At 72.2% G+C, this 57671-nt stretch carries 49 protein-coding genes and 3 pseudogenes (2 of these 52 only partly in view); 32 read left to right on the top strand and 20 right to left on the bottom strand.

The features are described 5' to 3' along the window. From AC067N_RS10555 to AC067N_RS10510, 10 genes are all read left to right on the top strand, one after another. Positions 1-689 carry the final stretch of a kynureninase gene (locus tag AC067N_RS10555; RefSeq protein WP_478678496.1) on the top strand. 724 nt of this gene lie to the left of the window's left edge, so the window shows 689 of its 1413 coding nt (coding positions 725-1413); the start codon falls outside the window, past its left edge; its stop codon occupies positions 687-689. Between the two features lie 341 nt (positions 690-1030). Beyond that, positions 1031-1933 (top strand): alpha/beta hydrolase, encoded by a 903-nt coding sequence (locus AC067N_RS10550; RefSeq protein WP_478678495.1) that lies wholly within the window; start codon positions 1031-1033, stop codon positions 1931-1933. Positions 1934-2728: 795 nt separating this feature from the next. Further along, a complete protein-coding gene (locus AC067N_RS10545) occupies positions 2729-3436 on the top strand; it encodes an alpha/beta hydrolase (RefSeq protein WP_478678494.1) in 708 nt (235 codons plus the stop codon). Further along, on the top strand, positions 3429-4769 hold the full coding sequence (locus tag AC067N_RS10540) for an acyltransferase family protein (protein WP_478678493.1): 1341 nt from the start codon (positions 3429-3431) through the stop codon (positions 4767-4769). Before AC067N_RS10545 ends, AC067N_RS10540 begins: the two co-directional genes overlap by 8 nt. 10 nt (positions 4770-4779) lie before the next feature. Further along, the gene (locus tag AC067N_RS10535) at positions 4780-6246 is read left to right on the top strand and encodes a sensor histidine kinase (protein WP_478678492.1); all 1467 of its coding nucleotides are present in this window, start codon (positions 4780-4782) and stop codon (positions 6244-6246) included. Next, positions 6243-6917, top strand: a complete 675-nt coding sequence (locus AC067N_RS10530; protein ID WP_478678491.1) for a response regulator — start codon at positions 6243-6245, stop codon at positions 6915-6917. The genes AC067N_RS10535 and AC067N_RS10530 overlap by 4 nt, the downstream gene beginning before the upstream one ends. Positions 6918-7079: 162 nt before the next feature. Continuing rightward, positions 7080-8441, top strand: coding sequence for a sensor histidine kinase (locus AC067N_RS10525; RefSeq protein ID WP_478678490.1), 1362 nt, complete (start codon positions 7080-7082; stop codon positions 8439-8441). Then, positions 8438-9103, top strand: coding sequence for a response regulator (locus tag AC067N_RS10520; protein ID WP_478678489.1), 666 nt, complete (start codon positions 8438-8440; stop codon positions 9101-9103). The genes AC067N_RS10525 and AC067N_RS10520 overlap by 4 nt, the downstream gene beginning before the upstream one ends. Positions 9104-9262: 159 nt before the next feature. Next, complete coding sequence (locus tag AC067N_RS10515; RefSeq protein WP_478678488.1) at positions 9263-9994, top strand: dienelactone hydrolase family protein; 732 nt, start codon at positions 9263-9265, stop codon at positions 9992-9994. A gap of 165 nt (positions 9995-10159) precedes the next feature. Then, the gene (locus tag AC067N_RS10510) at positions 10160-11380 is read left to right on the top strand and encodes a cytochrome P450 (protein ID WP_478678487.1); all 1221 of its coding nucleotides are present in this window, start codon (positions 10160-10162) and stop codon (positions 11378-11380) included. A 335-nt stretch (positions 11381-11715) separates the two neighbouring features. Here AC067N_RS10510 and AC067N_RS10505 read toward each other — a convergent pair whose 3' ends face one another. Together AC067N_RS10505 and AC067N_RS10500 are read right to left on the bottom strand one after the other, a co-directional pair. Further along, the gene (locus AC067N_RS10505) at positions 11716-13410 is read right to left on the bottom strand and encodes an ABC transporter permease (protein ID WP_478678486.1); all 1695 of its coding nucleotides are present in this window, start codon (positions 13408-13410) and stop codon (positions 11716-11718) included. Further along, entirely contained in the window at positions 13407-14369 is a 963-nt protein-coding gene (locus AC067N_RS10500; protein WP_478678485.1) for an ABC transporter ATP-binding protein, read from the bottom strand. The genes AC067N_RS10505 and AC067N_RS10500 overlap by 4 nt, the downstream gene beginning before the upstream one ends. A 101-nt stretch (positions 14370-14470) precedes the next feature. Here AC067N_RS10500 and AC067N_RS10495 point away from each other — a divergent pair, with 101 nt between their 5' ends. After that, on the top strand, positions 14471-15031 hold the full coding sequence (locus tag AC067N_RS10495; protein WP_478678484.1) for a GbsR/MarR family transcriptional regulator: 561 nt from the start codon (positions 14471-14473) through the stop codon (positions 15029-15031). A 273-nt stretch (positions 15032-15304) separates the two neighbouring features. Here the strand turns inward: AC067N_RS10495 and AC067N_RS10490 are convergent, their stop codons facing one another. Then, positions 15305-16825: an APC family permease gene (locus AC067N_RS10490; RefSeq protein ID WP_478678483.1), complete on the bottom strand. Its 1521-nt coding sequence runs from the start codon at positions 16823-16825 to the stop codon at positions 15305-15307. A gap of 780 nt (positions 16826-17605) precedes the next feature. Next, positions 17606-18547: a diacylglycerol kinase family protein gene (locus tag AC067N_RS10485; protein ID WP_478678482.1), complete on the bottom strand. Its 942-nt coding sequence runs from the start codon at positions 18545-18547 to the stop codon at positions 17606-17608. 199 nt (positions 18548-18746) lie between these two features. On the opposite strand from AC067N_RS10485, the gene AC067N_RS10480 reads away from it, so the two are divergent. The 3 genes from AC067N_RS10480 (at position 18747) to AC067N_RS10470 (ending at position 21101) form a co-directional block, all read left to right on the top strand. Then, the gene (locus AC067N_RS10480; protein ID WP_478678481.1) at positions 18747-20030 is read left to right on the top strand and encodes an adenylosuccinate synthase; all 1284 of its coding nucleotides are present in this window, start codon (positions 18747-18749) and stop codon (positions 20028-20030) included. A gap of 391 nt (positions 20031-20421) precedes the next feature. Then, positions 20422-20796 (top strand): type II toxin-antitoxin system RelE/ParE family toxin, encoded by a 375-nt coding sequence (locus tag AC067N_RS10475; protein WP_478678480.1) that lies wholly within the window; start codon positions 20422-20424, stop codon positions 20794-20796. After that, the gene (locus AC067N_RS10470; protein ID WP_478678479.1) at positions 20793-21101 is read left to right on the top strand and encodes a helix-turn-helix domain-containing protein; all 309 of its coding nucleotides are present in this window, start codon (positions 20793-20795) and stop codon (positions 21099-21101) included. The genes AC067N_RS10475 and AC067N_RS10470 overlap by 4 nt, the downstream gene beginning before the upstream one ends. A gap of 73 nt (positions 21102-21174) precedes the next feature. Here the strand turns inward: AC067N_RS10470 and AC067N_RS10465 are convergent. The 3 genes and pseudogenes from AC067N_RS10465 to AC067N_RS10455 all read right to left on the bottom strand — a co-directional run. Beyond that, a pseudogene (locus AC067N_RS10465) lies at positions 21175-21276 on the bottom strand (NADP oxidoreductase); the annotation flags it as partial. A 72-nt stretch (positions 21277-21348) separates the two neighbouring features. Continuing rightward, the gene (locus AC067N_RS10460) at positions 21349-22833 is read right to left on the bottom strand and encodes an alpha/beta hydrolase (protein ID WP_478678478.1); all 1485 of its coding nucleotides are present in this window, start codon (positions 22831-22833) and stop codon (positions 21349-21351) included. 369 nt (positions 22834-23202) lie between these two features. Then, positions 23203-23607, bottom strand: a complete 405-nt coding sequence (locus AC067N_RS10455; RefSeq protein WP_478678477.1) for a DUF5958 family protein — start codon at positions 23605-23607, stop codon at positions 23203-23205. A gap of 523 nt (positions 23608-24130) precedes the next feature. Here AC067N_RS10455 and AC067N_RS10450 point away from each other — a divergent pair. Continuing rightward, positions 24131-24421 (top strand): hypothetical protein, encoded by a 291-nt coding sequence (locus tag AC067N_RS10450; protein WP_478678476.1) that lies wholly within the window; start codon positions 24131-24133, stop codon positions 24419-24421. Between the two features lie 32 nt (positions 24422-24453). Here the strand turns inward: AC067N_RS10450 and AC067N_RS10445 are convergent, their stop codons facing one another. From AC067N_RS10445 to AC067N_RS10430, 4 genes are all read right to left on the bottom strand, one after another. Beyond that, on the bottom strand, positions 24454-25104 hold the full coding sequence (locus tag AC067N_RS10445) for a hypothetical protein (protein WP_478678475.1): 651 nt from the start codon (positions 25102-25104) through the stop codon (positions 24454-24456). A 55-nt stretch (positions 25105-25159) separates the two neighbouring features. Then, complete coding sequence (locus AC067N_RS10440; RefSeq protein ID WP_478678474.1) at positions 25160-27637, bottom strand: glycosyltransferase; 2478 nt, start codon at positions 27635-27637, stop codon at positions 25160-25162. After that, positions 27634-28320: a GntR family transcriptional regulator gene (locus tag AC067N_RS10435; protein ID WP_478678473.1), complete on the bottom strand. Its 687-nt coding sequence runs from the start codon at positions 28318-28320 to the stop codon at positions 27634-27636. Before AC067N_RS10435 ends, AC067N_RS10440 begins: the two co-directional genes overlap by 4 nt. Before the next feature lie 325 nt (positions 28321-28645). Then, positions 28646-30001, bottom strand: a complete 1356-nt coding sequence (locus AC067N_RS10430; RefSeq protein WP_478678472.1) for an aminotransferase class III-fold pyridoxal phosphate-dependent enzyme — start codon at positions 29999-30001, stop codon at positions 28646-28648. Positions 30002-30220: 219 nt separating this feature from the next. Here AC067N_RS10430 and AC067N_RS10425 point away from each other — a divergent pair, with 219 nt between their 5' ends. From AC067N_RS10425 to AC067N_RS10415, 3 genes are all read left to right on the top strand, one after another. Next, a complete protein-coding gene (locus AC067N_RS10425; protein ID WP_478678471.1) occupies positions 30221-30829 on the top strand; it encodes a DJ-1/PfpI family protein in 609 nt (202 codons plus the stop codon). Next, complete coding sequence (locus AC067N_RS10420) at positions 30826-31293, top strand: MarR family winged helix-turn-helix transcriptional regulator (RefSeq protein ID WP_478678470.1); 468 nt, start codon at positions 30826-30828, stop codon at positions 31291-31293. Before AC067N_RS10425 ends, AC067N_RS10420 begins: the two co-directional genes overlap by 4 nt. A 186-nt stretch (positions 31294-31479) precedes the next feature. Continuing rightward, on the top strand, positions 31480-33627 hold the full coding sequence (locus tag AC067N_RS10415; protein WP_478678715.1) for a serine/threonine-protein kinase: 2148 nt from the start codon (positions 31480-31482) through the stop codon (positions 33625-33627). Positions 33628-33842: 215 nt separating this feature from the next. Here the strand turns inward: AC067N_RS10415 and AC067N_RS10410 are convergent, their stop codons facing one another. Continuing rightward, entirely contained in the window at positions 33843-34613 is a 771-nt protein-coding gene (locus AC067N_RS10410; RefSeq protein ID WP_478678469.1) for an SLATT domain-containing protein, read from the bottom strand. Between the two features lie 262 nt (positions 34614-34875). Between AC067N_RS10410 and AC067N_RS10405 the strand changes: the two genes are divergently transcribed. The 7 genes and pseudogenes from AC067N_RS10405 (at position 34876) to AC067N_RS10375 (ending at position 40169) form a co-directional block, all read left to right on the top strand. Further along, on the top strand, positions 34876-35220 hold the full coding sequence (locus AC067N_RS10405; RefSeq protein ID WP_478678468.1) for a YbaB/EbfC family nucleoid-associated protein: 345 nt from the start codon (positions 34876-34878) through the stop codon (positions 35218-35220). 118 nt (positions 35221-35338) lie between these two features. Further along, a complete protein-coding gene (gene recR, locus AC067N_RS10400; protein WP_478678467.1) occupies positions 35339-35938 on the top strand; it encodes a recombination mediator RecR in 600 nt (199 codons plus the stop codon). Continuing rightward, a complete protein-coding gene (locus tag AC067N_RS10395) occupies positions 35931-36593 on the top strand; it encodes a DUF5063 domain-containing protein (RefSeq protein WP_478678466.1) in 663 nt (220 codons plus the stop codon). Before recR ends, AC067N_RS10395 begins: the two co-directional genes overlap by 8 nt. Before the next feature lie 271 nt (positions 36594-36864). Beyond that, positions 36865-37800: a M56 family metallopeptidase gene (locus tag AC067N_RS10390; protein ID WP_478678465.1), complete on the top strand. Its 936-nt coding sequence runs from the start codon at positions 36865-36867 to the stop codon at positions 37798-37800. 154 nt (positions 37801-37954) lie between these two features. After that, positions 37955-38086: pseudogene (locus AC067N_RS10385) on the top strand (DUF397 domain-containing protein); the annotation flags it as partial. 295 nt (positions 38087-38381) lie between these two features. Then, positions 38382-39473, top strand: coding sequence for a hypothetical protein (locus AC067N_RS10380; protein WP_478678464.1), 1092 nt, complete (start codon positions 38382-38384; stop codon positions 39471-39473). A gap of 195 nt (positions 39474-39668) precedes the next feature. Continuing rightward, positions 39669-40169, top strand: coding sequence for an SgcJ/EcaC family oxidoreductase (locus tag AC067N_RS10375; RefSeq protein WP_478678463.1), 501 nt, complete (start codon positions 39669-39671; stop codon positions 40167-40169). 41 nt (positions 40170-40210) lie between these two features. Here the strand turns inward: AC067N_RS10375 and AC067N_RS10370 are convergent, their stop codons facing one another. Beyond that, positions 40211-41674, bottom strand: a complete 1464-nt coding sequence (locus AC067N_RS10370; protein WP_478678462.1) for a sensor histidine kinase — start codon at positions 41672-41674, stop codon at positions 40211-40213. Beyond that, positions 41671-42399 carry a response regulator transcription factor gene (locus tag AC067N_RS10365; protein WP_478678461.1) on the bottom strand — a complete coding sequence of 243 codons (729 nt, stop codon included), beginning with the start codon at positions 42397-42399 and terminating at the stop codon, positions 41671-41673. The genes AC067N_RS10370 and AC067N_RS10365 overlap by 4 nt, the downstream gene beginning before the upstream one ends. 370 nt (positions 42400-42769) lie before the next feature. On the opposite strand from AC067N_RS10365, the gene AC067N_RS10360 reads away from it, so the two are divergent. The 4 genes from AC067N_RS10360 to AC067N_RS10345 all read left to right on the top strand — a co-directional run bounded on the left by AC067N_RS10360 (position 42770) and on the right by AC067N_RS10345 (position 48128). Further along, positions 42770-44062 (top strand): aspartate kinase, encoded by a 1293-nt coding sequence (locus AC067N_RS10360; RefSeq protein ID WP_478678460.1) that lies wholly within the window; start codon positions 42770-42772, stop codon positions 44060-44062. 43 nt (positions 44063-44105) lie between these two features. Beyond that, positions 44106-45176 (top strand): aspartate-semialdehyde dehydrogenase, encoded by a 1071-nt coding sequence (locus AC067N_RS10355; RefSeq protein WP_478678459.1) that lies wholly within the window; start codon positions 44106-44108, stop codon positions 45174-45176. A 673-nt stretch (positions 45177-45849) separates the two neighbouring features. Then, the gene (locus tag AC067N_RS10350; protein WP_478678458.1) at positions 45850-46455 is read left to right on the top strand and encodes a SigE family RNA polymerase sigma factor; all 606 of its coding nucleotides are present in this window, start codon (positions 45850-45852) and stop codon (positions 46453-46455) included. After that, positions 46452-48128, top strand: coding sequence for an ICP22 family protein (locus AC067N_RS10345; RefSeq protein WP_478678457.1), 1677 nt, complete (start codon positions 46452-46454; stop codon positions 48126-48128). The genes AC067N_RS10350 and AC067N_RS10345 overlap by 4 nt, the downstream gene beginning before the upstream one ends. A gap of 149 nt (positions 48129-48277) precedes the next feature. On the opposite strand, the gene AC067N_RS10340 is transcribed toward AC067N_RS10345, so the two are convergent. Continuing rightward, entirely contained in the window at positions 48278-49204 is a 927-nt protein-coding gene (locus AC067N_RS10340) for an SURF1 family protein (protein WP_478678456.1), read from the bottom strand. Between the two features lie 77 nt (positions 49205-49281). Beyond that, positions 49282-49446: pseudogene (locus tag AC067N_RS10335) on the bottom strand (nuclear transport factor 2 family protein); the annotation flags it as partial. A 149-nt stretch (positions 49447-49595) separates the two neighbouring features. Between AC067N_RS10335 and AC067N_RS10330 the strand changes: the two are divergent. Then, on the top strand, positions 49596-51425 hold the full coding sequence (locus AC067N_RS10330) for a S9 family peptidase (RefSeq protein ID WP_478678455.1): 1830 nt from the start codon (positions 49596-49598) through the stop codon (positions 51423-51425). 116 nt (positions 51426-51541) lie between these two features. On the opposite strand, the gene AC067N_RS10325 is transcribed toward AC067N_RS10330, so the two are convergent. After that, positions 51542-52171 (bottom strand): sigma-70 family RNA polymerase sigma factor, encoded by a 630-nt coding sequence (locus AC067N_RS10325; RefSeq protein ID WP_478678714.1) that lies wholly within the window; start codon positions 52169-52171, stop codon positions 51542-51544. Between the two features lie 263 nt (positions 52172-52434). After that, a complete protein-coding gene (locus tag AC067N_RS10320; protein ID WP_478678454.1) occupies positions 52435-53115 on the bottom strand; it encodes a hypothetical protein in 681 nt (226 codons plus the stop codon). 312 nt (positions 53116-53427) lie between these two features. On the opposite strand from AC067N_RS10320, the gene AC067N_RS10315 reads away from it, so the two are divergent. After that, the gene (locus AC067N_RS10315; protein ID WP_478678713.1) at positions 53428-55371 is read left to right on the top strand and encodes an NAD-binding protein; all 1944 of its coding nucleotides are present in this window, start codon (positions 53428-53430) and stop codon (positions 55369-55371) included. A gap of 209 nt (positions 55372-55580) precedes the next feature. Here AC067N_RS10315 and AC067N_RS10310 read toward each other — a convergent pair whose 3' ends face one another. Together AC067N_RS10310 and rpmF are read right to left on the bottom strand one after the other, a co-directional pair. Further along, positions 55581-56774 carry a GTP-binding protein gene (locus tag AC067N_RS10310; protein WP_478678453.1) on the bottom strand — a complete coding sequence of 398 codons (1194 nt, stop codon included), beginning with the start codon at positions 56772-56774 and terminating at the stop codon, positions 55581-55583. Between the two features lie 5 nt (positions 56775-56779). After that, complete coding sequence (rpmF, locus tag AC067N_RS10305; protein ID WP_478678452.1) at positions 56780-56950, bottom strand: 50S ribosomal protein L32; 171 nt, start codon at positions 56948-56950, stop codon at positions 56780-56782. 189 nt (positions 56951-57139) lie between these two features. Between rpmF and AC067N_RS10300 the strand changes: the two genes are divergently transcribed. Next, positions 57140-57671, top strand: partial view of a permease gene (locus AC067N_RS10300; RefSeq protein ID WP_478678451.1) — the 5' portion only. Its footprint extends 566 nt past the window's final position; the window shows 532 of its 1098 coding nt (coding positions 1-532); it begins with the start codon at positions 57140-57142; its stop codon lies off the right edge, out of view.

The raw sequence follows: 57671 nt of genomic DNA, 5'->3' as shown, positions 1-57671 counted from the left end.
TCCCCGTGGGCCTCGACGAACACGGCGTCGACCTCGCGGTCGGCTGTACGTACAAGTACCTGAACGGCGGGCCGGGTTCCCCGGCGTACCTCTACGTACGCCGGGACCTCCAGCCCCGCTTCGACTCACCCCTGCCGGGCTGGAACTCCCACACGGACCCCTTCGGCATGCGCCCGTCCTACGAACCGGCGGGCGGCGCCCTCCGGGGCCGCGTCGGCACGCCGGACATCCTGTCGATGCTGGCGCTGGAGGCGGCGCTGGACGTGTGGGACGGCGACGGCGACGGAGACGGGGGAGAAGGAGGGGACAGGGGCCGAGCCGGGGCCCGGGACGAGGCCGGTGCCGATGTCGGTCCCGGTGCCGGGCCGGCGGCCGGGGTGACGATCGAGGCCGTTCGGGCCAAGTCCCTCGCACTGACGGACTTCTTCCTGCGCTGCGTGGCGGCGTACGTCCCCGAGGGCCGCGTCGAGTGCCTCACCCCTATCGCCCACGCCGAGCGCGGCAGTCAGGTAGCCCTGCGCTGCGACGACGCCGGTGACGTCATGAAGCGGCTCATCCAGCAGGGCGTCGTGGGCGACTTCCGCCATCCCGACGTCCTCCGTTTCGGCTTCACCCCTCTCTACGTGGGCTTCGCCGACGTGGAACGGGCGGCCCGGGTCCTGGCTCAGACGCTGAACTCCGTCGGCTGACCATGCCCGCCGGCCGGTGATCGGCCCGCTCCGGCGGCGCGCGGCATCCGTGCACGCGCCGCCGGGGAGCGTTCGCGCGGGGCGATGCGACCGCCCGCCCCGCCCAGCACCGGCCGGCACCCCCGACCGGCGCGCACGCCGACCCCGCGCGTCCTCGGCACGCCCCCCGCCGCCGAGATCCCAAAACCCCCAGATCCGTCAACCCTGACCCGGCGTCATATCCCCGTGTCGACGCACGTCACTGGCCTGATACCGTCCCCGCCAACGGCAGGCGCCCCCACCCCCGAGCCGGCCCACCCCCAAACCCATCCAAATCCGTTTCACCCTTGAGAGGTTGGAGCATGCCGGACGACGACGCCGCAGCCCGCGATGCCGCCGAAGAGGCATCCGCCTTCTCGCACCCCCCGGTCGACCCGGACGCCACCGCCGCCTACGGCGACCACCCCGACCAGGTGATCGACTTCTACGCGCCCCGCGCCACCCCCGGCACCGCCTCGGCCGTGGCGGCTCCGCTGGTCGTGGTTCTGCACGGCGGTGCCTGGCGCGCCCCGTACGACCGCCGGCACGTCACCCCCTTCGCGGACTTCCTGGCCCGGCGGGGCTTCGCCGTGGCCAACGTCGAGTACAGAAGGGGAAGCGCACTGCCCGCGCAGAGCGGCCCCGGTGGCGGAGCCGGACCGGTCGCGGGTCGCTGGCCGGAGACGTTCGACGACGTGGCCGCCGCCCTCGACGCCCTCCCCGACCTCGTACGGGACGCCCTGCCCGGAGCCGACCCCCGCCGTACGGTCCTCACCGGCCACTCGGCGGGCGGCCACCTCGCGCTGTGGGCCGCAGCCCGTCATGTCCTCCCGTCCGACGCGCCCTGGCGCACGGCAGGCCCGGCCCCGCTGCGTGGCGTCGTCGCCCTGGCGCCCATCGCCGACTTCGCGGTGGCGGAGAAGCTGGACGTCTGCGGCGGCGCGACCACGCAACTCCTCGGCGGTCAGGACAAGTTCGCCGAACGCCGTCCCTACGCCGACCCGGCCCTCCTCCTTCCGACGGGCATCGCCACGACCCTGGTCCAGGGCCGCACCGACATCGTCGTACCGCAGCCGGTCGCCGACGCCTACGCGGACGCCGCGGCCAAGGCGGGCGAGGTCGTCGGCCTCACGCTCCTGGAGGACGTCGGCCATTTCCCCCTGATCGACCCGGCGGCGGACGCGTGCGCGGTGGTGGCGGAGGAGATCGCGCAACTGGCCTGGTGAACGCGGCGGCGTGCTGGTTCCGTCCGTCAGGCGTGCTGGTTCCGTCAGGTGTGCTGTGTGCTGTGCTGTGCTGTGTCGTGCGTGATGCCTGGTGCGGCGTGTTGTGTGATGCGTGCTGCGCGGCCTGCCGGATGCCCGACGCCGGATGCCCGACGCCGGATGCCCGACGCCGGATGCCCGACGCCTGATGCCGAATGCCTGATCCCTGACGCCTGATCCCTGACGCCTGATCCCTGACGCCTGATCCCTGACGCCTGATCGCTGATACCCGTAATACCTGAGAGCTACGTCGCAGGTGAGCTCTGTGGCGTGACGCCGACCACGACCTCCGATTCGTAGCTTCCTTCCCAGAACGCCGTCCGGTAGCCGGGCGGTCGAAGGGGAGGAACAGGGGACATGGGGGCCGTGACATGGCCGAGGGCAGCCCTGCTGCCACGGCGACCCAACCGGGGGGTCCGGGCGGGCGGGTCGAGCGGAGCGAGTGGTTCGGGCCGGCCGGACAGGCCGAGAGACCGGCCGGGCCCGCCGAGTCGGTCCGACCGGCCGCGTGGACGGCACCACTGGCCTGCCCGTCTCCGCCGCACCCTGCTCGCCCTCCTCGTCGCCACCGCCGTCATCGCCCCCGTCTCCGCCGCGGCGCGCCCCCGGATTCCGGCCCCGCCCCCCGCAACCCTCGCGCCCCTCACCCCGGGGACGCTGGAGGCGGTGTACGCGGCCAACCGCGCGAACGCCGGGAAGGCGGCCCGGATGGCCGAGGTCCACGGTGACCGTGCCCGGGCAGCGACGGACCGATCGATGGCGGAGCCCTCCCGCCAGTTCCTCGCGTTCGACGGCCGCGGCCCGGGCCGGGTGGTGGAGGTCATGGGCGACCTGCCGCGGGCCGACCACATAGCGGTACTGGTCCCCGGGTCGGACACGAGCCTCGACACCTACGGCCGCTTCCGCCGAGCCGCACGCGCGTTGCACGCCCGCACGGGTCCGGCCTCGGCGGTCATCACCTGGCTCGGCTACGAGACACCGGAGACCGTGAGCACGACGGTGCTCACCGGCACCCGTGCCGAGGAAGCGGCCCCTCGCCTGAGCACGTTCGTCAGGGAGCTACGGGGACTTGTCGGTGCCACGGCCGATGTCTCCCTGCTCTGCCATTCCTATGGCTCGGTCGTGTGCGGCAGGGCAGCGGCGGACCTGGACGACGTGAACAACCTGGTTCTGATCGGCAGTCCCGGCACGGGCGCGGACAGCGCGTCCGCGCTGCAGGCATCGGCACGCATATGGGCGGCCCGCGGGACCGACGACTGGATCGAGATGGTCCCGCACAGCCGAGTCGACGTTTTCGGCACGACCGTCGGCTTCGGCACCGACCCGACGTCCCCCGCCTTCGGCGCCCACGTCTTCACCGCGGGCGACGCCACCCACAGCGGCTACTTCACCCCCGGCTCGATCGCCCTCGAGAACCTCGCCCGCATAACCCTCGGCACCCCGCAGGAGGTAACTCATGCGTGATACGGGCACGCGGTCGGCCGCCGACGTCGCGGAGGCCGAGGTGGCAGCCGGCGCCGCCCGGCGCCCCGCACCCGCACAACGCCTCCGCCGGGCCGCCCACCGCCTGCACACCGCGACCCCGCCCACCCGGGACCGCGCGGTGGACGCCCTGCGAGCCCTGGCCATCCTCGGCATAGTCCTCGGCCACTGGCTGGTCACAGCCATCGTCCCGGCCGGTGACGGCACCCTCCGCACCACCAGCCCCCTCCAGCACATGCCCCGGCTGGCTCCCATCTCCTGGCTCTTCCAGACCCTCGCCGTCTTCTTCCTGGTGGGCGGCCATGTGGCGACGAGGAGCTATACCTCGGCCCGAGCCCGCGGCACCACCTACACCCGGTGGCTGCACACCCGCCTGAGCCGCCTGTTCACCCCGGTCGCCGCGGTCCTCACCCTCTGGACGGCGGTGACGATCGGCCTCCTGGTCACCGGCACGGCCCCCGACACCATCCACACCCTCCTCAAACTCGCCCTGTCCCCCCTGTGGTTCCTGCTGGTCTTCGCGGCGCTGACAGCGGCCACCCCTCTGGTCCTCCGCCTCAACCCGATATGGCCTCTTGCCGTGGTCCTCCACGTGGACCTGGCCCGCTTCGGACTGGGCGCCCCACCATCGCTGGGCTGGATCAACCTGGCCGCAGGCTGGCTGGTCCCCTACACAGTGGGCGCGGCATGGACGAGAGGGGAACTGCGCAGCCGTCGTGCGGGCTGGACACTCCTGATCTCCGGCGCGGCGGCGACGGCGGCCCTGATCGGCTGGGCCGGTTACCCGGCGTCGATGGTGGGCGTTCCCGGCGCCCCGGTCTCCAACCTGAACCCGCCGACCCTGGCTGCCGTCACCTTCGGCCTTGCCCAGTGCGGTCTGGCCCTGCTGCTGCGCGGTCCCCTCCGTCGCGCCTTGGGGCGACACCCGATGGCATGGGGTGCGGTGGCTCTGATCAACCTGTCCGCGATGACGGTGTTCCTCTGGCACCAGACCGCCCTGATGGCGACCACCGCCACGGCCCTGGCGGCCGGCCCCCTCCCCGGCCTCCACACGCTCCCCGACGATCCGGCCTGGACGGCTGCCCGCCTGGCCTGGCTCCCGGTTTTCGCCCTGGCTCTGCTGATCTGCTGGGCCGCCTTCCACATCCATGAGACAAGGACCCCGCGATCATCCCGCCGCTCCCGGCAAGACCCGGGAACAGCCCTGCCTGCGGCGCCGAAACCGGCCGCACACCACAAATCGCTCCCTCGCCAAAGCACTTCGCGGACCCATCTCCCGAAGGACGCGCGAACCGAAGCGGTGCGGCATGTCTAGGCTGTTCCGGATGAGTGCCGTGGAGAGGCGACTGACCAACGGGCTGCGGCTGTTGCGCGCGGACCTGCTGAGCGCTGACTCCCATCCGCTGCCCCCCTCCGTGTGGCTGCGCCGGCTTCCGCACGGCATGGTCGTCCTGATCGCGTTCGTCGAACTGCTGGCGAACATCGACCAGATCGGCGACGGCTATGAACTGGGCGTGCAATACGCGCTGCTGTGCTCTCTGGTGCAGTCCGCGGCGGTGGTGCTGGCCCTGTGGTGGCCGGTCCCGGCGTGGTGGGCCTCGATGGCGGTAACGACACTCGTCGCCCTGGGGGTACGGGTGCATCTGCTCACGCTGCAGCCGCAGTTCGGGTACCCCGTGCTCGCGCCGGCGACCGCCGGAGACATCCCGTGGCCATGGAGCCCACCTGGTCTCATCGCACACGCCGTGATCCTCTTCCTGCTTGCCCTGCGGCTGCCCGCCCGGGTGACTGTCGAGGTGTTGGCGTTGACCGCGCTGTTCACGTTCGTCGTGGAGGGCCTCGTCGGAGCCTCGAACTATTCGTCGACCAGCCCGCTCGCCCTCGTGTTGTTCCTCGGCGTCGTTCTTCTCGGCAGCACCATGCGGGGCCGCCGTGAAGCGCGTATGCAACTCGTCGAACAGGCCGGGATCACCGCCGAGGAACGCGCCCGCCGCACCCTCCTCGAAGAGCGCAGCCGCATCGCCCGCGAGCTCCACGACGTGGTCGCCCACCACATGTCGGTGATCTCCATCCAGGCACAGGTCGCCCCCCACCTGGTGGAGAACCCGTCCGAGGAGCTGAAGGAGAACCTCCACGGCATCCGCCAGAACGCCCTGGAGGCGCTCACCGAACTCCGCCGTGTCCTGGGGGTCCTGCGCGCGGAACACCCGTCGAACCCCGACGACCCGGACGCCATGGCGGCCGCCGCCGAGGGAACCGCCCCGCACGCCCCGCAGCCGACGCTAGCCCGTCTCGACGCCCTGGTGGAGAACACACGCGCGGCAGGCCTGGCGGTCACCGTGGAGATCGAGGGTGACGCACGCCCCCTGCCGCCGGGAGTGGAGCTGTCGGCGTACCGGATAGTCCAGGAGGCGCTCAGCAACGCCCTGCGGCACGCACCCGGTTCCACCGTCCGGGTGGAACTCACCCACTTTCCGCGCGGTCTGCAGGTCCGGGTGATCAACTCCCGTCCCCAGCGCCCGGCCCCGCCGTCCCACGGCGCCGGCCACGGCCTGCTCGGCATGCGCGAGCGCGCCGCCATGCTCGGCGGCACCCTCATGGCGGCCGAGACCTCCCACGGCGGCTTCGCGGTGGTCGCCTTCCTCCCGAGAAACGGCGCCCCCGGCAACGACACCACCGCCCCCACCACCCCTACCGGCGACGCATCCCCGGCCCACGGCCCCAATCCCCGAACGCGCAGGCCCCCAGGCGGTACGGCCAACGCGGGCACGACAGGAGAACGGACTCCATGACGAGCAGCACCATCCGCGTACTGATCGCCGACGACCAGCAGATGGTCCGCCAGGGCTTCTCGGTGCTGCTCAACACCCAGCCCGACATCGACGTCGTCGGCCAGGCGGTGCACGGCCTCGACGCCATCGACAAGGTCGCCGAACTCGCCCCGCAGGTCGTCCTGATGGACATCCGCATGCCCGAGCTCGGCGGTATCGAGGCCACCCGCCGCATCACCACCGAGAACCCGCACATCAGGGTCCTGGTCCTCACGACCTTCGACCTCGACGAGTACGTGTACGAGGCCCTGCGCGCCGGTGCCTCAGGTTTCCTCCTCAAGGACGCCTCGGCGGACCAGCTCGCCGAGGCGGTACGGGTGGTGGCGGCGGGCGACGCCCTGCTCGCGCCCGGCATCACGCGCAGACTCATCGCCGAGTTCTCCCGTCTCGGCACACCACCGCGCGCCCCGCTGAAGGACCGCGTCGGCGATCTGACCGAGCGGGAGACGGAAGTGCTGTCCCTGATCGCTCAGGGCTTGTCCAACGCGGAGATCGCCCAGCGCCTCGTCGTCGCCGAACAGACCGTGAAGACCCATGTGGGCCGCATCCTGGTGAAACTGGGGCTGCGCGACCGCACCCAGGCAGCCGTGTTCGCCTACGAGTGCGGCCTGGTCCGGCCCACGGGCTACTGAACGCGCGCCGACGTGGGCGGCCACGGGGGCGTCGGCGGGCGGTGCGGCGCGGCGGGCGGTGCGGCGGCCGATACGCGCGACCCGTAGTACCTGAGACGGACCCGGTCAGACCCTCCTCACTGGTGACGACGGCGACCCCGCCCCCCGCCTACCGTTTTCATCGTGACCGAGACGACTCACACCCAGCACACGCCACCGCGACGCGGTGCCAAGGAACGCAGCCCGGAGTTCAGACTGGCCGCGAACGCTCTGATCGGGCTGTGGCAGGACATGTTCCACAGCGCCTTCGTGTACCGACCACTGCCCCGCAGGCGCGTGGACGGCCCGTTCGTCCGGCAGCTGCCCCCGAGGTTCCGGGAGCGGGCCGTCTGGGCCCCGCACGCGGCGGTGGTCGCCGGTGCCCTGATCGCGATGTATGCCTCCATGGAGGGCAACGGAGGCAGTGACATCACCCAGCTGATCACGGGCATCCTCTCCCTGGTGGCGGTCCTGCTGACACTCGCCAGGCCCGTCGGCGCCTTCTGGGCCTCGATGGGCGCGACCCTGATCGGCACGGTGATCGGCAGCGACTTCAACGACTGGCCGTGGATCCCCGGCGCCTTCGTGACCCACGTCATCGTCCTCACGGTCGTGGCCCTGCGCACCAGGCCCCGGATCGCCGTGTGGATGTGGGGCATCACCGCGCTCTACAGCCTGCTCGCCGAGGCGCTCTTCTCCTCCCGCTATCTGAACTACGGCTACTACAGCGCCAACACCGGCCCGATGCTGACCGTCTCGGCCTTCATCCTCCTGTCGGTCTCCATCTGGCAGATACGGCGCACGGCCCAGCAGGAGGTCACCGCCCAGCAGACGGTGACCGAGCACGAGCGCTCCAAGCGCACCCTCCTGGAGGAGCGCACGACGATCGCCCGCGAACTGCACGACGTGGTCGCCCACCACATGTCGGTGGTCGCCATCCAGGCGGAGGCCGCGCCCTACCGAGTGGAGAACCCACCGCCCGAGCTGGAACAGGCGTTCGCCACGATCCGGGAGAACGCCGTGGCCGCGCTGACCGAGCTGCGCCGCGTCCTCGGCGTCGTCCGCGCCGAGGACTACGAGGCCCCGGACGCCCCGCAGCCCACCCTCGCCGACCTCGACGGACTGCTCGCCAATGTGCGGGAGGCCGGCCTGACCGTCGAGAAGGTCGTCACCGGAGCGGTGCGGGAGCTCCCGCAGGGTGTGGAGTTGTCGGCGTACCGAATAGTTCAGGAGGCCCTCAGCAACACCCTGAGGCATGCCCCCGGCGCGACGGCCCGCGTGGAGATCGGCTACGTCCTCGGCGGGCTGGGCCTGCGCATAGTCAACGGCCCCTCCCCGGAGGTGACCCTGGTGAAGTCCACGCACGGCGCCGGTCACGGCATCACCGGCATGCGCGAGCGCGTCACCATGCTGAACGGCGAGATGACCACGGGCGCGACGGAGGACGGGGGCTATGAGGTGACGGTGTTCCTGCCGGTGGCCAGTGCGAGCGAGGACGACGCATGACGATCCGGGTGCTGATCGCCGACGACCAGATGATGGTCCGTGAGGGCTTCTCGGTGCTGCTCGGCGCGATGCCGGACATCGAGGTGGTCGGCGAGGCGGTGAACGGCCGTGACGCCGTCGACCGCGTCCGGGAGCTGTCCCCGGACGTCGTCCTGATGGACATCCGCATGCCGGAGATGAACGGCATCGAGGCGACACGCGAGATCGTGGCGGCGGACGGCGGCGCCAAGGTGCTGGTGCTGACCACGTTCGACCTCGACGAGTACGTGTACCAGGCGCTGCGCGCGGGAGCCTCCGGGTTTCTGCTCAAGGACGCCTCGGCCCGCCAACTCGCCGACGGCGTTCGGGTGGTGGCCGCCGGTGAGGCGCTGCTCGCCCCGTCGGTCACCAGGCGTCTGATCACCGAGTTCTCCAGGCTGGCCGAGACGCCCCGACCGTCGGCGGCGGCCCAACTGGCCTACGGAGAGCTCACCGACCGCGAGACGGAGGTGCTCGTCCTGATCGCGCACGGGCTCTCCAACTCGGAGATAGCCGAGCGCCTGGTGGTGGCCGAGTCGACCATCAAGACCCATGTCAGCCGGGTCCTGGTGAAGCTGGGCCTGCGCGACCGCACCCAGGCGGCGGTCTTCGCCTACGAGGCGAGGCTGGTCACTCCCGGCTGACCCGGGCCGGACGAGCCCTTCGTGATAGGTTCGGCGCCGCCGTGCTTGGCCGCGAACCGAGGAGGTGAGACCGATCAACGCTGTGACAGGTCGGGGCTCCCTCCTTCGCATGGCCTAGGGAGCGCCCGCAGAAGGCATCCCGAAAGGCATGAATCGCTCATGCGCTTCAACTCCGAGACGTCGTCCGGTGGCGTCTGCGAACACCTCTTCACCCTCGACGAGATTCCCGGCGTGCTGTGGGCGCCGGAAGGCGCCGTCGGTACTCGTCCGCTGATCGTGATGGGCCATGGCGGCGGACAGCACAAGAAGGCACCCGGCATCGTCGCGCGTGCGCTCCGTTTCGTCGCCGAGTGCGGTTTCGCCGTCGTGGCGGTGGATGTGCCCGGACACGGTGACCGGCCCAAGGACGAGACGTACGACCGGATAGTGACGGAGAACCAGGCTCGGGCGGCTGCCGGAGAGGAACTGGCTCCGTTGATCGCCGGGTTCCAGGCGCTCGTGGCACGCCGGACCGTACCGGAATGGCGGGCGGTTGTGGACGCCGTGCAGGACCTCCCGTTCGTCGGCGCCGGGCCGGTGGGCTACTGGGGCGTGTCCCTGGGGTGCGGGCTCGGTGTCCCGTTCGTCGCCGCCGAGCCCCGGGTCCGGGCGGCGGTGCTGGGCCTGGGCGGAGCGCTGGCGTCGGCGGAGGCCGCCGGGCGGATCACCGTTCCGGTGGAGTTCCTGGTGCAGTGGGACGACGAGCGGGTGCCCAGGGAGCAGGGGCTGGCACTGTTCGACGCCCTGGGCTCGGCGGAGAAGACCCTGCACGCCAACCCGGGTGGCCACGGCGAGATGCCGCGGTTCGAACTGGACAGCACCATAAGGTTCTTCGCCCGTCATCTGAGCTGACACGACCGCCGCCGTGCGGCGCCGGCAGCTTCGGCGCCGCACGGCGGGGGCGGGCCGGGGGAGGAGAGGGAGGGGGAGGGGGAGGCGGCCCGGAAGCAGGTTTGTCGAGGTCATGCGGCGAGACGGCTCTGTTCAGCGGGGTGGGTCGCGGGTTAGCGTCCGTTCATGGCAGCTGCATCCGATCTCGCTTTCGATCCGTGGGACCCCGACTTCGTGGCGGACCCGTACCCGGCGTACGCCGAGCTGCGTGCGGGGGGCCGGGTGCGGTACTTCGAGCCCACGAACCAGTGGCTCGTCCCGCACCACGCGGATGTCTCGGCGCTGCTGCGGGACCGGCGACTGGGCCGGACGTACCAGCACAGGTTCACGCACGAGGACTTCGACCGCGGTGCGCCGCCGCCGGAGCACGAGCCGTTCCACACGCTGAACGACCACGGGATGCTGGACCTGGAGCCCCCGGACCACACCCGGATCAGGCGGCTGGTGTCGAAGGCGTTCACACCGCGCACGGTGGAGCAGCTGAAGCCGTATGTGGAGTCGCTGGCGGGCGAGCTGGTGGCCGGGCTGGTCGAGGCCGGCGGCGGTGATCTGCTGGCGGATGTCGCGGAGCCGCTCCCGGTGGCGGTGATCGCCGAGATGCTCGGTGTCCCCGAGTCGGACCGGGCGCAGCTGCGGCCCTGGTCGGCGGACATCTGCGGGATGTACGAGCTGAGCCCGTCGGAGGCGACGGCGAAGAAGGCGGTGCGGGCGTCGGTGGAGTTCTCGGAGTATCTCCGGGATCTGATCGCGCACCGCAGGGCGGAGCCGGGCGATGATCTGATCTCGGGTCTGATCGCGGCGTACGACGAGGGCGACCGGCTCACCGAGCAGGAGATGATCTCGACCTGTGTGCTGCTGCTGAACGCGGGCCACGAGGCGACGGTGAACGCCACGGTGAACGGCTGGTGGGCGCTGTTCCGCAACCCCGACCAGCTGGCGGCCCTGCGCGCCGACCACTCGCTGGTGCCGGCGGCCGTGGAGGAGTTGATGCGGTACGACACCCCTCTCCAGCTCTTCGAGCGCTGGGTGCTGGACGACATCGAGATCGACGGCACGACCGTCCCCCGGGGCGCGGAGATCGCGATGCTCTTCGGCTCCGCCAACCACGACCCGGCCGTCTTCGCCGCCCCGGAGAAGCTCGACCTCACCCGCAAGGAGAACCCGCACATCTCCTTCAGCGCCGGTATCCACTACTGCATCGGCGCGCCCCTCGCGCGGATGGAGCTGACGGCGTCGATGAGGGCCCTGCTGGAGAAGGCGCCCTCCCTCTCCCTCGCGGCGGAGCCGCAGCGCAAGCCGAACTTCGTGATCCGGGGACTGGAGGGGCTCCAGGTGGACCTGGCGTAGAGCGGACGCCTGCCGGGGAGCCGGCTCCGGGGGCACGTCCGCCACCGGCTCTCGAATCCACGCACGCCGACGTGCTCTGCCGATCGGACCGCGTCCGGCGCCCGTGCACCGCGTCCGGCGCCCGTGCACCGCGTCCCGCGCCCGTCCACCCCTCCGTCCCACGGTTCCGGTCCGTCCCGCGGTTCCGGTCCGTCCCCGCGTACGGGGGATGGGGCCCCCACCGTGGCTCTCGCAGGACCGCCCGTCAAGCCGACGGCCCCCTCACTCGCCCCCCGCCACCGCGCCCCACTGCCCGGTGGCTCCTGCCGGGGTGCACGGGTCCCCGTGTCATCCGCTCAACTCATGAGGTCCCGCCGCCGTAGCCCCGCCAGGCCCCCGGTCACCAGCACCACGGCCAGCCCGACCAGCGTCAGTACGGGTCCCCACTCCATCTCTCCGCCCGGAAGCTTCGGCAGATGACCGAAGGGGGAGAGGCCGAGGACGGCCTGGGGAGCGTCGAGCGCGGGGCCGATCCAGCCGATCAGGAGGACGGCTCCGGCCAGACCCCAGGCCGCCATTGCCGCCCGGGGGGCGAGGCCGTGCACGAGGACGGCGACCCCGCCCAAAACCCACACCCCGGCGACCTGGACGAGACACGCACCCAGGATCGGGCCGAACTCCTTGCCGTAACCGAGGGCGAAGCCCAGGCCGGCGAGAAGCATGATCCACACGGAGCCGGCGAACGCGATGGCCAGATGGCCGGCGGCCCAACGCAACCGGCCCACGGCGTTGGCGAGAAGGGGCTCGGCCCGGCCCGAGGTCTCCTCGCCGTGCAGCCGCAACACCGCGCTCACGATGTAGAGCGCGGCGATCAGACCGAGCATGCCGATCATCGACGCGAGAAACGCGTCCGTGAGGCCGGACCTGCCGCCCATGCGTTCGAAGATCCGGCGGGCGCCCTCGTTGTCGGCGACCAGGTCGGCCGCGCCCTCCGTGAGCCCGCCGTAGACGACCCCGGCGAGGAAGAACCCGATGCTCCAGCCGAGCACGCTGCCCCGCTGCAACCGCCAGGCCAGCGCGCCCGCCGTCGCCAGACGCCCCGCCGCCGGTCCCGGCCGGGTCGGCAGGAAGCTCATGCCGACATCACGGCGCCCGGCGAGTTCGTACGCCAGTACGCCCTGGACCAGAGCCGCTCCGGCGAACAACAGCAGCACCCACCACCGCTCGTCCGCGAACGAACGCTCGTTTTCCAGCCACCCCAGCGGCGACAGCCACGTCAAAGGAGACGAACCATCGTTCGCCGAAGCGTCGCCCGCCGCTCGCAGCACGAACGCCGCCCCCAGCACCGCCGCCGACAGCCCCCGCGCCAGCCGCGCGCTCTCCGTCAGCTGAGCGACCACCGCGGCCATCGTCGCGAACACCATCCCGACGCCCGCGATCCCCAGTCCGAAGGCCAGTGCGCCCGCCGCGCCCTGCCCGGCCAGTCCGGCCGTGACCAGCAGGGCCAGCCCGCCGTTCGCGATCAGCGCCGTCAGCAGTGCCGCCGTCAACGGGGCCCGCCGCCCCACCATCCCCGAGGCGACCACTTCCTGCCGGCCGCTCTCCTCCTCGTCGCGGGTGTGGCGGATGACGACGAGCAGGCTCATCACGGCGGCGAGGGCACCGGCGTAGACGCCGACGCGCCACGAGGTCAGGGCGCCGAGGGAGTCGTCGAAGACGGGCCCGACCAGGGCGCGCAGCGACGAGTTGGTGGTCATCTGGCGCATCAGGTCGGCGCGTTCGGCGGCGGTGCCGTACAGGCTCCCCAGGCTGTTCGGCATGGAGAGGACCATCAGCCCCGTCACCGCGACCCACACCGGCACCATCACCCGGTCCCGCCGCAGGGCGAAGCGCAGCAGGACCCCCGTACCGGCCAGCTGCCGTGCCCCACGGGACCGTACTGCGGACGCCGACCCCGACCCCGAACCCGAGCCCGAGCCCGAGCCCGAGCCGGACCCGGACGGGGACGGCGACCGGGACGGGGGCGTGGACGCGCTGCCGACGGCGGTCATCGCGTCACCGCCCGCTCCTGGGAGCCGGTGTCGGCGCCGGTCCCCGCCCCGGTGCCGCCGTCCGCCGCGTCGTCCTGGTAGTGCCGCAGGAACAGCTCCTCCAGGGTGGGCGGTGTCGAGGTCAGGGACCGTACGCCGGACTCGGTCAGCGAGCGCAGTACGGCGTCGAGTTTGTCGGTGTCGACCTGGAGGCGGACCCGGTTGCCCTGCACGTCGAGGTCGTGGACGCCGGGGAGGCGGGACAGGTCGCCCGGTGGGGAGGCGAGTTCGGCGGCGACGGCCGTACGGGTCAGATGGCGCAGGTCGGCCAGCGAGCCGCTCTCGACGGTGACGCCCTTGCGGATGATGCTCACCCGGTCGCACAACTCCTCGACCTCGCTGAGGATGTGGGACGACAGCAGGACGGTACGGCCCCGGTCGCGTTCCTCGCGGACGCAGTGCTGGAAGACCTCCTCCATCAGCGGGTCGAGGCCGGAGGTCGGTTCGTCGAGGATCAGCAGGTCGACGTCGGAGGCGAAGGCGGCGACGAGGGCCACCTTCTGGCGGTTGCCCTTCGAGTAGGTGCGGCCCTTCTTCGTCGGGTCCAGCTCGAAGCGTCCGATCAGCTCCGCGCGGCGCCGGGCGTCGAGGCCTCCGCGCAGCCGGCCGTAGAGGTCGATGACCTCGCCGCCGGACAGGTTGCGCCAGAGGGTCACGTCGCCGGGTACGTACGCGATGCGGCGGTGCACCTCGACCGCGTCCTTCCACGGGTCGCGGCCGAGGATCCGGGTGGCCCCGGAGTCGGCGCGCAGCAGGCCGAGGAGGACGCGGATGGCGGTGGACTTGCCGGCGCCGTTGGGGCCGAGGAAGCCGTGGACCTCGCCGGACGCGACGGTCAGGTCGAGGCCGGCGAGCGCGTGGGTCCGTCCGAAGGACTTGTGGAGTCCGGAGACCTCGATGGCGGGGTTGGCCTTCGTCATGCTCAGAACGTACGCTTACTTCAGAAATTTGTGAAGTTAAAGAAGCGAATGAACCGACAGTAGACTGGCTGGGGTGTCTGACCAGGGGAGATGATCCAGCGATGGCGGAATCGAGGTCCGGGTCCGAGGCCGACGGGGGGCCGCGCGCGGGCTCCGCGGATGTGCGGGCGGAGGCGGGCACCGCGGGGCGGGATCCCGAGTCGGTCTCGCGTTTCGTCGAGCACTTCGCCGCGCAGCTCGTGGAGGCCGGGGTGCCGCGGATGCCGGCCCGCGTCTTCGCCGCGCTCCTCGCCTCCGACACCGGGGCGCTGACCTCCGCGGAGCTGGGCGAACAGCTGAGGATCAGTCCCGCCGCCGTCTCGGGGGCGGTGCGCTACCTGGCCCAGGTGCATCTGGTGTCACGCGAACGCGAGCCCGGCTCACGGCGTGAGCGTTACCGCGTCCACAGCGACCAGTGGTACGAGGCCCTCACCAACCGTGAGGCGATCATCAAGCGCTGGGAGGACGCGTTGCGCGAGGGTGTCGCCAGCCTCGGCGCCGACAGTCCGGCGGGCCGCCGTCTCGCCGAGACGCTCGCGTTCTTCGAGTTCATCGAGGGCGAGCTCGAGACGATGATGGACCGCTGGCGCGCCCACCGCGACGAGGTCTTCGGCCGGGGCTGACCGCGACGAGGTCTTCGGCCGGGGCTGACCGAAGGGGACGCCCCGCCTGCGTCCGGCCCCACCGGAGACGCGCCCCACCCCGACGGCCCCGGAGGCGCCCCGGCCCGACTCGTACCCCGCGCCCCTGTGCCCGGGCAACGTCCCACCGTGGTGGCCGGGTGCCGTCCCCCCACATGACCCGGCCGGGCGCCGCTGCGTTAACCGCCCTCACCGGAGAGCCCTTCGAGCGGGCCCGGTGAGGGCGAGCGATACCCCTGGCCCGCCCCCGGGGGGCTACCGCTCCCTCGTCTCCTCCAGCACCGTCCGCCCCAGGAGGGCGTACCGCTCGGGCGCCCGGCGCTTGAGGTACTGCGCGTAGGCGATGCCGCCCACGGCGATCAGAGCGACGATCCAGGGCGTGGCTCTCAGGACGAACGAACCGGACTCCGGGCCCGCCGCGACGCCCATGTTCGACACCAGCAGCACCACGACGGCGAGCATCGCCACCCCGCCGACCAGCGGAGCGGTGAACGTCCTGAACCAGTGGCGGGACTCGGGGTGATGGGTGCGGAAGTAGGCGAGCACCGCGAAGGAGCAGACCGCCTGGACGACCAGGATGGCCATGGTGCCGAGGATGGCGAGCAGGACGTACGTACCGGTGTACGGGTCCTTGCCGGCCAGGGCGAACGCGAGGAGCAGGACGGCGGTCACGGCCGTCTGGGCCAGGCCGGCGATGTGCGGGGAGCCGTGGCGGTGGTGGGTGCGGCCGACGGTCCTCCGGAGCGACGGGAGGACGCCCTCGCGGCCCAGCGCGTACAGGTACCGGGCCGCGCAGTTGTGGAAGGCCATGCCGCACGCGAGCGAACCGGTGATCATCAGCCACTGCATGACGACGACGGCCCAGTGGCCCACGTACTGCTCGGTGGGGCCGAAGAACAGAGCGAGGGGGTTCGCGGAGGAGGCCGCGGCGAGTGCCTCCTGCTCCCCGTTGCCGATGATCGCCATCCAGGACACGAAGACGTAGAAGACGCCGACGCCCAGGACCGAGATCATCGTCGCCTTGGGGATGATCTTCTTCGGGTCGCGTGACTCCTCGCCGTACATCGCCGTCGACTCGAAGCCGACCCACGACCAGAAGGCGAAGAACAGGCCGAGCCCGGCGGAGGTGCCCTGGAAGGCGTTGACGGGGTTGACCGGGCCGAAGGTGAAGCCGTGCGGGCCGCCGCCGTTCAGGGCCACCGCCCCCGCCATCAGGGCCAGGATGAAGACCTCCGTGGCCAGCAGCACCACCAGCAGCTTCTCGGCGACCGACACACCGAACCAGGTGCCCATGGCGTTCACGGCCAGCATCAGGATCGCGAACGCCCACCACGGGACGTGCGTGCCCGTCTGGTCCTCCAGGGTCGTCGTCGCGAAGACGGAGAAGATGCCGATCAGGGCCGGCTCGAAGACGACGTACGCGAAGGTCGCGAGGAGCCCCGAGGCGAGGCCGGCCGTACGGCCGAGGCCGTAGGAGATGAAGCCGTAGAAGGCGCCGGTGGAGGTGATGTGCTTCGCCATGGACGTGAAGCCGACGGAAAAGATTGCCAGGACGACCATTGCGACGAGATAGCTCGCGGGGGCCCCGATGCCGTTGCCGGACGAGACGATGAAGGGCACGTTGCCCGTCATCGCGGTGATCGGCGCGGCGGTGGCGACGGCCATGAAGACCACGCCCAGCAGGCCCACCGCGTTGGGCTTGAGCCGGTGAACCGCGCCTTCGCCCCCGGCGCCCGTCTCGGACGCGTCCGGGGCGACGCCCTCTTGAACTGCCATCGGGTGGCCCCTTCCTGGTTGCCGCTGAACCGGAACTCTCTAGCCCGAATGAGTCGGCCAAGAGTCTCGACGCGTTAAATGTTTGTCAACCAGACCTTTAGAAATCGCCTGTCGGTTTTCTGGACTCGCCGAGTCCGTGATCGGCGGATAGCGCGTATACCGGTACAAACCTCGACGACCGCCACACGGAATCACCGCATGCGCCATCACATCCGCCGTCTCGCCCCCGCGCTCGCCGCGCCGCCCGCGCTCGCCGCGCCGCCTGCGCTCGCCGCCCGGCGCTCCCTCGCGATGGCGTCCGCGGCCGCCGGCGTCCCGGCTGCCTCTGCCCCCGCCGCAGTTCCGTCCCGGCCCGCCGCAGTCCCGTCCCGGCGCGTCGTAAGACCCGTCCCGTCCCGGCCATGTCGGGGGGCACGTGACCAACTGCCCCACCCCCGTGGTCAGCGGATGATCGTCCGCAGCGCGGCGATCGGCCGGCCGGTTTGTAGCCAGTGGCCCACGCGGGGGAGCCACCGTCGTCGTTGACGGCCGCCGTGATCCCCGATCGGCTGGGTGACCAGGTGACCAGGTGACCAGGTGACCAGGTGATCAGCCCCAGAGCGGGTGATCCAGGGCGCCTGACGGCCACCGGGCGCCCTCATGAAGGCGCCCGGCGCGCGAGGTGCCGGCGGGACCGTCGAGGTCCGCCCCGAGGTGCCGAAGGGGCCGTCCGGGCCGCTCCCCGGGGCGTCGGGTCCGGGGGCCCAGGCGTCGGGTCCGGGGGCTCCGGCGTCGGCCGGGTCACACCGGCAACGTCAGCCCCCACGCCCCCTCCCGCACCGTCCACGTCCGCGTCCGCACCGGCCCGGAGACCACCAGGGAGTCCGCCCGGTAGCGGAAGTCCGCGCCGGACACCGTCACCCGCTGCCCCACCGCCCGCAGCGGCGCGGCCTCGGCGCCCACGGACACCGGCCGGACCTCGACGTCCGCGCCGCCGTCCGCGCCGGGGGTGATCGACACGCCCTGCACCGGCTGGTCGAGGTCGACGAGCGTCACCCCGTCCACCTCCACCCGCAGCCGGGAGGGCCCGACCGCGGTCGGGGAGGCGACCCGTATTCGGGCGGGCCGCGCGACGACGCGCGCGATCCGGGGCGGCCGCGCGGACAACGTCCGCACCAGGGACTGCGGCCAGCTCCGCAACCACGAGTGATGCCCGGAGGAGCCGCCCCCCGCCCCCGCACCGGCCCCCGCACCGACGCCGGCTCCGGCCCCGCCGTCCGTCTCCGCCTCCGCGTCGACGGCCGTCGCCCCCGCGGGCGCCGGGATCCGCAGCGTGCCGAGCACCACCCCGTCGCTGTCGTCGACGAGCAGATCCAGCCGTTGTTCGACCCCGTCGAGCGCTGCCCGCGCGGCGGCCACCGCGCCGGTCGGCACGCCGAGCGACCGGGCCAGCCCCAGCGCCGGACCCACCGGGACCATCGACAGCGCGCACGCCGCCAGCTCCCGCTGCCGGTGCAGAACAGTCACCGCCCGCAGCAGAGCGCGGTCGTCCCCGACCACCACCGGCCGTCGCGAACCCCGCCGCGCCAGGACCCGCGCGAATTCGTCGGGCCCTTCCGGAAGGCACACTTTCGTACTCGCCGCACCCGCGCTGAGCACGTCTTTCGCGATCCTTACGGCCTCACCGTCCGTGTGACGGGCGAGGGGGTCGATGACCACGAGGAGCTGGTCGCCAGTCGCCACCTCTGTCCTGCCTCGCTTCCTCGGGTAGCATCTTTGTGCAAGAGCCCCTTGCGCTATTGCGCCAGGGGCTTCGTCTATTCCGGGGCATCCGGGTCCACAGTTTGCGGCCAACGACGGTCGCGGTGCACGCGGTGGGTATTCAAGCCACCGCGTGCGCCCCCGACCATGGACATGCCCCGCCCGGAAGGGGTGTACGCGCGTGCCCGCACTTGTGCTGCTCGGTGCTCAGTGGGGTGACGAGGGTAAAGGGAAGGCCACCGACCTGCTCGGCGGATCCGTGGACTACGTGGTCCGCTACCAGGGCGGCAACAACGCCGGCCACACGGTCGTCGTCGGCGACCAGAAGTACGCCCTCCACCTTCTCCCCTCCGGCATCCTCACTCCGGAGTGCACTCCGGTCATCGGCAACGGCGTCGTCGTCGACCCGTCGGTCCTGCTCTCCGAGCTGAGCGGTCTGAACGAGCGCGGCGTCGACACGTCCAAGCTCCTGATCAGCGGCAACGCTCACATCATCACGCCGTACAACGTGACCGTCGACAAGGTCACCGAGCGCTTCCTCGGCAAGCGCAAGATCGGCACGACCGGGCGGGGCATCGGCCCCACCTACGCGGACAAGATCAACCGTGTGGGCATCCGGGTTCAGGACCTGTACGACGAGTCGATCCTGACGCAGAAGGTCGAGGCGGCCCTCGACGTCAAGAACCAGATCCTCACCAAGCTCTACAACCGGCGCGCCATCGCCGTCGAGCAGGTCGTCGAGGAGCTGCTGGGCTACGCCGACAAGCTCGCCCCGTACGTCGCCGACACGGTCCTGGTCCTCAACCAGGCCCTCGACGACGACAAGGTGGTCCTCTTCGAGGGCGGCCAGGGCACGCTCCTGGACATCGACCACGGCACGTACCCCTTCGTGACCTCCTCGAACCCGACGGCCGGCGGTGCCTGCACGGGTGCGGGCGTCGGCCCCACGAAGATCAGCCGCGTCATCGGCATCCTCAAGGCGTACACGACCCGTGTCGGCGCCGGCCCGTTCCCGACGGAGCTGTTCGACGAGGACGGCGAGGCCCTGCGCCGCATCGGCGGCGAGCGCGGTGTGACCACCGGCCGCGACCGCCGCTGCGGCTGGTTCGACGCGGTCATCGCCCGGTACGCGACCCGGGTGAACGGCCTGACGGACTTCTTCCTCACCAAGCTCGACGTCCTCACCGGCTGGGAGCAGATCCCGGTCTGCGTCGCGTACGAGATCGACGGCAGGCGCGTCGAGGAGCTGCCCTACTCCCAGACCGACTTCCACCACGCGAAGCCGGTCTACGAGATGCTCCCCGGCTGGTCCGAGGACATCTCCAAGGCGAAGTCGTTCTCCGACCTGCCGAAGAACGCCCAGGCGTACGTCAAGGCCCTGGAGGACATGTCCGGCGCCCCCATCTCCGCCATCGGCGTGGGCCCGGGCCGCGACGAGACGATCGAGATCAACTCGTTCATCTAGAACACCGCGATACCCCCTGTATGTCCTCCGGCGGCCGGTCGCCCTCGACAGCCGGCCGCCGGAGGACATGCGAAAGCAGCGCATCCGAGTCGCGGACCCGCCGGTGTGACTAGCGCCAGCGGCGGCTCGGCGCTGAGCTTCGGCGGATGCGTGAGCAGGTCGGCCCCCTCACCATGCGTCGGCCCTGACCGTCTGACGTCTGACCGGGGGTCCGGGCCCGTGTTCCGCGGGCGATGCCGCGGGACACGGGCCCACGGGGGAGAGGAGCCCTTCCCGGTCGAGTGACGCGCCCCTCGACCGGCGGTGTCCCGGCTTCGGCGCTGCTTGTCTGAGCAGGGCGACGTCAGTAGGCGGCAGTGGCGATGAGTACGCAGCAATGCGGGAGCTGGCAATGAGTGAGGACTCGGTCCTCTACGTGATCGAGCTGGAACCAGAGGTACGCGCGTGGCTGGAGACTCTCGCACCCGCCGACTACCGTGCGGTCGAGCGTTTCGCGGATCGGCTCGCCGTGGAGGGACCGCTTCTGCCCTTTCCGCTGGCAAGCCACCTCGGTGACGGGCTGCGGGAACTCCGCGTCGATTCCTTCCGGGTCACCTACTGGCTGGCCCCGGGGCGCAGGGCGGTGCTGCTCACGGCGTTCAGGAAGACGAAGACGCGACAGGCGGAGGAAGTGCTCCGAGCACAGCGGGCGCGGAAGATCTGTGAAGCCGAGCATCCTCCGGCGGGCGAGCACGAGACCTACAGTAGGGGCGAGGAGGCATCATGAGCAGGGGCTACCACACCGGCTGGAGCGTCCCCCCCGAGGACCGGGAGGACCCCGCGTACAGGGCCGCCGGGCGGCGTATGGACTTCGCTCTCGCAGTTTACGAACGGCGCTCGGCGCTGGGGCTGAGCAGCGCGGAACTCGCTGAGCGGGCTGGGCTGGCTGTGGAGGAGATCGAGCGCATCGAGGAGAGCGGTGTCGACCCGACCCTCGAACTCATCGAGAGCCTGGCCGAGGCCCTGCACTCCGGCGCGCTCATCGACCCACGCGCGACACCGGAGTTCCGCTTCGAGAGTCGCGCGGCGTAGCTCGGAAAGGCACCCGCGAATACCAGGAGCTTCCCGCTTCCACGGACGCGTTCGTCTGGCTTCGTCTCGCTCAGGCCTCCAGCAGTCCCGCTCGTTCGAGACCACCGCCACAAACGGGCTCGCACCCCACGCGCCGCACCAACTCACGCACGCGTGCCAGGGCTTCCTGGTCGTCGGTGAGTTGCCTGCGCGTCACGATCGTCTTCCTACCGGATCCGCCCCCAGGCGGATCCGGATCGGCAAGCTGTCAGGACGGCACGGCGGGGCAGCTGGTGCCCCGGGGTGGGACTGCTAGGTCGGTGAGGTAGCTGTCCACGGCGTCCTCCATACACGGGCCACTGGTGACGCTGCCGTGGCCGTGGCCCTCGTAGGTGAGGAGCACGCCGCGGCGGCCGAGCTGCCGGGCCACCGAGACCGCCCACGGGTAGCCGGTGGCGGGGTCGTGGAGCGCGTTGGAGACCAGGATCGGCGGGGCACCGTGTGCGTCCAGCCGGTGCTGCGGGTTGGCGGTCGGCGCGCCCAGACACGCCGCTGCCATGTGGATCGGCAGCAGGTAAGGCAGGTCAGGCGCGGTCGTGTTCATCATGACGACGAGCGAGGCGTACTCCTGGTAGTCGCGCACCGGCAGGTGCCAGTCCGAGCAGAAGACCGGGGTGGCCGAAGGCAGCGGCTCTATCGAGGTGGGCGACGCGGGCAGCGGCTTGCTCGCGTCCATCCCCGCGATCGCCGTGGCCAGGCCCGCGTAGTCGGCCTGGTAGAACTTCCGGAACGCGACCTTGTTGACCAGGTCCGAAGCAGACAGCGAGGTGCCCGGCTTCGCCGGGTCCTCCAGCTCGCCGCGCCCTGCCCGGGCCAACAGGCCCTGCCAGACGGCGCGGACGTCGCGGGCGTGCAGCGCGCAGTCCGCGGCAGCGTCGCACCACTTCACGAACTCCTGGAATGAATCCTCTGCGGTGGCCGCCTCGGACTGCAGGAAGTCACGTGTGGTCGGGACGCTGTGGTCCATGACGCTCTCCAGCACCATCGCGCGCACGCGGCGCGGGTAGGTCTCGGCGTACTGTGCCCCGAGCAGCGTGCCGTACGAGCTGCCGTGGAAGGTCAGTTTCCGCTCGCCGAGGGCGGCCCGGAGGGCGTCCAAGTCCCGGACCGTCTGGGCGGTGTCAAGGTGGTCGAACACTGGGCCTGTACGGGCCCGGCAGTCGGCACGGAGCCGCCTGTTATACGCCATGGTGGCGTCGAAGTCCACCTGGCTCTTCAACTCCGGCGACGGCCGCTCGGCAAGCAGGTCACCGGAGCAGGTCACCGGGTTGCTGCCGCCCACGCCACGCGGGTCGAAACTGACGATGTCGAACCTGCGGCGGACCTCGGGGCTGAACCGGCTGATACGGCCCACCACCATTTCCACACCCGAATCGCCCGGCCCGCCGGGACCGAACACCATCGAGCCGACGCGTGCGCCGGGGTCGGTGGCCTTGCGGCGGGCCACAGCCAGGTCGAGTCTCGGCCCGTCCGGGTGGGCCCAGTCGACCGGCACCGAAAGAGTGGCGCACTCCGCTCCCGGCTTCGCCGGGTCGTCACACGGTGCCCACCGCAGGGCCCCGGTGGCAGACGGCGACGCGTGGACCGCGGGAGCGGCGGCGAGGCCGGTGATGACGGCCATGGCGGCTCCCACCACCATGGCCGTGCCCCGCGCGGCGATGCGCCGCAGTGCGGATCTGCCCCTTAACGGCATGGATCCTCCTCGTGAAGAGAGCGGTTGTGTCAGACGTGCGGGCCCGGCCGGGGCACCGTCGTCACGTTAGGTGCACTGCCGCCCATGTGGCGCCCCTGTCAGGGGTCTTTCCGGGTCAGGTCGGGGACCACTCAGGGGCGATCGGGGCGCAGGGCGCAAAAAGGTCAGGGCCGGGTCAGGGGAAGGGATCCCGTCGCAGTCTCAATCGATCTGTCGGCCACGACGCCGACCTCTGCAAGGAGGGAAACACCGTCGAACTGCTGACCAGCAAGCTCAAGGCCGCGGCATCGCCACCCGATACGCCAAGACCCCCAGACAGCTACTTCGTCGGCCTACTCCTGCGTGCCTCGATGATCTGGGTCAAAATCCTCACCCAGACCACCTATTGATCACGACTCGCGCCGCAGTCTTCGAGCGCTCGGAGCAGAAGCGCTCGCGGCGCCGTTCGTCGGCGATCGCGAGCACGGCGACCAACAGCCGGAACGCCTTGCGGCGTTCGTCGGGAGGGGTGAGCCGGACGATCCTGCCCAGCTGCTGCTCGATCCGGCCGCGCACGATCAGCACGGCAGGCGTGTGCGTGGGGCGCAGTCCGGCACGGCGGACGCTCTGCGGACCGTCCTCCTCGACGGGGCGGGCCTGAAGGCAGTGGCCGTGCAGATGCAGCAGAACGTCGTCCTGCGCCTGCGTGCCGAGGGCGTCGAACCACGCGATGCCCTCGGACATCGGACGCAGCCCTTGGGCGAGTTGGTTGAGCATCACATCGCGATCGCTCATGCCGGCCATCCCATGTGCAGTCCTTCTCCCAGGTGGTGACGCGCGGTCAGTGGAACCAGACGACGAGGCGGACGTTCTCCGGGCCGTGGAGGTCGGCGAGCGTCCGCATCACTGCCCAGACGGGACCCCGGTGAGTGGCGTTCCCCGCGGCCGTGGCGCGGGTCCGGGTGCACGCCCTGTCGGCAGTACGAAGAGGTCCATGGCGGCGTGCCATACGGAGTCCTCGTCGTCGGGGCCCCAGAGGCGGGCGCCGGGGCGGCATTCGATCATTCCGCTGAGTTCGGTGGACATGCGGGGCATGGTGCACGCGCCCCTCACGACCCGGCATCCGGTTTTCCCCGCCGCGTCCCCCGCCGCGTCCCCCGCCCCGGCCGCTTCCCGCCGCGTCGCCGGCCGCGCAGCTCATCGGACATTGTTCGCATCACGGGCATATCCTGAGGCTGTGCCCGGTGTGCTCCGCGCGGCCGGAGGGGGGTGGCGGAGGCCGGGAGGCCGGGGTCTGGAGTCAGGGAAGGTGAGTGCCATGCGTGTGTTGTTGAAGGCGTCCCTCGACACGGAGCGGTCGAGTGACATGCTGCGAAGCGGCAAGATGCCCCAGATGGTGCAGGAGCTCATGGAGCGCATCAAGCCGGAGGCCTCCTACTTCACCGTCGACGGGGGCCGGCGCACCATGTATCTGTTCTTCGACATGACCGACTCCTCCGACATGCCCGCGATCGCCGAGCCGCTGTTCATGGACATGGGCGCCAGCATCGACTACACGCCGGTCATGAACCTCGACGACCTGCGGAAGGGCCTCGCCAAACTGCGCTGAGGCGCACACGGCCCCCGCAGCCGTCCTCCACCTCAGCTGAAGATGATCATCGAGCCCTGGGCCAGGCTGCGGGTCGCCGCCGCGTTCAGGCCCAGCCAGACATGGCGTTCGCGGGCGAACGGGCTGGAGTCGAACGGCGCGGGAGCGGCCGGTTCCTCCAGGGACGTCGGCGCGAGCGGCGGGGCCGGGGCGAGCGGCGGGTTCGCCGGGTCGATCCCGATCGCCGGCGCCACGGTCTCCAGTTCCCGCAGCAGCCCCTGGGAGGAGCCCAGGGGGCCGTTGCCCGCGAGGAGTTCGTCGTTGGCCATGGGGTGCGGGAAGTCGACGGGGACATACGCGCCCGCGTGGTCGTAGTGCCAGACGAGATGCGACTGCTGGGCCGTGGTCTCGAACATCTCCAGCAACTGCTCGTAGTCGCCGCCCAGCTCACCGACCGGCGTCACCGGCAGCCCGCACACCTGCAGCAGGTACGCCCGGCGCAGGAAGTGCAGCGCGTCGTAGTCGAAGCCCGCGATCGGGGCGACCTCCCCGGTCAGTCCTGGCATGTACTGGTACACCGGTACGGGCGGCAGCCCGGCCTCGCCCAGCACCTGGTTGTAGAGCGCGAGTTCCTCGGCGAAGGGGTTGTCGGGCGTGTGGCACAGCACGTCGACGAGCGGGACCAACCAGAGGTCACAGGCCAAAGGAGCACTCCTCACAGTGTGGGCGGGGAAGAAGCGTAGTCGCTGAACGCCGCCTTCAGTCCCCTTCGTGCAGGTCCCATACCCAGACACCGCCCACCCACTTACCGGGACGCCCGACCAGCTTGTCCACGGTGACGCGCAACTGCTCGTCGTAGTACTGCGGCGCGAGGACCAGCGCGCCCGCGTGCCAGTACGCGAAGTCCTCGCGGGCCTGCGCCTGCCAGGCCTCCCCGATCACCGGGGTGCGGCCGGTGTGGCGCACCTCCCGCAGCAGGGCGGAGGTGTGGCGCGGGACGGCGCCGTAGATCCCGGTGCGGTCCTCGCCGTAGGGGCCGTTGAAGTACCCGCCGGGCATCCGGAAGCCGAAGCGGGCCGTGGTCTGCCAGTGCAGGGCCTCCGCGTTGCCGGGGTCCGGCAGCGGCACGGGGACGAGCGTCTCGCCGGCCGCCGTGTCGACGTACGAACGCCAGGTGCCGTCCGCGATGAACGCCGGCACCTCCGGCCGTTCCACCGACTTCAGCGGGGCCGGCACGACCGGCAGCAGCGCCAGCGTGATCGCCAGGAAGCCCACGTACCGGGTGCCGAGGCCCGGCGTCGCCGCCAGCCGTTCGCAGGCGAGCGCCAGCAGCATGCCGAGCACCGGCGCGCAGACCATCGCCACCCGGCCCTCGATGACCGACTCGAACAGCGGCCGGTCGGCGAGCAGCGCCCACGGGCCGGGCAGCACCAGGTCCGTCTGCGGGAGGCGGATCCGGGAGCCGAGGGACAGGACGGCGGCGGCGACCGCGGTGAAGCCGAGCGCCTTCACCAGGGGGCGCTCCCACAGGCGTACGACGATGCCGAGGGCCAGCAGCACCAGGGGCCAGCCGTAGAAGGCGTTCTGCTCGGTCGGGTTGAGGGAGAGGGCCTCGGCCCGCTCCCGGTCGCCCGCGAGGAGCGAGCGCTCGGCGAAGGAGAGCAGGGCGAGGGGGCTGTTCCCGGCGTGGTCGCCGTGCCCGATGCTCTTGTAGCTCTGCGGGCCGAAGAACTGCCAGGTGAGGAAGAAGGCCACCAGGGGGAGCGCGGTCAGGGCCGCGACACCGAGGCCCTTCAGCAGAGGGCGCCAGGAGGCGCGGGCCACGTCCCGCCGTACGGCCCCGTACGCGGCGGCGAACAGCAGCATGCCCATCGCGGCGAGCAGGAGGGGCTCCTCGCCGAGGAAGATCTGGTACGCCGCCATCAGCCCGAGGACGACACCGTCCCGTACCGTCCGGGCACCCGTGCACAGCCGCAGGGCCCGGTCGACGATGAACGGGATCATGAACAGGACGATGAAGTTCGGGTGCGCGTTGGCGTGGCTGACCATCGGGGGCGCGAACGCGGCGAGGGCCGCGCCGGTGAAGGCCGCGCCCCGGTGCCGTACGAGCCGTCGCACGAACAGCCGGTACCAGGCGGCGGCCGTGGCGGCCAGGCCGAGCGTCATGACGAGGCCGAGCGTCACCGCCGGACCCAGGGCGAGCGTCACCGGGGCGAAGGGGACCGACAGGCCCAGCATGACCGTGTTGGCCATGAGGTTCACCCCGTCGGGGAAGCCCTGCATGTCGGTGAACAGGGGGTTCCTGAGGTGGACGAGGTTGTCGGCGGTGACGGCGAAGAACCACTCCCACTGGTTCTGGTCCTGGAGGGAGTCGGGGAGGTAGCGGCCGTTCGGGTCGATCCAGCGGCCGGCGTAGAGGGCCACCGCCATCAGCAGGAAGACGAGGACCGCGAGGACGTCGGCGGGGCGGAGGTGCCGGGCCGCCGACCGCACCGAACGGCCCTTGAGGGAGGCGAGTTCAGCGAGGACGCGGGCGTAGTCCCGCGCGCGGATCTTCGAACCGGGCTGATGGGACCAGCGGATGGGCACCTCGGCGACGGACCAGTCGGCGCGCCGGAAGTGCCGCAGTATCTCGACGTCTATCCCGAACCCGTCGAGCCGGGAGGCGGCGAACGCCTCGCGGGCCCGCTCGCCGTCGAACAGCTTGAACCCGCACTGCGTGTCGCGGATTCCGGGCACCGCGAGCCCGCGTATCAGCAGGTTGCCCGCGCGGCCGAGGTTCTCGCGCAGCCGGTGCTGGCGCTGCTCGATGTGTGCCCCCGGCGCCTCGCGGGAACCGATCGCCGCCGCGTGCCCGTCGCTGAGTGCCTTGTCGAGCCGCTCCAACTCCTCGATCGGCGCGGCGAGATCGGCGTCCGTGAGCAGGACGCGGCGGCCGTACGAGGCGCAGACGCCGAGGCGCAGGGCATGCCCCTTGCCCCGGTTGCGGGGTCCGCCGCCGATGAGCTGCACCCGTGAGTCGCGCTCGGTTACGGCGGCCACGACCTCGCGCGTGCCGTCCGTCGAGCCGTCGTCGACGACGAGGACCTCCCAGGTCTCGGCGGCCTCCGTCGCGGCGAGGTGGGAGACGATCGCGTCGAGGGTGGGGCCGAGGCGCCGCTCCTCGTTGTAGGCGGGGATGACGACGGACAGATCGACGCCGACCCGGGGGCCGGCGCCCGTGCGGGCCCCGCTCATCCCTCGGCCAGCCGTTCCACGAGCGTCATCGAGTGGTCGTCGTACTCGGCGATGATCTCCTGCGCGGTGAGCGCGTCCCGGCGGGTGAGCGCGTCGACGAGGTCGGTGTACCTGTCCCACAGCCGGCCCCTGAGGTCGTCCGCCCGGCGCAGGTGCTGCACCGCGCACACCCAGGACTGCACCCGCAGCCGGTGCAGGAAGTCGGAGAGGTAGGGGTTGCCGAACAGGACGATCAGCTCGCGCCAGAACCGCAGGTCGTAGCCGATCAGGATGTTCAGATCGCCGGCGGCCGCGGCCCGTCGGGCCTCCTCGCCGCGCCGCCGTACCCCGGCGAGTGCCGCGGCGGTGCGGGTGTCCATCTTCCGGTCGCCGAGCCGGCGGAACATGCCGTCGCCGATGAGGATGCGGGCCTCGACCATGTGCCGGTAGTCGCCCAGCGAGTACTCGTGCACCTGGAAACCGCGGTGCTGCACCGCGTCCAGCAGCCCCTGCGCGGACAGGTCCACCAGCGCCTCGCGTACGGGGGTCGCCGACACCCCGTACTGCTCGGCGATCTCCTTCACCGTGAACTCCTGCCCCGGCTTCAGTCTGCCGGCCAGCACCTCGTCACGGAGCGCGTCCGCGAGCTGCTGCCGCAGGGTGCTACGAGTCACGGCGCCATTGCCGCCGCCGGTGCCGGGCATCGTGGTCCGGTTCCCCCATCCGCGTACGCGTACGCATTCCTGTGCGTGGTCTCTGCGTTCTCTTACGAGCACGTCACCTTACGCGTTCGGGTTCCGGGCAGGCTGTTTCGGGCTCGCCGTCACGGCCCCCGCGTCGTACCGGCACCGACCGGCACGAATCGGCCACCTGGCGTGCGGTTTTCCCCCGCGGGCCGCCCGGTGGGGGAGGCGGGATCGACGGCGCGGCAGATGCGGAAGGGCGCCCCCGGGCCGTGGGACCCGGGGGCGCCGTTCGGTGTTCGTCGGCAGGACGGCCGCCGGCTCACCGGACGGGCCGTCACCGGCGTCAGACCGTGAACTCGTCCGCCGCCGTCAGCGCCGTGTCGAGGGCCGCGAGGCCCTCCTTGGCCTCCGCCTCCGTGATGTTGCACGGGGGGACGACGTGGGTGCGGTTCATGTTCACGAAGGGCCACAGGCCCTGCGCCTTGGCGGCGCCCGCGAAGGCCAGCATCGGGGCGTTGGCCTCGCCCGCGGCGTTGTAGGGGACGAGGGGCTCGCGGGTCTCCCTGTTCCTGACCAGCTCCAGCGCCCAGAACATGCCGACGCCGCGCACCTCGCCCACCGACGGGTGCCGCTCGGCCAGTTCGCGCAGCCCCGGCTCGATGACGGACGCGCCGAGCGCCGCCGCGTTCTCGACGACGCGCTCCTCCGCCATGACGTTGATCGTCGCGACGGCGGCGGCGCACGCCAGCGGGTGCCCGGAGTACGTCAGGCCGCCGGGGTACGGGCGCCGGGCGAACGTCTCCGCGATGGCCGGCGAGATGGCGACGCCGCCGAGGGGGACGTAACCGGAGTTCACGCCCTTGGCGAAGGTCATCAGGTCGGGGACGACGTCGAAGAGGTCGGCCGCGAACCACTCGCCGGTCCGGCCGAAGCCCGCCATGACCTCGTCGAGGACGAAGACGATGCCGTACTTGTCGCACAGCTCCCGCACACCGGCCAGGTAGCCCGGCGGCGGGACCATGATCCCGGCCGTGCCGGGGATGGTCTCCAGGATGATCGCGGCGATGGTCGACGGCCCCTCGAAGGCGATCGTCGTCTCCAGGTGTTCCAGGGCGCGGGCGCACTCCTGCTCCTCGGTCTCCGCGTAGAAGCGGGACCGGTAGAGGAAGGGCGCCCAGAAGTGCACGACCCCGGCGGTGCCGGCGTCGGAGGCCCAGCGGCGGGGGTCACCGGTGATGTTCACGGCCTGCTGGGTGCCGCCGTGGTACGAGCGGTACGCGGACAGCACCTTGGGGCGGCCCGTGTGCAGGCGGGCCATGCGGACGGCGTGCTCGACGGCGTCGGCGCCGCCGTTGGTGAAGAAGATCTTGTCCAGGTCGCCCGGGGTGCGCTCGGCTATCAGCCGGGCCGCCTCCGAGCGGGCCTCGATCGCGAACGCCGGGGCGAACGTGGTGAGCTTCGCCGCCTGCTCCTGGATGGCCGCGACGACCTTCGGGTGCTGGTAGCCGATGTTCGTGTAGACGAGGCCGCTGGTGAAGTCCAGGTACCGCCTGCCTTCGTAGTCCCAGAAGTACGACCCCTCGGCGCCGGCGACTGCGAGCGGGTCGATGAGTTCCTGGGCGGACCAGGAGTGGAACACGTGCGCACGGTCCGCCGCCTTCACCGCGGCGCCGAGCTGGGGGTTGGGCTGAGGCGTCATGGGGCGAGGGTAGGCCGCGGCGCCGCGGCGCCGATATCGGCGTCCTGTCTGCGGCAGGGCTCCGCACCGCGACAGTGTGTCGCCCCAGGGGGTCCCGTCGCCGGACCCGCACTCGCCGACGCACCCCCGGTCCAGAGTTCACCGGCAACTTCCATTGACAGCATCCTGGCAAAGTGCCAGTATGCTGTCATAGCAGCGAACGGTCCCGGAGGAGAAGCCATGACCAGCAACCCCGTCCACCTCGCCGTCTACGACACCTACGCCGACTGGGAGACCGGCCACACCACCGCCTGGCTGGCCCGCGCAGGCCATGAGATCCGCACGGTCGGCCCGGCCACGAACCCCGTGCGAACCATCGCCGGCGTCCGGATCCAGCCGGACGCCGCCCTCGCGGACCTCCGCCCCGAGGACAGCTCGCTGCTGATCCTCACCGGCGCGGACCTCTGGGACACGGGCGACGACCTCGCACCGTTCGCCCGCAAGGCGCGGGAGTTCCTGGCCGCCGGCGTCCCCGTCGCCGCGATCTGCGGGGCGACCGCCGGACTCGCCAGGGAAGGGCTGCTCGACGACCGCGCCCACACCAGCGCGGCCCCCTTCTACCTCGCCGCCACCGGCTACAAGGGCGCCGACCACTACGTCGACACCGACGCCGTGACCGACGCGGACGGCCTGCTCGTCACCGCAGGCCCCACCGAACCCGTCGCCTTCGCCCGCGAGGTCTTCCGGCTCCTCGGCGTCTACGAGGGCGAGGTCCTCGACGCCTGGTACCGCCTGTTCCACGACTCCGACCCGGAGGCGTACGCCGTCCTGGAAGCCGCCGCCCGATGAGCCGCGCACGGCAGGACCTGCTCAGCCGCACCGCTCTCGGCGTCTTCCGGCTCAACGGCCAGTTCCTGTCCGTCGCCGAGGAACTGGCGCGCCCGGCGGGGCTCACGGCGGCCTGGTGGCAGGTCCTCGGCGCGGTGCTCCCCGAGCCGCTGCCCGTCTCCGGCGTCGCCCGCGCGATGGGCATCACCCGCCAGAGCGTGCAGCGCGTCGCCGACCTCCTCGTCGACCGCGGCCTCGCCGAGTACGTCCCGAACCCGGCCCACCGCCGCGCCAAGCTCCTCACCCCGACCCCGGCGGGACGCGCCGCCGTCGAGAAGATCGACCCCGGTCACGCGGCCCTCGCGGACCGTCTCGCCGAGGCCCTCGGCGAGGAGCGGTTCGCGGAGACCGTACGGGTCCTGGAAGACCTGTCGGCGGCGCTGGAGGACCTGTCCGCCGGGCGTGAGGCTGTTACGGAACCGTAGACACCGCCCCGCCCGCCTCCTCCCGCCTCCGCACTACGATCGGTTCGTTGCGCACGTTCGGCACGTTCAGCATGTACACGGCGTAACCGTACGTTCGCGACAGGCGCGCCTGCACATGCGTGTCTGCACGTCCGCGCGTACACATGCGCAGGGGATCGCACGGGGGGAGAGGCGGGGGCGGTGGCCATGGAGAATCTCGGGCCGGGGGATCCGCAGCGGGTCGGGGCGTATCGGCTGCTGGCGCGGCTGGGCGCGGGCGGGATGGGCAACGTGTATCTGGCGCGGTCCGACCGCGGCCGCACCGTCGCCGTCAAGCACGTACGGCGGGAACTGGCCGTGCAGGAGGAGTTCCGGGCCCGGTTCCGGCAGGAGGTGCAGGCCGCCCGGCAGGTCGGCGGGTACTGGACCGCGCCGGTGCTGGACGCGGACACCGAGGCCGACATCCCGTGGGTGGCCACCGGCTACGTCGCCGGCCCGTCCCTCCAGACCGTGGTCGGCAGGGACCACGGCGCGCTGCCCGAGCGGACGGTGCGCATCCTCGCCGCCGGACTCGCCCACGCGCTGGAGGACATCCACGCGGCCGGGCTCATCCACCGCGACCTCAAGCCGTCCAACGTCCTCGTGACGATCGACGGGCCCCGCGTCATCGACTTCGGTATCGCGCGGGCACTGGAGACGGTCACCGACGGCGGCCTCACCCGCACCGGCGCGCTCGTCGGCTCGCCCGGCTTCATGGCGCCCGAGCAGGTGCGCGGTGACCGCATCACCCCCGCCTGCGACGTCTTCTGCCTGGGCTCGGTCCTCGCCTACGCCGCCACCGGCAACCTCCCCTTCGGCGGCGCGAACTCCGGTGTCCACGCCCTGATGTTCCGTATCGCCGAGGAGGAGCCCGATCTGGAGGGCCTGCCCGAGGGCCTCTACGACCTCGTACGGGACTGCCTCCGCAAGGACCCCGCCGCCCGCCCCACGCTCGCCCAGATCCTCCAGCGCACCGGCGCCGAGGACACGGTCTTCGCGGGCCGCTCCCGCGACCCCTGGCTCCCGAGTGCCCTCGTCGCCCAACTGGGCCGCCACGCCGTCCAGTTGCTGGACGCGGAGGACCCGGAGGAGCACCCGCCCGGGGGAGAGGGGCAGAACGGGGCGGGGGCCGCGGCCGGGGTCGGCCGGGGGACTCAGGGAGCGTCCGGGGGTCCGGCCGAGGGCGGACACCCGGCGGCGCCCGACCCCGCCGGGCAGCCGCCTTCCGCGGCCTCCCCCGCCTCCGCTGCCGCCGCCTCCGCCGGGTTCGCGGCCTCGGGGGCGCCCGCCTCCGCCGGGGGCGTGCCGACGCCGCCGGGCGCCCCGCCATCCCCGTACGCAGGCCCCTCCGCGGCCGGGCGACCCGAGGGCGCCCCCGGTCACCCCTCCGCCGGGCCCGAGGGCGGTGCCGTGCCGCCTCCGCCCGCCGCGCCGCCCGCGTACGGCTTCCCGCACCGGCAACCGGGGCATCCGCAGCACCCGCAGCCCGCGGCCGGGTACGGTCAGCCGCCGGGCGCGGCCCCCGGCTACGGCTATCCGCAGGGCGCGGCGCAGGGCCAGGCCGGGTACGGCGCGTACGGGCAGCAGCCGTACGCCGATCAGCGGGCGTACGGGGGGCAGCCGCCGTACGGCGGTCACCAGGGCCCGGGTGCCGCCGGCGGCCTCGGCGCGACCCTTCCGTACGGGCCGCCCCCTCTCCAGGGGCCCGGCGGCCGGCCGAGACCGGAGCGGAGAGGAGCCCGGCGTTCCTCCGCGCTGCTCGTCGCGGTCGCCCTCGTCGTGGCCCTCGGCGCGGGCGGCTCGGTGTACGCGCTGATGAAGAAGGGGGAGGAGGGCGGCAAGGAGAACGACGGCAGGGGCGGGCCGACGACGAGCGGTCCCGAGACCCCCGGGCCCACGACGCCCGAGCCGACCGACCCGGAGACCTCCCCGGACCCCACCACCGAGTCCCCGGACACGGGCACGATCCCGGAGGAGTTCCTCGGCACCTGGAACGCGGCCCTCGACGGCTCCGACGGCCCCGACACCCGTGAACTCGTCATCCGGCAGGGCGAGGTGGGCGACACCGTGCTCTCCCTCACGGCGGACGGACCGCTCGAAGGGGGCGGTACGTACCACTGTGTGTTCGAGGCGGAGCTGAGCGAGGCGCCGGACGACGACGGCCCCCTGAAGATCGGCCCCTCCACCGTCACCGAGGGCGAACCGGCGACCTCCTGCTCACCGGGCGCCGCCACCACCGTCACGCTCCTGTCCGACGGCCGCCTGCGCCGCGTGGACACGGCGGGCAAGTCGGTGACGTACACGAAGGGCGGCTGAGCCGGGGCCGCTGCGCCTCACGGCTCGGGGGTGCGCCTCCGTCGGCGGGTGCGGGTGGGTTGTGGCTTCTCGCGCAGTTCCCCGCGCCCCTGACGGGTCGGGCCTGCGGCCCGTCCTTCAGGGGCGCGGGGCGGCGACACCTGCGGCTCGGCCGCGTGGGCGCGATCAGCCCCCACGCACCCGCGCCCGGCGTACCGCGGCGCCGCCCCCGGCGGTCATCGCGCCTCCGGCGGCCGCTGCCGGGGCATGTTCGGCCGTGCTCCCGGTGGCAGCGGCAGCCGCCCGCCGGGAGGGAGCTCGGCGGGGCGGCCGGCGGACCCCCCGGTCTGGATGCCGAGCGGCGCCGCACCGGCCCGGAACTCGACCATCCAGTCCGCGGTCTCGGCCCGCACCAGCTCCGTCACGTCCTCCGAGAACCGCCGCAGCACCCCGAGGCACCGCTCAGCCGCCTCCCCGGCCGTCCCCTCCGTCGGCCCGAGCACCTCCCGCGCGCTCTCCGAGGCCCAGTCGAACTGGAGTGCCTGGAGTCGCCGCTGTACCGCCTGCGCCGTGGCGACATCCCTCATCCACCCGGAGGTGAGCCCGAAGAACCGATCCACCGCCAGGCAGGCCACACACACCAGCAGTGCCAGATACCCCCAGGGCGCCATACCGCCCACCACCCCGGTGACGTCCAGCAGCGGCAGCACCGCCCCCACCAGCGCGCCCGCCGCCGCCCCCACCCGCAGTACCTGGGCCGCCAGCCGCTTCCCCATGCGGTCCGCGAGATACCACGCGGCGGTATCCAGCGCCGCACGCTCCACCCACCGGTACAGCTCGTCCAGCCGCTCCGCCGGCACCGCCCAGTCCCCGTGCGGAAAGGGCCGCCCGGTCAGATCATCCACCCACGGCCCGGCCTCCCCCGTCCACGGCTCCGCCCACAGCCCAGGTCCCTCACCCCGCCCGTCCTGGGGGGACCCCTCGGGCTGCATATCCGGCTGGCTCACCCGGTACTCCCTAATGACGACGCTGCTCACGACAGTGCGAGACGCGCGTACGCACCCCCGTGTCGCGGGCCGTGCGCACGGCCCCTTCCTACCTCCCAATGGGTGGCGAAAACCCCGGTTTCAAGGCTTTTCCGCCTGGAAGAGGTCCTTGATCAGGTATACGAATTCCCGCCCCATCACTCGAAAGAGTGGCGCCGCACGGGCCGGGCCGACCACGTAGGCTCGTGAGCGACCGCAAGAGAGCGAGACGAGGGAGCTGAACGTGATCCCCGGTGGTGGCCAGCCCAACATGCAGCAGCTGCTCCAGCAGGCCCAGAAGATGCAGCAGGACCTGGCGAGGGCACAGGAGGAGCTCGCGAACACCGAGGTCGAAGGCCAGGCGGGCGGCGGCCTGGTCAAGGCCACGGTCAACGGCTCCGGCGAGCTGCGCGCCCTGAAGATCGACCCCAAGGCGGTGGACCCGGAGGACACCGAGACCCTCGCCGACCTGATCGTCGCGGCCGTCCAGGCGGCCAACGAGAACGCCCAGAACCTCCAGCAGCAGAAGCTGGGCCCCCTCGCCCAGGGCCTCGGCGGTGGCTCCGGCATCCCCGGTCTGCCCTTCTGAGCCGAATCTCCCCCCATCTCCCCTCCGTCGAGTCCATCCGTGCCCCGTACCGCCTTCCTCGGACCGGCGGCGGCCGACTACGGTACGTACTGAAAGACACCAGGAAGGACGGCAGTCCGTGTACGAAGGCGTGGTCCAGGACCTCATCGACGAGCTGGGGCGGCTGCCCGGCGTCGGTCCCAAGAGCGCGCAGCGGATCGCCTTCCACATCCTTCAGGCGGAGCCGACGGACGTACGGCGTCTCGCGCAGGCCCTGATGGAGGTCAAGGCGAAGGTCCGCTTCTGCGCGACCTGCGGCAACGTCGCGCAGGAGGACCTGTGCAACATCTGCCGCGACACCCGCCGCGACCCGTCGGTCATCTGCGTCGTGGAGGAGCCGAAGGACGTCGTCGCCGTCGAGCGGACCCGTGAGTTCCGCGGCCGTTACCACGTCCTCGGCGGCGCGATCAGCCCCATCGAGGGCGTCGGCCCCGACGACCTGCGGATACGGGAACTTCTCGCCAGGTTGGCCGACGGCACGGTCACGGAGCTGATCCTGGCCACCGACCCGAACCTGGAGGGCGAGGCCACGGCCACGTATCTCGCCCGCATGATCAAACCCATGGGCCTCAAGGTCACCCGCCTGGCCAGCGGCCTCCCGGTGGGCGGCGACCTGGAATACGCGGACGAGGTGACCCTCGGCCGCGCCTTCGAGGGGAGACGATTGCTGGATGTCTGACGCCACGCTGCACGCGACCGGCCAGAACCCGGACGACTTCGCCGTCCAGATCGCGGACCAGATCGAGAGCTTCCTGGTCGCGGTCACCGAGGTGGCCAAGGGCGACGAGCCGGACTCGGCCGTGCCCTTCCTGCTGCTGGAGGTCTCCCAGCTCCTCCTGGCGGGGGGCCGCCTCGGCGCGCACGAGGACATCGTGCCGGACGAGCGCTACGAGCCCGACCCCGGCCCCGAGCCGGACGTCGACGAACTGCGCGAACGCCTGGCCGCCATGCTCGACCCCGTCGACGTCTACTCCGAGGTCTTCGACCCGTACGAGCCCCGCAAGGCGCCCGTGCCGGCCCGTATCTCCGACGACCTCGTCGACGTCATGACCGACCTCCGCCACGGCATGGCCCACTACCGCGCGGGCCGCACCAGCGAGGCGCTGTGGTGGTGGCAGTTCTCCTACTTCTCCAACTGGGGCTCCACGGCCTCGGCGACCCTGAGGGCCCTGCAGTCCCTCGTCGCCCACGTCCGCCTCAACCAGCCCCTCGCCGAACTCGACGGCCTCGACACCGACCAGGAACTCATGGGCGACGAAACCCTGGAGTTCGAGGCGGGCAAGGTCATGGCGGAGGAGATCGCCGGGCCGCTGGGGCTGCGGAAAGTCAAGTAGACCGCCTCGTGAGCACACGGCGGGGCCGCCCGCCCACACCCCTTTGGTTTTGGTGAGGGCGCTCACCCCGCCGCCGAGCGAGAGCGGCGGCACGAGCGGTCCCGGCCGCGGGGCGGCGCCGCCGAACGGCCTCCACGGGAAAGTGATCCGGCGGAGGCGGCCGCGGATACCGCGTCCACGGCACGCCTGATGGGGGCCGGTACCGGCGGTAGCGTATGCACCGCCGTACGTACTGCGTGCCTCCCCCCTGACAAGGAACCGGACCATCGACGTGACCGTCCTCCTGCTCCTTCTCATCGCCGTGGCCCTGACCGCCGCCGTGCTGGGCCCCCGCGCACTGCTTCGGGCCCTGTGGCCGGAACGGGAACCGGTCGTCGCGCTGTGGGCATGGCAGTGCCTCGTCGCGGCGGCGCTGCTCAGCTGCCTCGCGGCGCTGGTGCTGGGCGCGGCCGCGGTGTTCGAGACGGTCCGGACGCATGCCTTCGCGCCCGCGCCGCCGGCCGTGACCGCCGCGTACGACCTCACGGCCGCGCCGCCCTGGACGGCCGTCCTCACCCTGCTGCTGGCCTGCGGCGCGGCGTGGAGCGGGGCCATGCTCGCCCGGGAAGTCGTCGAGTCCCGGCGCCGACGTCACATCCGCCGCGCCCATCTGCGCGAGCGCGCCCCCGACCTGCCGGCCGGGCTGCCCGACGCGCAGGGACCCCTGCTGGTGCTGGAGGACGACTACCCGGACGCCTGGCTGATGCCCGGAACCCCTCCCCAACTGGTCGTCACCACGGGCGCCTTGGCCAAGCTCACCGACCGTCAGCTGGACGCGGTGCTCGCCCATGAACTCGGCCACGCCCGCGCCCGCCACGACTGGCTGCTCCACCTCTCCACCGCCCTCGCGACCGGCTTCCCGCGCGTCCCGCTCTTCGCGCACTTCGCCGACCAGACCCACCGCCTCGTCGAACTGGCCGCCGACGACACGGCGTCCCGCCGCTGCGGCCACCTCACCACCGCGCTCGCGCTGATCGAACTGAACCAGCACCGGGGCGTGTTGAGCTGCTCCAACACCCGCCGCCTGCTGGGCGACCGGGTGGAGCGGCTCCTGTCGCCGCCGCCCCGCCTCGACCGCCTGCGCCGCGCGGGGACCACCGCGGCCGCCGCGCTGCTGGCCCTCGTCCCCCTCCTCATCGCGTTCGCCCCGGCGCTGGGGACGCTGTAGCCGACGGTTCGCGGGCGGCCGGAGTGTCCACCAGGGCGTCGAGCAGCAACTCGGGCGCGACGTAAGGGGTTTCGCGCGTCGGCTTGGACCACCAGCGCAGGCGCCATGTGTTCCCCTCCAGCGCGGTGATGCCGACGAAGGTGACGGTACGGAAGTTCGTCACCCCGAAGCGGTCACCGCCCTGACCGTCCGCATACGCGACTCCAAGAACCCCGCCGGCCCCACCCTCACCCTCGGTGCCCCGGCCTGGCAGGCCTTCGTTTCCGCAGGTCGGCCCGGGGCTTGAGCCTCGGGACCCGAGCTCTTCCCATGGGGTTTCCAAGATTCTGGGCTGGGTGAAAAACCAACCCAACCAACCAAGCCCGTACATGAGTTGAAGAGGTGTAACCCGAAGGGGTGACATTCCGTGATCGGCTTGCTTCGGAACGTAAAGCCGCTCTAGGTTCGCGGCAACCGACCAAATAGATCGGCCCCGGCCGGTGCGCCAACACCAGTGCCAGGGCCTAGACCTACGGATCGAAGAGGACTCGATCGTGGCTTACGCCCAGCCTAGTGCTGCCCTGCCTTCCCCGTCCCACCCGATGGCCAAAACGGGTTACGGAAAGCGTTCCGTGGGTGACGAAGACCCGCACGCGGACGCGACGTTCGCACATCTGAGCCCCCGCGACGCCGAGATCGCCGTCTTCATCGACCACCTTGAGGACGGCCACGCCATGGGCCACAAGGTGATCGCCGCCGAACACCCCCGCTACGGCCAGCAGGCCGTGCGTACGTCCTCGGGTCGGCTCGTGCTCGCCGGCCATCTGCGGTGGATCAAGGAGCACATCACCATCGAGGACGGCTCGATGCGCTGGGTGACGCGCACGTACTGGTCGCGTACCCCCAGGTCGGTGGAGTGGTGGGCGAACTTCGCGCGGGAGCGCGACGGCAGGGACGTCACGGAGCACTATCAGTCGGGACTGGCTCGGGTCGAGGAGAACGAGCCCACCGAGCAGGCGGACGAGCCCGCCGAGCAGGCGGACGAGCCCACCGAGCCCGCTGAACCCATCGATACCACCGAGCCCACCGAGGCCACTGAGTGCGCCGAGCTCGCCGAGGCCGGGGCGCCCGCCGTGGCGCCCGGCGCCGCATACCGCACCCTCGCCGAACTCCGTCTCGTCGAGCCCCGTATGCCGCTGTCCGAGGCCGACTGCCACTCCCTCGAATCCCTCGTCTCCCAGTGGCTGTCGCGTGGCGCGACGCCCGACGAGGTCACCAAGGCACTGACCGACGGGCTGCCGTCCGAGGTCACCAACCCGGGCGGACTCGCCCGCAGACGATTGGAGAGCAAGATGCCCCCCATGCGCCCGAAGAAGGCCAAGATCCGGCAGAAGCCCGCCGCCCGCGCCCGCCGTGCCGTGGTCACCCGGGTGATCATGGCCTGCGGTCTGTGCGACGCGGACGAGCGGACGGCCGAGATCGTGAACGGGTTGTGCCGTGAGTGCCTCGCGGAGTGCGAGCTGGACGGCCCGATGCCGGTGTACGGGTTCGTGCCCGACACGTTCCTGCCCGGCCCGAGGAGCGGGGAAGCGGGCGGCGGCGGGGGCGGCCTGCCGGGCATGGACGAGGTCGTGGACGTCACGGCCCGGGTGGAGGAACTGCGTCGCGCCGGACGGCTGGGGCGCTGGAAGTGACCCGGTCCGCCGACGTACGGCCGTCCGTGGAGCCCGCCGGGTAACCAAGTGGTGATCATCCGTAAGTTGGTCACCCCTTGTACCGGTCCTGTATCTCCGTTGCACGGGCCCTAACGGGCTCCACGCGAATCTGGAGTCACTTCCACCGCACACCAGGCGGAGGCAGTAAAACCCCACATTCGCACAGGAGTTACGATGACCCGCCAGAACCGGATACGCGCCGCCATCGTCACCGCCACCGCCCTCGTCACCGCCGGCACGGTGACCGCCGGCGTCAGCATGGCCGGTGCCGAAGCCGCTCCGAAGAAGCCCTCCAAGAAGGAGATCGCGGCGCTCTTCGACGGCTGGAACAGGTCGCTGCAGACCGGTGACCCGAAGAAGGTCGCCGACCGCTACGCGAAGGACGCGGTGCTGCTGCCGACCGTCTCCAACAAGGTCCGCACGAACCGCGCCGGGATCGTCGACTACTTCCACCACTTCCTGGAGAACAAGCCCAGGGGCAAGAAGATCCAGACGATCATCAATGTCCTGGACGGCAACTCCGCGATCGACACCGGCACTTACCGGTTCACGCTCACCGACCCGAAGACCGGCGACAAGCGCGTGGTCAAGGCCCGCTACACGTACGAGTACGAGAAGCGCAACGGCGTCTGGAAGATCGTGAACCACCACTCGTCGGCGATGCCCGAGGGCTGATCACCGGCGCCCCTACCGGTGGCTGAGCTCGACCCCCCGGCTCAGCCACCCCCCTGCCGCGCCGCCCGCAGGGTGAGCGCGACGCACAGGCCGCCCCCGGGCGCGTCCTTGAGGACCACGGTTCCGCCGTCGTCGGTGACCAGTTGCCTGACGACGGCGAGGCCGAGGCCCGAACCGGACTTCCCGGTGAGGCCCTGACCACGCCAGAAGCGGTCGAACGCGCGGGACTTCTCGGCGTCCGACATACCGGGCCCCTCGTCCAGCACCGACAGCACCACCTCGTCGCCCCGGGGCTCCACCCGCACGGTGATGGTCGCACCGTCCGGCGAGACCTCCAGGGCGTTCGACAGCACGTTGTCCAGGACCTGGTCCAGATGACCGGGACTGGCCAGCACAAGCGGCCGGCCGTCGGCACTCCCCCCGAGCGCGATGGTGACTCCGCGCTCGTCGGCGGCCGGTCTCCACACGTCCAGGCGCTCCTGGATGACCTCCCGCAGGGACAGCGGTTCCGCCGCCGTGACCTTCGCCTCGGCCCGGGCCAGCACCAGCAGCCCACTGACCAGACGGCTCATCCGGACCACCTCGGCGGTGGCCTGCTCCACGTCCTCCCGTACGAATTCGTCGTCCACCCCGTCCGCGATGTTGTCCAACGACAGGCGGAGGGCCGTCAGCGGCGTGCGCAGCTGGTGCGAGGCGTCGGCCACGAAGATGCGCTGCGAGGCGATCAGCGTGTCCAGGCGCTCGCTCGCCTGATTGAGCGTGCGCGCCAGGGTCTGAGTCTCCTGCGGGCCCGTGATCGCGGAACGTGCCTTCAGGTCACCGTCGCTCATCCTGCTCGCCATCTCGTTGAGCTGGCGCAGCGGAGCGGTCAGCCGCCGCGCGGCGAACACGCCGATGCCGGCGGCCGCCAGCAGGACGAGTACGGCCAGTCCCGCCCGGAAACCCCAGATCTGCCACAGCCGGTCGGTGAGGTCGTCGGTGGAGAACCTGATCCGGACGGCACCGACGACGTCGTCCCTCCCCTGCCTCCCGTCGGCCCGCGTCCCGTCCGTCTTCCCCCCGTCCGCCTCGCTCCCCTCCGCCTCGCTCCCCTCCGCCTCGCTCCCCTCCCGCGAGCGTTCGAAGGCCGGAACGGTGACCACCAGGTTCTTGCCCCATATGAAGTCGGAGCCCCAGTCGACGGTCTTGTCGCCCCGTTCCAGGGCCCTGGCCAGCGCCGCATCCGGCGTCGGCCGCCGCAGCGTCTCCCGTGCGCACCTGCCGGTCGTCGAGACCTCCACCTTCTCCTGGTCCTTCGGATACGCCCCGGCCATCCTCGCCAGCGCCTCGCAGGAGGCCGTGTCACCGGAGCCGAGGAGCCGGGCCATGGTCTGGGCCTCGCGGGTGATGGACTGGCTGGTGTCGTTCCGCAACTGGCCGGTGAGAGTGAACGCCACCGGCACCGTGAACAGGGCGATCGCCACAGCCACCAGGAGCACATAGCTGCGGATGAGCTGACGGATCATGACGCGCCGCTGCTCCCGCGCGCGCCGCCCGCCGCACCGGCGTTCTCGTCGGCGCCGTTCACGATGAGCCGGAAGCCCACCCCGCGCACCGCCTCTATGGTGATCGCCCCCGCGAGCTTGCGCCGCAGCGCCGCCACATGCACGTCGAGCGTCTTCGTCGGGCCGAACCAGTTCGCGTCCCAGACGGCCTCCATGATCTGCTCACGCGACATCAGCGCGCCCGGCTCCTCGGTGAGGAACGCCAGCAGGTCGTACTCCTTGGGGGCCAGCCCCACCTCCGCGCCGTCCAGGTGCACCCGCGCCGCCTTGCGGTCGATGGTGAGCCGGGAACCGTACCGGTCGGGGCCGGCCGGGGGCGCGTCCGCGGGGCGGGGCTGCACACGGCGCATCACCGCCCTTATCCGGGCGATGACCTCGCGCACCCCGAACGGCTTGGAGACGTAGTCGTCGGCGCCTAGTTCGAGGCCGACCACCCGGTCCGTCTCGTCGCTGCGGGCGCTGATCACGATGATCGGCACGGCACTGCGGTCCCGCAGCGCCCTGCAGACGTCGAGCCCGTCGGTGTCGGGCAGCCCGAGATCCAGGAGCACCACGTCGTACGGGCCGTCGTACGACAGCGCCGCCCCGCCCGTGCTCACCCACTCCACCTCGAAGCCGTATCGCTGCAGCCCGCGCCGGAGCGACTCGGCGACCGGCTCGTCGTCTTCCACCAGAAGTACGCGCACAGGCGAACCATAATCGTTGAACTTTAAGATGGTTGGGGAAGTCCGGCGGCGCCCGCGGTCGGACGCGGAAGCCCGCGAGACGGGCCACGGGCCGGCTGGTCCCCCCGAGTGACCTCGCCCACTTTAGGACTGCGGTGTGCCCGGGGCGGGCAGGGACCACCCCGGAGCGGCCCGGCCACCGGCGGTCTCCCGGCGAAGAAGCCGGGGCGAAATCCGGCGGAGGCCCGCAGGAATCCGAGGTGATCGAAGGGTGAGCGGGACATCTCACCATGCGGGAGCCCGGAGGCGGATTTCGGCCGCTCGATAGACTGAGCCGACCGCAGTACGTGTGTATGTGCGGATAAGGGACGAAACCGAGCGAGGAGCGCACGTGGGCCTTGTCGTGCAGAAGTACGGAGGCTCCTCCGTAGCCGATGCCGAGGGCATCAAGCGCGTCGCCAAGCGGATCGTGGAAGCCAAGAAGAACGGCAACCAGGTGGTTGTCGTGGTCTCCGCGATGGGCGACACGACGGACGAGCTGATCGATCTCGCCGAGCAGGTGTCTCCGATGCCTGCCGGACGTGAGTTCGACATGCTGCTGACCGCCGGAGAGCGTATCTCCATGGCCCTGCTGGCCATGGCGATCAAAAACCTGGGCCACGAGGCCCAGTCGTTCACCGGTAGCCAGGCAGGCGTCATCACCGACTCGGTCCACAACAAAGCCCGGATCATCGACGTCACGCCCGGCCGTATCCGGGAGTCCATCGACCAGGGCAACATCGCCATCGTCGCGGGCTTCCAGGGCGTCAGCCAGGACAAGAAGGACATCACCACGCTGGGCCGCGGCGGGTCGGACACCACCGCCGTGGCGCTGGCCGCCGCACTCGACGCCGAGGTCTGCGAGATCTACACCGACGTCGACGGTGTCTTCACCGCCGACCCGCGCGTCGTGAAGAAGGCCCGGAAGATCGACTGGATCTCCTTCGAGGACATGCTGGAGCTGGCCTCGTCCGGCTCCAAGGTGCTGCTCCACCGCTGTGTGGAGTACGCCCGCCGTTACAACATCCCGATCCACGTCCGCTCGTCCTTCAGCGGACTCCAGGGCACGTGGGTCAGCAATGAGCCAGTCGTCGGCAAGACGCAGCAGCAAGGGGAACAGAAGGTGGAGCAGGCCATCATCTCCGGTGTCGCGCACGACACCTCCGAGGCCAAGGTCACGGTCGTCGGCGTTCCGGACAAGCCGGGCGAGGCCGCCGCGATCTTCCGCGCCATCGCCGACGCCGAGATCAACATCGACATGGTGGTGCAGAACGTCTCCGCCGTGACCACCGGCCTCACGGACATCTCCTTCACCCTCCCCAAGACCGAGGGCCGCAAGGCGATCGACGCCCTGGAGAAGAACAAGGCCGGGATCGGCTTCGACTCCCTGCGCTACGACGACCAGATCGGCAAGATCTCCCTGGTCGGCGCGGGCATGAAGACCAACCCCGGCGTCACCGCCTCCTTCTTCGAGGCGCTGTCCGACGCGGGCGTGAACATCGAGCTGATCTCCACCTCCGAGATCCGCATCTCCGTCGTCACCCGCGCCGACGACGTCCCGGAGGCCGTGCGCGCCGTGCACACCGCCTTCGGACTCGACTCCGACAGCGACGAGGCCGTCGTCTACGGAGGCACCGGTCGATGACGGTCCGCTCGTACGGTCCGCCCGGCGGCGGCACCGGCCGTTGATGGCCGTCGCCGCCGGGCGGACCGGAAGGCCGACGCTCGCGGTCGTGGGGGTGACCGGGGCCGTCGGCACCGTCATGCTCCAGCTCCTGTCCCACCGCGCGGACATATGGGGCGAGATCCGGCTGATCGCCTCCCCCCGCTCGGCCGGCCGCAAGCTGGCCGTGCGCGGGGAGGAGGTCGAGGTCCTGGCCCTCTCCGAAGAGGTCTTCGACGGGGCCGACGTCGCCCTGTTCGACGTACCCGACGAGATCGCGGAGCGCTGGGCGCCGATCGCGGCGGCCAAGGGCGCGGTGGTGGTGGACAACTCGGGCGCCTTCCGGATGGACCCGGAGGTGCCCCTCGTCGTCCCCGAGGTCAACCCGCACGCCCTGCGCGTCCGGCCGCGCGGCATCGTCGCCAACCCCAGCTGCACCACCCTCTCCATGATCGTGGCCGTGGGCGCGCTGCACGCCGAGTACGGGCTGCGCGAGCTGGTGGCCTCCTCGTACCAGGCGGTCAGCGGCGCGGGCCGGGAAGGCGTCGACACCCTGCGCCGGCAGATCGCCCTCGTCGCCGGTACGGAGCTGGGGACGAGCCCCGGCGACGTACGGCGGGCCGTGGGCGACGACACCGGGCCGTTCCCGGAGCCGGTGGCGCTGAACGTGGTGCCGTGGGCCGGGGAGCCGCGCGCGGACGGCTGGTCCTCGGAGGAGATGAAGGTACGGGACGAGACCCGCAAGGTCCTGGGGCTGCCGGCGCTGCCGGTCGCCGTGACCTGCGTACGCGTGCCCGTCGTCACCGCGCACTCCCTGACCCTCCACGCCCGCTTCGAGAGCGAGGTCACCGTCGCCAAGGCCCGGGAGATCCTCGCGACCGCACCCGGTGTGGTCCTCTTCGACGACCCCGGGGCGGGGGAGTTCCCCACCCCCGCGGACGTCGTGGGCACCGACCCCACCTGGGTCGGCCGGGTCCGCCGGGCCCTCGACGACCCCACCGCCCTCGACTTCTTCGCCTGCGGCGACAACCTCCGCAAGGGCTCCGCGCTGAACACCGTGCAGATCGCTGAGCTGGTGGTGGGCGGACGGATGTGAGAAGCGGCCGGGGGTGCCCGGTCGCGTCGCCCGCGCTCGGGTGCGGAGTGCGGCACGGCAGCCCCGTTCCGGACCCGGCGTCCACCGGGTGTTGTCCGGGGGTGCACTGTTCGTTGGCCGTGAGTGCACCGTCCCGCCAATGGGTCGCGCGGCGCCCGGTGTTGGGATAGACCGGATGTCGCTGGGCGGGGGTGCCGTCGGCTGCCGTGGGCGTTGTCGGTGGCGGCGTGTAAGTTCTTCGAGTCGGCGGTTCGGCGGTCGAAGGATTTCCGGTCGGACAGCCGTGTGATTTCCGGGTTGATTCAGGCCTCCTGGTGATCGAGGATTTTTGCTCCCCGTCCGCCGCAACCGCGCGGCGGACGGGGAGCGTCTTTAACGAGCGCCCTTCGGCGGGGCTGGGCGCTGCACGGACTCGGGGCATAGGGGAAGAGCTGGTACGCATGAGGGCGTTCGACGCGCTGTACGCGGTTCGGTCGGTCGTGCCAGGTGATGCGCGAGCCGCGCGGCCAGGCAGATGTGCCGTACGAACAGGCGCTCGGTCTGACGCAAAAGTGATGCCTGTCGCGTACAACCCCCAAGGGGGGATACGGGTCCAACAGGCGTGGCAGAGGTACTCGATTTCACCGCGGTACAGACGAGGGGCACCGCCCTTCGTCCACCCCGCCGTCCCCGCATGCCCGGGCCTCCCGGCGGCATGCCGGTGATCGCGCCCATGCCAGCGGCGCGGCCCACCCGCATCCCCGGCCAGCGCGACGGCGGGGAGGACACGACCACGCTGCCGGCCTCCGGCACGACCGTCGACCATCTCACCGAGACCTACCGCGCCCACTACCGCTCGCTCCTCGGCCTCGCGGCCCTCCTCCTCGACGACACCGCCTCCTGCGAGGACGTCGTACAGGAGGCCTTCATCCGGGTGCACTCCGCGCGCAAGCGCGTCCGTGACCCGGAGAAGACGCTCGCCTATCTGCGCCAGACGGTCGTGAACCTCTCGCGCTCCGCCCTGCGCCGCCGCATCCTCGGCCTGAAGCTGCTGTCCAAGCCGATGCCGGACATGGCGAGCGCGGAGGAGGGCGCCTACGACCAGCTGGAGCGCGACTCCCTCATCAAGGCGATGAAGGGCCTCCAGCGCCGTCAGCGCGAGGTCCTCGTGCTGCGCTACTTCGCCGACATGACCGAGGCTCAGGTCGCCGAGACCCTCGGCATATCGCTGGGCTCGGTCAAGGCGTACGGCTCCCGTGGCATCGCGGCCCTGCGCGTCGCCATGGAGGCGCCGGCATGAGCGGCGACGCCAGGCACGACGGGCACGACGGGCGCGACGAGCTGGGCGTCCGCAGGCGGGCCTCCTGGGGCCGCCGGGACGACGAGCGCACCGAAGGGCAAGAGCGGGACCGGCGCATCGGGGGGCGCGGGCTCGACGAGCACGAAGACACGCAATCGCACGCTGGGAACGGAACTGTGAATCACGGCCCCGAAGAACAAGGCCCCGCCAAGGGCCAGGGTCTCGAAGGCCGCGGTCCGGACGAGCCGGCTCCGGACGACACACGCGCGGACGACCAGGCCCCCGACGAGGCGCAGACCAACGACTCGGTGACGCGCGAGGCGCGCTCGGACGACGCGGGTCCGCGCGAGGCGCGCTCGGACGACGCGGGTCCGGGCGAGGCACGCTCGGGTGACGCGGGTTCGGGCGAGGCGCGCTCGGACGACGCGGGTTCGGGTGAGGCACGCTCTGCTGACCTGGGTCCGGGCGACGCGCTCGACGACCCGAACCCGGGCGGGACGGGCACGAAGGACGCGAAGGGCCCGGACGGCCCGGACGGCCCGCACGGCTTGAACGGTACGAAGCCGGCCGGGGCGGCGGCGGATCTCCTGGCCTTCGGCCTGTCGGCGCCGGCGCCGGAGCCGGGCCGTTCCGGTCCTGGAGGGCCGGACGGTGCCGGTCCCAAGGGGTTCGGCGGCTTCGACCCGGACGAGCTGATGCTGCGGAACCTGCTGCACCAGGCCGTGTCGGAGATCGAGCCCCGCGACGGCACCCTGGACCATCTGCGGCGGGCGGTACCGGCCCGGCGGGCGCGAAAGCGCCAGGCCGTCGTCGGGATGGCGGCCGCCGCGCTCTTCATCGGCACGGCGATCCCCGCCCTGGTCCACGTCTCCAACTCCACCGGCTCCGACCCCAACCCCTCGGTCGTCGGCCACGGCTCGGCGACCCACGGGAGCGAGGGCCAGTCCAAGGGGCAGACCGGCGGCAGTGGTTCGTCGGGCGGCTCCTCCGGCGGCTCCAAGGACTCCGGCAAGGGCAGCGGCAAGGGCAAGGGCGACAAGGGCAAGGGATCGTCCGCCGGCGTGCCCGGCGGCACCGAGGCGACGCCCACCGCCGCGAGTGCGGCCCCGTGCACGGCCGGGCAGCTCAGCGGCAGCGGCGGCGTCGGCTCCCCGGACTCCGGCGGCGCCGTCTACGGCAGCTTCCGGGTGTCCAACATCTCGGGCTCCAGCTGTACGGTCGCCGGCGCGGGCGCGGTGAGCGCGACGCCCCAGGGCGCCGCGGACCCCGCCAGGATCACCGTGGCGAACCACGTCGCGGGGGACGCTGCCACCGGGCTGCCCGACCCGTCGCTGTCCCTGACCCAGATGGTGCTGGAGCCGGGGACCGCGTACGAGGTGCGGTTCGCATGGGTGCCCTCCGAGCCCTGTCCCACCACCAGCGGCGGCACCACCGACGGCGGCACCGGCGGTACGGATCCGACTCCGGACCCGACGCCCACGCAGGAGGACCCGGGCGCCACCGCCGACGGCGGCAGTTCGATGTCCACCCAGCTGGTCAGGGAGGACGGGGTGGCCGACGGCAGCATCGTCATCTCCCACACGGCGGAGGGCGGCGTCGCCACGTACTCCACCGGCGTCGGCAACGCCTGCGCGGGCACGGTCTACCGAACGGGCCTGCTGACGGCGTCCTGACCGCGGGCCCACCGGACCGTGCGGGACCCGCGCCCGGCGGCACCCGCACGGGGGTCCGTTGCACAGAAGCGCACCTCCCGCCGCCGGTCCGGTCCTCCGCGCGGGTTCGGCGCCGCGGGGCGGCTCGGCCCCACCGGATGGCTCGGCCCCTACTGGGCGGGCTCCGCTTCCCGCGAACGGTCCTCGTCGGAACGGCCGTCGTCGGAACGGCCGTCGCCGGACCGGCCGTCGTCGGACCGGCCCTCGCCGGACCGGCCGTCCTCGGTTCCCCGGCCGTCCTCGGAGGCCCCCTTCTTCGGGTCCGTCGAGCCGCCCCCGTCCGGCACCAGGCCCAGCTGCTCGTCCCGGATGAACTCCACCTCGCGGCGCAGCAGCCGGAACCACATGAAGACGACGAAGCCGGCGAAGACGAACCACTCGCCGGTGTAGCCGAGGTTCTGGAATGCCTTCAGGTCGAGCCCGGTGTCCTGCGGTGCCGTCGCGGGCACGGCCTTCATCCCCGAGTCGCCCTTGTCGAGCGTGACCCACGCGTCGTACAGGTCGTCGGGCACCAGGTTGACCAGCGTGGCCGCGCTGATCGCCCCCGTCTGGCCGGCGGGGAGACCGCCCTGCACGGGCACGCCGTTCGAGCCGGGCGTCTCGGACGCCTGGAGCGCACCGGTCACGGTGACCTCGCCGGTGGGCGCGGCCGGGGCCCGGTCCGGGTCCGCGGTGCCGGGCAGCCAGCCCCGCACGACCGGCAGGGACCTGCCCCCGTCGGTGCGCAGCAGCGTCAGGACGTAGAACCCGTCCTTGCCGTCCAGCTCGCGGTGGGGGACCAGGAGCTGTTCGCCGTACCGTCCGGTCGCGGTGGCCGCCTCGCCGGAGGTCTCCTTGTCCACCGGCAGCAGCTCGTCCAGCGGCCGCGCCGGGGCCCGGTCCGCGGGGTCGACGCGCTCGGTCGCCGCGCGGTGGTCCTGCATCCGGTCCTCGAACCGGCTCAGCTGCCACGACCCCATGAACACGCAGAACGGGATGGCGAGCAGCACGAAGACGTTGATCCCCCACCATCGGGGCGTCAGCAGAAACCGGTACACGCCTTCCACCGTACGGTGCCCGCACCGCCCGTCCGGCCGCGGGGTCGGCCGGGCGGGCCGCCCGGCGGGCCGGTTCACTACCGCTCGACGAGGTGCTCCCGGCCCGCCGGCGGCTCGTGCGGCTCGGGCCGGAAGACGGTGACGGAGGTGATCCGGCCGTGCTCGTCGCCCGTGAAGAAGGAGATCGCGTACATCTCCTCCGGCCCCGCCGTGACGTGTATCCAGCTGACGGCCCGGCCGGGCCGTCGGCCCCGAGCCGCCCGGCCGCAGTCGAGCCTGACCTGGATTCTCACCGGTTGTCCACAGGGGCGGGGTCGCGGTCCGGCGGAAGTTTTCCACAGGCTGGGGGCCTAGGCGACGCGATGTCCGGCGGGCGGGGCAATATGGGGCCATGACTGAGAGCAACGGGTCCACCCCGCAGCAGCAGAGCGGGTCCATGCCCGACTGGGAGAAGAGGTTCCGGGCACCGAGGGTGTCACTGCCGGACTGGGCGGAGGACGCACCGCACCGCTCGCTGTTCGTCTCCAACGCCACGGGGACGTACGAGCTGTACGCGTGGGACCGTGTGACCGGCGAGCAGCGCCAGGTCACGGACCGGGCCAACGGGACGACGGACGGGGTGCTCTCGCCGGACGGCGAGTGGATCTGGTGGTTCGACGACAAGGACGGCGACGAGTTCGGCGTCTGGCGCCGTCAGCCCTTCCAGGGCGGCCCGGACGAGGAGGCGACGCCGGGTCTGGACGCGTCGTACCCGGCGGGCCTGGCCATCGGCCGCGACGGCCGTACGGCGGTCGTCGGCCGCTCCACCGACGAGGACGGCTCGACCATCCATCTGGTCCGGCAGGGCTCGGCCCCCGTCGAGATCTACCGGCATCGTGAGTCGGCGGGCGTGGGCGACCTCTCGCACGACGGCTCGCTGATCGCCGTCGAGCACACCGAGCACGGCGACGCGATGCACTCGGCGCTGCGCGTGGTCCGCCCGGACGGCACGACGGTCGCCGAGCTGGACGACACCAAGGGCGGCACGATCGAACTGGGCCTGGAGGTCCTGGGCTTCGCCCCCGTCGACGGCGACACCCGGCTGCTCATCGGACATCAGCGCAGGGGCCGCTGGGAGCCCCTGGTCTGGGATGTGGCGTCCGGCGAGGAGTCCGACCTCGGCCTCGCCGACCAGCTGGAGGGCGATCTGAGCGCCGAGTGGTATCCGGACGGCTCCGCCCTGCTCGTCGTCCACAGCTTCGAGGCCCGCAGCGAGCTGTGGCGCTACGAGCTGTCGACCCGCCGTCTGGAGCGCGTCGAGACCCCGAGAGGCACGGTCTCGGGGGCGACGGCCCGGCCCGACGGCAGCGTGGAGTACCTGTGGTCGTCGGCCGCCGAACCGCCGGTCGTGCGGTCCACCACGGGTGAGGTCGTCCTGGACCCGCCGGGCATGAAGTGCCCGGGCTCGGTGCCGGTGGAGGACGTGTGGGTGGAGAGCCCCGGCGGCCGGGTCCACGCGCTCGTCCAGCGCCCCGTCGGCGTGTCCGGCCCGTACCCGACGCTCTTCGAGATCCACGGCGGCCCCACCTGGCACGACAGCGACTCCTTCGCCGCCGGCCCGGCCGCCTGGCTCGACCACGGGTACGCGGTGATCCGCATCAACTACCGCGGCTCCACCGGGTACGGCCGGGCCTGGACCGACGCCCTCAAGCACCGGGTCGGCCTGATCGAGCTGGAGGACATCGCCGCCGTCCGCGAGTGGGCGGTGAGCACCGGCTTCGCCGACCCCGACCGCCTCGTCCTGACCGGCGGCTCCTGGGGCGGCTACCTCACCCTCCTCGGCCTCGGCACGCAGCCGGACCTGTGGAGCCTCGGTATCGCCGCCGTGCCCGTCGCCGACTACGTCACCGCGTACCACGACGAGATGGAGGCGCTGAAGGCGATGGACCGCACCCTCCTCGGCGGCACCCCGGAGGAGGTCCCCGAACGCTTCGCGGCGTCCTCCCCCCTGACGTACGTCGACGCGGTGAAGGCCCCGGTCTACATCTCCGCCGGGGTGAACGACCCGCGCTGCCCCATCCGCCAGATCGACAACTACGTCGACAGACTGGCGGCCCGCTCCGCCGTCCACGAGGTCTACCGCTATGACGCGGGCCACGGCTCCCTCGTGGTGGACGAGCGCATCAAACAGCTCCGTCTGGAGCTGGACTTCGCCGAGCGCCATCTGGCGGCGGGTGCCTGAGCTCTGTCGTCGGATCAGGTCGAGGGACGCCGACGCCGCGGACGTGCGTGCCGGACCGCGTCTGCGGCGTGATCCGAACGACAGGCCCTGGTGCTGTGACCGGAAGGGCTCACCGCTCAGGCGGCCGCCAGTGCCGTCGGCTCCCGGGACTGCGCGGTGTCCCGGGGCGCCTCGGCCGCGACGAGCAGCTCCAGCAGGGTCGTCCGGGCCCGCGCGACACGGGAGCGCACCGTCCCGACGGGGCACGCGGTCAGCCGGGCCGCGTCCTCGTAGGGCAGCCCCAGCACCTGTGTGAGTACGAACGCCTCGCGCCGCTCGGCGGGCAGCGCGGCCAGCAGGTCGGCCAGCGCGATCCCGTCGTCGAAGCCGGGCAGCCCGCTCGGCTGGGCCCGTTCCACGGCCAGCCGCCAGTCCGGTACGTCGGCCGGCCGGGGCCGGGCGGCGGCGTACCGGAAGCTGTCGGCCACCGCCCGCCGGGCGATGGACAGCAGCCAGGTACGGGCCGAGCAGCGGCCCTCGAACCGGTGCAGACTGCCGAGCGCCCGCAGGAACGTGTCCTGGGCCAGGTCGTCCACCACCTGGGGATCGGCGCAGAGATGGGCGACGAAGCGCCGGACGTCGCGGTGCAGCGCGCCGACGAACCGCTCGACGGCCTCCGGGTCGCCGCCGCGCGCGGCGAGCGCCCAGGCGGTTATCGACTCGTCGCGCGACGCCGGGGACACCGGGGACGCCGGGGACGCCGGCATGGGGACGGGGACGGTCGAGGGCGTGGTGGAGGTAGGGGTGGTCACCTGAAGTCCTTCTCGGGTCTTCCGGGACGCGCGGACGCGGCGGCCGGTGGACATCACGGCGCGCGCGTCGGCGATCCGGTGGGGAAAGGCGGCCGTACGGGGGCGCCGACATGAGTGGCGCGGGTACGGCCGAGGCCCGAGGCGCGCGGCTGCGCGTACGAGGTGCGGGCATGCGCGAAGGCACGGCCCGCACCGCTGCCCCGGGGCACCGGTTGCCGTCAGCTGACAGCGATCCCGGCGGGCGGTCCCCGAGAGGTGAGGGCGTGGACGAGGAGGAGACGACGCGGCGAACGATCCGAGCGGCTGCGGCGCACCCGCGGACGCGGCCGGTCCGGCGGCGGGGCCAGCGCGAGCGACATCCACAGCGGTGCGGCCAGCCGGCCGGCCACGGCCCGCAACAGCCCGAAGGCGGCGCGCTCGCCGTACGCCAGCCACACCCCGCACAGCAGCGCGGCCAGCAGATGCGCGGCGAGCATGCCGGACGAGGCCGAGAACGGCCCGTCCATCAGATACCCGGTGTGGTCCCCATGGCTCATATGACCGGCCGAGCCGGTGTGGACGGTGTGGTTCGCGTGGGCCGAGCCCAGGTCCACGGGGCTCGCACCGCCGACGCCCGTGCCGGTGGAGCCGGCCCCCGCCGGGTGCGACGGCTGCGCGAACGAGAACCCGGAGTGGAGGGCGGTCTGGGCGGCGAGCACGACGGACACGATCAGCGGGAGTCCCCGCTCACGGCCTGCCAGGCACCAGCCGACCGCACCGGTGGCGAGGGCCGCGGAGCCCATGGCCCACCAGGGGACCGGGCTGCCGGACATGGTGACGTGGCCCAGGGCGGCGAGCAGCACGCAGACGGCCGCGAACATCGCGGCCCGGACTGCGCGGGAACACCGCCCTGCGATCATGGCGCCCCATCCTCGCATTCGGACACCGGTCGTCACCCCCGTCCCCCTTGAGTACGGATGTCCACCCGCGGTCGCACTCACACCCCCGACTGTGACCCGGATCACGCGCGAATCGGCCGACTTCATGAGGCAGGCTTCTGCTTCGTGGGGAGCCCTTCGCAGCAGAGCAGCCGGCCCGGTCCGGCCCGTCAGCCCGGTCCGGTGGCCGGCCCGAACTCCCGGGCGACGCCGGACACTCCGGCCGGCCCACCGAGGCCCGGCATCCTCGCCGGACTCGGCGGACAGCGCGGTCCTGCCGATCCCGGGGCGCACATGGTCGTCTGCGGCGACGACGGGCTCGCGCACCGGCTCGCCGCGGAACTGCGCACCGTGTACCGGGAGCAGGTGACGCTCGTGGTGCCGCCGACCGCACGGGTCGCTCCCCGGCCGGTGGTGGGCCGCACCCGGGCCGCCACGATCCTCGACCGGGTCTCCGCGGCGGTCAACCGGGCGGCGGGCAACGGCGATCCGGCGACCGCCGACCGTACCGGGGCCGGGAACGACCGGAGCGGCGCTCCGGGCGTCGCCGCGAACGGCGAGCGGCTTCTGGAGGCCGACGAGGCCACGGAGGCGGTCCTCGCCGAGGCCGGGGTGGAGCGGGCCGCCGCGCTGGCACTCGTCTACGACGACGACGAGACGAACATCCGGGCCGCCCTCACCGCCCGCCGGCTCAACCCGAGGCTGCGGCTCGTCCTGAGGCTCTACAACCGCCGACTGGGCCAGCACATCGAGGAACTCCTCGACCAGGCGGCCGCGTTGGCCACGGGCGGCGAGGCCGACGGCGGGGTCGACGGGTTCGGCGCCTCCACCACCGTCCTCTCCGACGCGGACACCGCCGCGCCCGCGCTGGCCGCGACCGCCGTCGCCGGCACCACCAAGGTCGTCCAGACGGACGGGCTGATGCTGCGTGCCGTGGAACGCCCGCCGGGCCACACCGCTCAAGGGCCGGGCCGTGGCCTGTGCACCCTCGCGCTGCTGTCGGCCACCACCAACGACCCGGCGGGCGCGGACGGTTCGGAGGGCAGCGGCGAGCGCGGCCCGCGACTCCTGCCCGACGAACGGGCCGTGGCCGAAGCCACCGGGCGCGGGACCATCGTCCTGGACACCGTCCGCTACGCGGGCCCCGCGCTGCCGCCGGGCCGGTCGGGCGGTGGCCCGTTCGGCGCGATCGGCGCCTTCAGGTCGCTGTTCTCCCGGCGGCTGCGATGGTCATTGGCGGGACTGGTGGGCTGTGTGTTCGCCCTCGCCGTCGCGCAGATGGTGACCACCGGGGAGCATCCGCTGCGGGCGACGTACGTGACCCTGCTCGACCTCTTCGCGATCAACGATCCGGCGACCGGGGGGAGCGACTCCCGGCAGATCCTCCAACTGCTCTCGGGGCTCATGGGCTTACTCCTGCTGCCCGTGCTCCTGGCCGCCGTGCTGGAGGCCCTGGGCACCTTCCGCAGCGGCTCCGCCTTCCGGAAGCCGCCGCGCGGTCTCTCCGGCCATGTCGTCCTCCTCGGCCTCGGCAAGATCGGCACCCGGGTCCTGGCACGCCTGCGCGAACTCCACATCCCCGTGGTGTGCGTCGAGGCCGACCCCGAGGCCCGCGGGCTCGCGGAGGCCCGGCGGCTGCGGGTGCCGGTGGTGCTGGGCGACGTCACGCAGGAGGGCGTGCTGGAGGCCGCGAAGATCCACCGCGCCAACGCGCTGCTGGCCGTCACCAGTTCGGACACGACGAACCTGGAGGCGGGTCTGTACGCCCGTTCCGTACGCCCTGACCTGCGCGTGGTCCTGCGCCTCTACGACGACGACTTCGCGACCGCCGTGTACCGCACGCTCCGGGCCGCCCACCCCCACGCCCTCACCCGCAGCCGCAGCGTCACCCACCTCGCGGCGCCCGCCTTCGCCGGCGCGATGATGGGCCGCCAGATCCTCGGCGCGATCCCCGTGGAACGCCGCGTCCTGCTCTTCGCCGCCGTCGAGGTCCGGGGCCACCCCCGCCTGGAGGGCCGCACCGTGGCCGAGGCGTTCAGCGCGGGTGCCTGGCGGGTCCTGGCCCTGGACCCGGCCACGGATCCCGCGGAGCGGGTCACCGTCCCGGCCACCGGGTCGGGCCTGATCTGGGACCTGCCCTCCACGTACGTGCTCCGCGCCGAGGACCGAGTTGTCCTGGCCGCGACCCGCCGCGGCCTGGCGGAACTGCTCGGCCGCCGGACCCGCTCCACCCCGTAGGGGCCCGGGGGCGCCTCATGACGCGAGGGCAGGGTTTCGCCCCTGCTTCTCAGGCTGAAGGGCGGACTGCAGGCCCAGCCCTTCAGGGGCGCGGGGAACTGCGCGAGAAACCACGACGCGCCCGTACCCGCAGAGCGCGCCCGCACCCGCAGAGCGCGCCCGCACCCGCAGAGCGCGCCCGCACCCGCAGAGCGCGCCCCCACCCCGAGCTAGAAGGCGCCCACCCCCTCCGCCTCGTGCTCACACCGCTCCTCGACCCCGTACGTCTCCCACGCGGGAAACGGGTCGTCAAACCCGTCGGAACCCCCTGCCTCCCCGTCCCGCACCAGGCACTCACCCAATGCGGAACGCAACGCCTCCGCCCGCAACCCCACCCCGATGAACACGAGTTCCTGCGCATACCCGGTGTCCTCGCCCCGCGCCGCCGAGGGCTCGAAGCGGGCCACGGACCCCGCCTGCGACCACAACCCCACCACCCGGGGCCGACTCGCCAGCGTGAAGAACCCCTTGGACCGCAGCACCTGCCCGAAGCGCCCGCTGTCCAGCTCCTCGGTCACCAAGGCCCACAGCCGACCGGGATGGAACGGCCGCCCGGCCCGGAAGAGGGTCGACGAGATCCCGTACTCCTCGGTCTCCGGCACATGGTCCCCGTTCAGCTCCCGCACCCACCCGGGCGCCTCCTGCGCCCGCTCCAGGTCGAACAACCGGGTCCCGAGGACCTCCGCCACCCGCACTCGCCCGTACCTGGCCGGCACGACCCGCGCGGCCGGGTTCAGCCGCGTCAGCGTCGCCGCGAGCCGTTCGGCCGTCGCCGCGTCCACGAGGTCCAGCTTGTTGAGCACGATCACATCGGCGAACTCGACCTGGTCGATGAGCAGATCGCTGACGGTCCGCTCGTCCTCCTCGTACTGGTCGAGCCCCCGTGCCGCCAACTCGTCCCCGCCCGCCAGCTCCGGCAGGAAGTTCACGGCGTCGACGACGGTGACCATGGTGTCCAGCCGGGCGAGATCCCCGAGCGTGGCACCGTCGTCGCGGGCGAAGGCGAAGGTCGCGGCGACCGGCATCGGCTCGGAGATCCCCGAACTCTCGATGAGCAGATAGTCGAAGCGCCCCTCACGGGCCAGCCGGTCCACCTCCTCCAGCAGATCGTCGCGCAGGGTGCAGCAGATGCAGCCGTTGGTCATCTCGACCAGCCGCTCCTCCGTCCGCGACAGCGCCGCCTCACCGCCGCGCACGAGGGCCGCGTCGATGTTGATCTCGCTCATGTCGTTGACGATGACCGCGACCCGCAACCCTTCGCGGTTGGCGAGCACATGGTTGAGCAGCGTGGTCTTGCCCGCGCCGAGGAAGCCGGAGAGGACGGTGACGGGCAGCCGGTCGAGTCCGTCGTACGCCGTGGACACCGTGCTCAGCCCTCGGGGTGGAGCAGTCCGCGCTCGTACGCCCTCAGCAGCCGCTGCGGTACGAGATGGGTGACGCCGTCCACGGTGAAGGGCACCAGCTGCGGCGTGCTCGCCTTCCACTGGGCGCGGCGGTGACGGGTGTTGCTGCGGGACATCTTCCGTTTGGGCACGGCCATGGGGTCCTCCTCGACGAACGGCGGAATGCCGCACGCGACGCTACATGAAAATGAATCCCATTACGAAACCTGCCTGTGGTGCGCATCGCAGTGCGGCGCCTGAGCGGAAGCGCCCCCGCCGCCGTATGGGAGGGGAGGTCGAACCGACCCGCGCAACACAGCCGTACGCGTACGGAGGTACCGTCCCCCGTGGCCATCACCAAGGAAGCCCCCGACCGGCCCGGCCCCGGCGGCAAGGGCGGCTCGAACGCACCGCACGACCCGAACCGAGACGCACCGCAGGACTCGAACGCGCCGCACGATGCGGACGCGCCGCACGAACCGCACGATTCCCGCGGCCGGCACCTCAACTCCCCCCTCCTGCTCACCATGCTGCTGGTCCTGGCAGTCGCCGCGCAGGGCCCCCTCCGCCGCGTGCTGGCCGCGCCGGTGACCCAGAGCTGGATGACGGTGTTCGTGGCGGTGGTCGTCCAGGCGTTGCCGTTCCTGGTGCTCGGGGTGCTGCTCTCGGCGGTGATCGCGGTGTTCGTGCCGCCGTCGTTCTTCGCCCGCGCGCTGCCGAAGCGGCCGGCGCTGGCCGTTCCCGCGGCGAGCGTGGCCGGTGTGGTGCTGCCGGGGTGCGAGTGCGCGTCGGTGCCGGTGGCGGGCGCGCTGGTGCGGCGCGGGGTCACGCCCGCCGCGGCGCTCGCGTTCCTGCTCTCCGCCCCCGCCATCAACCCGA

The organism is Streptomyces sp. NPDC042364, assembly GCF_056437585.1.
This window is presented reverse-complemented; position numbering and strand designations above follow the sequence as displayed.

Bases quoted from the DNA above. Each gene is read 5' to 3' on its own strand.
- AC067N_RS10315 (WP_478678713.1), top strand. From the start codon at position 53,428: ATGGTCGTCTGCGGCGACGACGGGCTCGCGCACCGGCTCGCCGCGGAA.
- AC067N_RS10415 (WP_478678715.1), top strand. From the start codon at position 31,480: ATGGAGAATCTCGGGCCGGGGGATCCGCAGCGGGTCGGGGCGTATCGG.
- AC067N_RS10520 (WP_478678489.1), top strand. From the start codon at position 8,438: ATGACGATCCGGGTGCTGATCGCCGACGACCAGATGATGGTCCGTGAG.
- AC067N_RS10540 (WP_478678493.1), top strand. From the start codon at position 3,429: ATGCGTGATACGGGCACGCGGTCGGCCGCCGACGTCGCGGAGGCCGAG.
- AC067N_RS10375 (WP_478678463.1), top strand. From the start codon at position 39,669: ATGACCCGCCAGAACCGGATACGCGCCGCCATCGTCACCGCCACCGCC.
- AC067N_RS10550 (WP_478678495.1), top strand. From the start codon at position 1,031: ATGCCGGACGACGACGCCGCAGCCCGCGATGCCGCCGAAGAGGCATCC.
- AC067N_RS10380 (WP_478678464.1), top strand. From the start codon at position 38,382: ATGGCCAAAACGGGTTACGGAAAGCGTTCCGTGGGTGACGAAGACCCG.
- AC067N_RS10320 (WP_478678454.1), bottom strand. From the start codon at position 53,115: ATGATCGCAGGGCGGTGTTCCCGCGCAGTCCGGGCCGCGATGTTCGCG.
- AC067N_RS10510 (WP_478678487.1), top strand. From the start codon at position 10,160: ATGGCAGCTGCATCCGATCTCGCTTTCGATCCGTGGGACCCCGACTTC.
- AC067N_RS10455 (WP_478678477.1), bottom strand. From the start codon at position 23,607: ATGAGCGATCGCGATGTGATGCTCAACCAACTCGCCCAAGGGCTGCGT.
- AC067N_RS10325 (WP_478678714.1), bottom strand. From the start codon at position 52,171: ATGCCGGCGTCCCCGGCGTCCCCGGTGTCCCCGGCGTCGCGCGACGAG.
- AC067N_RS10505 (WP_478678486.1), bottom strand. From the start codon at position 13,410: ATGACCGCCGTCGGCAGCGCGTCCACGCCCCCGTCCCGGTCGCCGTCC.
- AC067N_RS10490 (WP_478678483.1), bottom strand. From the start codon at position 16,825: ATGGCAGTTCAAGAGGGCGTCGCCCCGGACGCGTCCGAGACGGGCGCC.
- AC067N_RS10450 (WP_478678476.1), top strand. From the start codon at position 24,131: ATGCGTGTGTTGTTGAAGGCGTCCCTCGACACGGAGCGGTCGAGTGAC.
- AC067N_RS10530 (WP_478678491.1), top strand. From the start codon at position 6,243: ATGACGAGCAGCACCATCCGCGTACTGATCGCCGACGACCAGCAGATG.
- AC067N_RS10515 (WP_478678488.1), top strand. From the start codon at position 9,263: ATGCGCTTCAACTCCGAGACGTCGTCCGGTGGCGTCTGCGAACACCTC.
- AC067N_RS10545 (WP_478678494.1), top strand. From the start codon at position 2,729: ATGGCGGAGCCCTCCCGCCAGTTCCTCGCGTTCGACGGCCGCGGCCCG.
- AC067N_RS10430 (WP_478678472.1), bottom strand. From the start codon at position 30,001: ATGACGCCTCAGCCCAACCCCCAGCTCGGCGCCGCGGTGAAGGCGGCG.
- AC067N_RS10460 (WP_478678478.1), bottom strand. From the start codon at position 22,833: ATGCCGTTAAGGGGCAGATCCGCACTGCGGCGCATCGCCGCGCGGGGC.
- AC067N_RS10420 (WP_478678470.1), top strand. From the start codon at position 30,826: ATGAGCCGCGCACGGCAGGACCTGCTCAGCCGCACCGCTCTCGGCGTC.
- AC067N_RS10345 (WP_478678457.1), top strand. From the start codon at position 46,452: ATGAGCGGCGACGCCAGGCACGACGGGCACGACGGGCGCGACGAGCTG.
- AC067N_RS10475 (WP_478678480.1), top strand. From the start codon at position 20,422: ATGAGTGAGGACTCGGTCCTCTACGTGATCGAGCTGGAACCAGAGGTA.
- AC067N_RS10425 (WP_478678471.1), top strand. From the start codon at position 30,221: ATGACCAGCAACCCCGTCCACCTCGCCGTCTACGACACCTACGCCGAC.
- AC067N_RS10395 (WP_478678466.1), top strand. From the start codon at position 35,931: ATGTCTGACGCCACGCTGCACGCGACCGGCCAGAACCCGGACGACTTC.
- AC067N_RS10355 (WP_478678459.1), top strand. From the start codon at position 44,106: ATGGCCGTCGCCGCCGGGCGGACCGGAAGGCCGACGCTCGCGGTCGTG.
- AC067N_RS10350 (WP_478678458.1), top strand. From the start codon at position 45,850: ATGCCCGGGCCTCCCGGCGGCATGCCGGTGATCGCGCCCATGCCAGCG.
- AC067N_RS10500 (WP_478678485.1), bottom strand. From the start codon at position 14,369: ATGACGAAGGCCAACCCCGCCATCGAGGTCTCCGGACTCCACAAGTCC.
- AC067N_RS10440 (WP_478678474.1), bottom strand. From the start codon at position 27,637: ATGAGCGGGGCCCGCACGGGCGCCGGCCCCCGGGTCGGCGTCGATCTG.
- rpmF (WP_478678452.1), bottom strand. From the start codon at position 56,950: ATGGCCGTGCCCAAACGGAAGATGTCCCGCAGCAACACCCGTCACCGC.
- AC067N_RS10330 (WP_478678455.1), top strand. From the start codon at position 49,596: ATGACTGAGAGCAACGGGTCCACCCCGCAGCAGCAGAGCGGGTCCATG.
- AC067N_RS10370 (WP_478678462.1), bottom strand. From the start codon at position 41,674: ATGATCCGTCAGCTCATCCGCAGCTATGTGCTCCTGGTGGCTGTGGCG.
- AC067N_RS10435 (WP_478678473.1), bottom strand. From the start codon at position 28,320: ATGCCCGGCACCGGCGGCGGCAATGGCGCCGTGACTCGTAGCACCCTG.
- AC067N_RS10495 (WP_478678484.1), top strand. From the start codon at position 14,471: ATGGCGGAATCGAGGTCCGGGTCCGAGGCCGACGGGGGGCCGCGCGCG.
- AC067N_RS10470 (WP_478678479.1), top strand. From the start codon at position 20,793: ATGAGCAGGGGCTACCACACCGGCTGGAGCGTCCCCCCCGAGGACCGG.
- AC067N_RS10535 (WP_478678492.1), top strand. From the start codon at position 4,780: ATGAGTGCCGTGGAGAGGCGACTGACCAACGGGCTGCGGCTGTTGCGC.